The sequence below is a fragment of the Paracidovorax wautersii genome, from assembly GCF_900113035.1.
Taxonomy (GTDB): Bacteria; Pseudomonadota; Gammaproteobacteria; order Burkholderiales; family Burkholderiaceae_C; genus Paracidovorax; species Paracidovorax wautersii.
The window spans coordinates 55,221-112,008 of the sequence record NZ_FONX01000003.1; the positions used below are offsets into that span (position 1 = coordinate 55,221).

General features: G+C 69.6%; 49 protein-coding genes and 1 tRNA gene (2 of these 50 only partly in view). 28 read left to right on the top strand and 22 right to left on the bottom strand.

The genetic code is table 11. The features are described from left to right. From cysS to BM070_RS05265, 6 genes are all read right to left on the bottom strand, one after another. Positions 1-815 carry the 5' portion of a cysteine--tRNA ligase gene (cysS, locus tag BM070_RS05240; RefSeq protein ID WP_092938273.1) on the bottom strand. The gene continues 592 nt to the left of window position 1, outside the view, so only the first 815 of its 1,407 coding nucleotides appear in the window; the start codon lies at positions 813-815; its stop codon lies beyond the left edge, outside the window. Between the two features lie 49 nt (positions 816-864). Next, a complete protein-coding gene (folE2, locus tag BM070_RS05245) occupies positions 865-1,782 on the bottom strand; it encodes a GTP cyclohydrolase FolE2 (RefSeq protein ID WP_092938275.1) in 918 nt (305 codons plus the stop codon). Positions 1,783-1,841: 59 nt separating this feature from the next. Beyond that, a complete protein-coding gene (gene zigA / locus BM070_RS05250; protein WP_092938277.1) occupies positions 1,842-3,053 on the bottom strand; it encodes a zinc metallochaperone GTPase ZigA in 1,212 nt (403 codons plus the stop codon). Positions 3,054-3,090: 37 nt separating this feature from the next. Further along, positions 3,091-3,480, bottom strand: coding sequence for a Fur family transcriptional regulator (locus BM070_RS05255; RefSeq protein ID WP_092938279.1), 390 nt, complete (start codon positions 3,478-3,480; stop codon positions 3,091-3,093). A gap of 198 nt (positions 3,481-3,678) precedes the next feature. After that, on the bottom strand, positions 3,679-4,155 hold the full coding sequence (locus BM070_RS05260) for a hypothetical protein (protein ID WP_139222770.1): 477 nt from the start codon (positions 4,153-4,155) through the stop codon (positions 3,679-3,681). 179 nt (positions 4,156-4,334) lie between these two features. Continuing rightward, complete coding sequence (locus BM070_RS05265) at positions 4,335-6,128, bottom strand: HAMP domain-containing sensor histidine kinase (RefSeq protein WP_092938283.1); 1,794 nt, start codon at positions 6,126-6,128, stop codon at positions 4,335-4,337. 66 nt (positions 6,129-6,194) lie between these two features. Between BM070_RS05265 and BM070_RS05270 the strand changes: the two genes are divergently transcribed. From BM070_RS05270 to BM070_RS05280, 3 genes are all read left to right on the top strand, one after another. After that, entirely contained in the window at positions 6,195-6,398 is a 204-nt protein-coding gene (locus BM070_RS05270) for a hypothetical protein (RefSeq protein WP_092938285.1), read from the top strand. Continuing rightward, positions 6,395-7,120: a response regulator gene (locus BM070_RS05275; RefSeq protein WP_092938287.1), complete on the top strand. Its 726-nt coding sequence runs from the start codon at positions 6,395-6,397 to the stop codon at positions 7,118-7,120. The genes BM070_RS05270 and BM070_RS05275 overlap by 4 nt, the downstream gene beginning before the upstream one ends. A 127-nt stretch (positions 7,121-7,247) precedes the next feature. After that, the gene (locus BM070_RS05280; RefSeq protein WP_092938289.1) at positions 7,248-8,501 is read left to right on the top strand and encodes a putative Na+/H+ antiporter; all 1,254 of its coding nucleotides are present in this window, start codon (positions 7,248-7,250) and stop codon (positions 8,499-8,501) included. A gap of 70 nt (positions 8,502-8,571) precedes the next feature. Here BM070_RS05280 and lolD read toward each other — a convergent pair whose 3' ends face one another. After that, positions 8,572-9,258: a lipoprotein-releasing ABC transporter ATP-binding protein LolD gene (gene lolD, locus BM070_RS05285; protein WP_092938291.1), complete on the bottom strand. Its 687-nt coding sequence runs from the start codon at positions 9,256-9,258 to the stop codon at positions 8,572-8,574. A 174-nt stretch (positions 9,259-9,432) separates the two neighbouring features. After that, positions 9,433-10,686 (bottom strand): lipoprotein-releasing ABC transporter permease subunit, encoded by a 1,254-nt coding sequence (locus BM070_RS05295; protein WP_092938295.1) that lies wholly within the window; start codon positions 10,684-10,686, stop codon positions 9,433-9,435. Between the two features lie 100 nt (positions 10,687-10,786). Here BM070_RS05295 and BM070_RS05300 point away from each other — a divergent pair, with 100 nt between their 5' ends. From BM070_RS05300 to BM070_RS05350, 11 genes are all read left to right on the top strand, one after another. Then, entirely contained in the window at positions 10,787-11,740 is a 954-nt protein-coding gene (locus tag BM070_RS05300) for a phosphoglycerate mutase (protein ID WP_092938297.1), read from the top strand. Further along, complete coding sequence (recJ, locus tag BM070_RS05305; RefSeq protein WP_092938299.1) at positions 11,737-13,452, top strand: single-stranded-DNA-specific exonuclease RecJ; 1,716 nt, start codon at positions 11,737-11,739, stop codon at positions 13,450-13,452. Before BM070_RS05300 ends, recJ begins: the two co-directional genes overlap by 4 nt. A 20-nt stretch (positions 13,453-13,472) precedes the next feature. Next, positions 13,473-14,756: an NAD(P)/FAD-dependent oxidoreductase gene (locus BM070_RS05310; protein ID WP_092938301.1), complete on the top strand. Its 1,284-nt coding sequence runs from the start codon at positions 13,473-13,475 to the stop codon at positions 14,754-14,756. Between the two features lie 98 nt (positions 14,757-14,854). Next, entirely contained in the window at positions 14,855-15,718 is an 864-nt protein-coding gene (locus BM070_RS05315) for a 3',5'-nucleoside bisphosphate phosphatase (protein ID WP_092938303.1), read from the top strand. Between the two features lie 19 nt (positions 15,719-15,737). Next, a complete protein-coding gene (locus BM070_RS05320) occupies positions 15,738-16,373 on the top strand; it encodes an L-threonylcarbamoyladenylate synthase (RefSeq protein ID WP_092938305.1) in 636 nt (211 codons plus the stop codon). Positions 16,374-16,443: 70 nt separating this feature from the next. Next, positions 16,444-17,112 (top strand): site-2 protease family protein, encoded by a 669-nt coding sequence (locus tag BM070_RS05325; protein ID WP_092938307.1) that lies wholly within the window; start codon positions 16,444-16,446, stop codon positions 17,110-17,112. Positions 17,113-17,179: 67 nt separating this feature from the next. Continuing rightward, positions 17,180-18,508, top strand: coding sequence for a tryptophan--tRNA ligase (locus tag BM070_RS05330; protein WP_092938309.1), 1,329 nt, complete (start codon positions 17,180-17,182; stop codon positions 18,506-18,508). A gap of 258 nt (positions 18,509-18,766) precedes the next feature. Further along, positions 18,767-19,513, top strand: coding sequence for a response regulator transcription factor (locus BM070_RS05335; RefSeq protein ID WP_092938311.1), 747 nt, complete (start codon positions 18,767-18,769; stop codon positions 19,511-19,513). After that, on the top strand, positions 19,510-21,291 hold the full coding sequence (locus tag BM070_RS05340; RefSeq protein ID WP_092938313.1) for a FecR domain-containing protein: 1,782 nt from the start codon (positions 19,510-19,512) through the stop codon (positions 21,289-21,291). Before BM070_RS05335 ends, BM070_RS05340 begins: the two co-directional genes overlap by 4 nt. A gap of 90 nt (positions 21,292-21,381) precedes the next feature. After that, complete coding sequence (locus BM070_RS05345) at positions 21,382-23,685, top strand: CHASE2 and HATPase_c domain-containing protein (RefSeq protein WP_245785112.1); 2,304 nt, start codon at positions 21,382-21,384, stop codon at positions 23,683-23,685. A gap of 153 nt (positions 23,686-23,838) precedes the next feature. After that, complete coding sequence (locus BM070_RS05350) at positions 23,839-26,253, top strand: catalase (protein WP_092938317.1); 2,415 nt, start codon at positions 23,839-23,841, stop codon at positions 26,251-26,253. 95 nt (positions 26,254-26,348) lie between these two features. On the opposite strand, the gene BM070_RS05355 is transcribed toward BM070_RS05350, so the two are convergent. Together BM070_RS05355 and BM070_RS05360 are read right to left on the bottom strand one after the other, a co-directional pair. Then, on the bottom strand, positions 26,349-26,945 hold the full coding sequence (locus tag BM070_RS05355; protein WP_245785113.1) for a DUF3606 domain-containing protein: 597 nt from the start codon (positions 26,943-26,945) through the stop codon (positions 26,349-26,351). Between the two features lie 290 nt (positions 26,946-27,235). Continuing rightward, positions 27,236-27,664: a DUF2721 domain-containing protein gene (locus BM070_RS05360; RefSeq protein WP_092938319.1), complete on the bottom strand. Its 429-nt coding sequence runs from the start codon at positions 27,662-27,664 to the stop codon at positions 27,236-27,238. 175 nt (positions 27,665-27,839) lie between these two features. Here BM070_RS05360 and BM070_RS05365 point away from each other — a divergent pair, with 175 nt between their 5' ends. Together BM070_RS05365 and BM070_RS05370 are read left to right on the top strand one after the other, a co-directional pair. Further along, positions 27,840-28,712, top strand: a complete 873-nt coding sequence (locus BM070_RS05365) for a DNA/RNA non-specific endonuclease (RefSeq protein ID WP_092938321.1) — start codon at positions 27,840-27,842, stop codon at positions 28,710-28,712. Positions 28,713-28,937: 225 nt separating this feature from the next. Continuing rightward, positions 28,938-30,263 carry a M16 family metallopeptidase gene (locus BM070_RS05370; protein WP_092938323.1) on the top strand — a complete coding sequence of 442 codons (1,326 nt, stop codon included), beginning with the start codon at positions 28,938-28,940 and terminating at the stop codon, positions 30,261-30,263. Positions 30,264-30,691: 428 nt separating this feature from the next. On the opposite strand, the gene BM070_RS25245 is transcribed toward BM070_RS05370, so the two are convergent. Continuing rightward, positions 30,692-30,814, bottom strand: a complete 123-nt coding sequence (locus BM070_RS25245; RefSeq protein WP_281245380.1) for a hypothetical protein — start codon at positions 30,812-30,814, stop codon at positions 30,692-30,694. Positions 30,815-30,898: 84 nt separating this feature from the next. Between BM070_RS25245 and BM070_RS05375 the strand changes: the two genes are divergently transcribed. The 7 genes from BM070_RS05375 to BM070_RS05405 all read left to right on the top strand — a co-directional run bounded on the left by BM070_RS05375 (position 30,899) and on the right by BM070_RS05405 (position 39,801). Continuing rightward, positions 30,899-31,309, top strand: a complete 411-nt coding sequence (locus BM070_RS05375; protein ID WP_092938325.1) for a FecR family protein — start codon at positions 30,899-30,901, stop codon at positions 31,307-31,309. A 168-nt stretch (positions 31,310-31,477) separates the two neighbouring features. Next, entirely contained in the window at positions 31,478-33,877 is a 2,400-nt protein-coding gene (locus BM070_RS05380; protein ID WP_092938327.1) for a TonB-dependent siderophore receptor, read from the top strand. A 388-nt stretch (positions 33,878-34,265) separates the two neighbouring features. After that, on the top strand, positions 34,266-34,862 hold the full coding sequence (locus BM070_RS05385) for an RNA polymerase sigma factor (RefSeq protein WP_092938329.1): 597 nt from the start codon (positions 34,266-34,268) through the stop codon (positions 34,860-34,862). Continuing rightward, the gene (locus BM070_RS05390; RefSeq protein WP_245785114.1) at positions 34,859-35,941 is read left to right on the top strand and encodes a FecR family protein; all 1,083 of its coding nucleotides are present in this window, start codon (positions 34,859-34,861) and stop codon (positions 35,939-35,941) included. The genes BM070_RS05385 and BM070_RS05390 overlap by 4 nt, the downstream gene beginning before the upstream one ends. A 106-nt stretch (positions 35,942-36,047) precedes the next feature. Beyond that, entirely contained in the window at positions 36,048-38,555 is a 2,508-nt protein-coding gene (locus tag BM070_RS05395) for a TonB-dependent siderophore receptor (protein ID WP_092938331.1), read from the top strand. Positions 38,556-38,668: 113 nt separating this feature from the next. After that, positions 38,669-38,983 carry a DUF1153 domain-containing protein gene (locus BM070_RS05400; protein WP_076503396.1) on the top strand — a complete coding sequence of 105 codons (315 nt, stop codon included), beginning with the start codon at positions 38,669-38,671 and terminating at the stop codon, positions 38,981-38,983. Continuing rightward, complete coding sequence (locus BM070_RS05405; RefSeq protein WP_092938333.1) at positions 38,980-39,801, top strand: IS3 family transposase; 822 nt, start codon at positions 38,980-38,982, stop codon at positions 39,799-39,801. Before BM070_RS05400 ends, BM070_RS05405 begins: the two co-directional genes overlap by 4 nt. 20 nt (positions 39,802-39,821) lie before the next feature. On the opposite strand, the gene BM070_RS24075 is transcribed toward BM070_RS05405, so the two are convergent. From BM070_RS24075 to BM070_RS05420, 4 genes are all read right to left on the bottom strand, one after another. Beyond that, a complete protein-coding gene (locus tag BM070_RS24075; protein WP_139222771.1) occupies positions 39,822-40,385 on the bottom strand; it encodes a hypothetical protein in 564 nt (187 codons plus the stop codon). Positions 40,386-40,387: 2 nt separating this feature from the next. Next, positions 40,388-40,477 (bottom strand) — tRNA-Ser (locus tag BM070_RS05410). A 33-nt stretch (positions 40,478-40,510) separates the two neighbouring features. Further along, positions 40,511-41,827: a serine--tRNA ligase gene (serS, locus tag BM070_RS05415; RefSeq protein WP_092938335.1), complete on the bottom strand. Its 1,317-nt coding sequence runs from the start codon at positions 41,825-41,827 to the stop codon at positions 40,511-40,513. 47 nt (positions 41,828-41,874) lie between these two features. After that, positions 41,875-42,816 (bottom strand): threonine/serine dehydratase, encoded by a 942-nt coding sequence (locus tag BM070_RS05420; RefSeq protein WP_092938337.1) that lies wholly within the window; start codon positions 42,814-42,816, stop codon positions 41,875-41,877. A 220-nt stretch (positions 42,817-43,036) separates the two neighbouring features. On the opposite strand from BM070_RS05420, the gene BM070_RS05425 reads away from it, so the two are divergent. Then, the gene (locus BM070_RS05425) at positions 43,037-43,723 is read left to right on the top strand and encodes a CBS domain-containing protein (RefSeq protein ID WP_092938339.1); all 687 of its coding nucleotides are present in this window, start codon (positions 43,037-43,039) and stop codon (positions 43,721-43,723) included. Between the two features lie 48 nt (positions 43,724-43,771). On the opposite strand, the gene BM070_RS05430 is transcribed toward BM070_RS05425, so the two are convergent. The 3 genes from BM070_RS05430 to BM070_RS05440 all read right to left on the bottom strand — a co-directional run bounded on the left by BM070_RS05430 (position 43,772) and on the right by BM070_RS05440 (position 46,806). Further along, positions 43,772-45,127, bottom strand: a complete 1,356-nt coding sequence (locus BM070_RS05430) for a hemolysin family protein (RefSeq protein WP_092938341.1) — start codon at positions 45,125-45,127, stop codon at positions 43,772-43,774. A gap of 184 nt (positions 45,128-45,311) precedes the next feature. Then, entirely contained in the window at positions 45,312-46,313 is a 1,002-nt protein-coding gene (gene ispH, locus BM070_RS05435) for a 4-hydroxy-3-methylbut-2-enyl diphosphate reductase (protein WP_092938343.1), read from the bottom strand. 4 nt (positions 46,314-46,317) lie between these two features. Further along, entirely contained in the window at positions 46,318-46,806 is a 489-nt protein-coding gene (locus tag BM070_RS05440; protein WP_092938344.1) for an FKBP-type peptidyl-prolyl cis-trans isomerase, read from the bottom strand. A 60-nt stretch (positions 46,807-46,866) separates the two neighbouring features. On the opposite strand from BM070_RS05440, the gene radC reads away from it, so the two are divergent. From radC to BM070_RS05460, 4 genes are all read left to right on the top strand, one after another. Then, on the top strand, positions 46,867-47,580 hold the full coding sequence (gene radC / locus BM070_RS05445; protein WP_092938345.1) for a RadC family protein: 714 nt from the start codon (positions 46,867-46,869) through the stop codon (positions 47,578-47,580). Continuing rightward, positions 47,577-48,770, top strand: a complete 1,194-nt coding sequence (locus BM070_RS05450) for an esterase-like activity of phytase family protein (protein ID WP_092938347.1) — start codon at positions 47,577-47,579, stop codon at positions 48,768-48,770. The genes radC and BM070_RS05450 overlap by 4 nt, the downstream gene beginning before the upstream one ends. A 55-nt stretch (positions 48,771-48,825) precedes the next feature. After that, positions 48,826-49,488 (top strand): Smr/MutS family protein, encoded by a 663-nt coding sequence (locus BM070_RS05455; RefSeq protein WP_092938349.1) that lies wholly within the window; start codon positions 48,826-48,828, stop codon positions 49,486-49,488. Between the two features lie 110 nt (positions 49,489-49,598). Then, positions 49,599-50,975, top strand: a complete 1,377-nt coding sequence (locus BM070_RS05460) for an amidase family protein (RefSeq protein WP_092938351.1) — start codon at positions 49,599-49,601, stop codon at positions 50,973-50,975. A gap of 111 nt (positions 50,976-51,086) precedes the next feature. Here BM070_RS05460 and BM070_RS05465 read toward each other — a convergent pair whose 3' ends face one another. The 4 genes from BM070_RS05465 to BM070_RS05480 all read right to left on the bottom strand — a co-directional run. Continuing rightward, positions 51,087-53,189: a bifunctional 2',3'-cyclic-nucleotide 2'-phosphodiesterase/3'-nucleotidase gene (locus BM070_RS05465; RefSeq protein WP_092938353.1), complete on the bottom strand. Its 2,103-nt coding sequence runs from the start codon at positions 53,187-53,189 to the stop codon at positions 51,087-51,089. 156 nt (positions 53,190-53,345) lie between these two features. After that, positions 53,346-53,753, bottom strand: coding sequence for a group II truncated hemoglobin (locus BM070_RS05470; protein WP_092938355.1), 408 nt, complete (start codon positions 53,751-53,753; stop codon positions 53,346-53,348). A gap of 54 nt (positions 53,754-53,807) precedes the next feature. Next, the gene (locus BM070_RS05475; protein WP_092938357.1) at positions 53,808-54,563 is read right to left on the bottom strand and encodes an alpha/beta hydrolase; all 756 of its coding nucleotides are present in this window, start codon (positions 54,561-54,563) and stop codon (positions 53,808-53,810) included. Between the two features lie 106 nt (positions 54,564-54,669). Further along, positions 54,670-56,788, bottom strand: partial view of an ABC transporter permease gene (locus BM070_RS05480; RefSeq protein WP_092938359.1) — the 3' portion only. The gene runs 491 nt beyond the window's last position; only the last 2,119 of its 2,610 coding nucleotides appear in the window; the start codon falls outside the window, past its right edge — the gene reads right to left on this strand; it ends in the stop codon at positions 54,670-54,672.

The window sequence follows — 56,788 nt, forward strand, 5'->3', positions numbered from 1 at the left end:
GACTTGGACATCTTCTGCCCATCCACCGTGACGAAGCTGTTGTGCACCCAGGTGCGGCAGTAGAGCGCGCCGTGCGCGCAGGTGCCCTGGGCGATCTCGTTCTCGTGGTGCGGAAAGATCAGGTCCTGCCCGCCGCCATGGATGTCGATGGTCGTGCCCAGGTGCTGGCCGATCATGGCCGAGCACTCGACATGCCAGCCGGGCCGGCCCCGGCCCCAGGGGCTGTCCCAGCCCGGCTGCTCGGGCGTGGCAGGCTTCCAGAGCACGAAGTCCAGCGGGTCGCGCTTGTAGGGCGCCACCTCCACGCGGGCGCCGGCCAGCATGTCTTCGGTGCGGCGGCCCGACAGCTCGCCATAGGCCGGATAGGACGGCACATGGAACAGCACGTGCCCCTGCTCCACATAGGCGTGGCCGCGCGCGATCAGCGTCTGCACCAGCCCGACGATGGCGGGGATATGCGCCGTGACGCGCGGCTCCAGGTCGGGCGCCTGCACGCCCAGCGCCTGCATGTCCGCGTGGTAGGCCGCGATGTAGCGCTCGGTGATGGCGCCGATGGGCACGCCGGCCGCTGCGGCCGCCGCGTTGATCTTGTCGTCCACGTCGGTGAAGTTGCGGGCGTAGACCAGCTCGCGGTAGTCGCGGCGCAGCAGCCGCGCGAGCACGTCGAAGACCACGGCGGGCCGGGCGTTGCCGATGTGCGCGTAGTTGTAGACCGTCGGTCCGCAGACGTACATCGTGGCCCGGTCCGGCCATTCGGTGCGCAGCCGCTCCTTCCTGCGGCTCAGCGTGTTGTAGAGGTGGATGCCGGCGCTCATGCGGCGGCCTTTCCGGGCCGCCCCTGCGCTGGCGGCAGCGCGTGCCGGGTCATGCCGCCACCATCCCCTCCCGGTGGGGCGAGGCCCAGGCCACGGCGTCGTGCGGGTGCAGGCTCTCCATGTGGCGGACGAAGACACGGGGCCGGCCGTAGCCGCCCAGCGCCGTTTCGATGCGCCGCGCCGCGTCCTCGACGAACATCAGGTTCTGGCCGTTGAGCGCCGCGAAAGCCTGTTCGTCGGCGCGCTTGACCGCTGTCTGCACGGGCGTGCCCACGGCCTGCTCGATGCCGTCGATCAAGGCCAGCAGCCCCAGCGTGGGCGCATCGGCGGCTACATCCACCGACACGCAGGCTTCGCTGCGCTGGCTGTGCGGCGTGGCGAGCGAGGCATGGCGGCGCAGCCAGCCGGCCACGTCCTGGGAAGGCACGGCCTCCTGCTGGCCGAAGGCTTCGGAAAAGGCGTGCTCGATCAGTTGCCGCGCCAGCGCGGCCGAGCACGGGCAGGTGGAGGAATAGCCCACCCGCACTTCGAGGCGGCAGCGGAACACGCCGGCGACGAGCGAGGCCTCCAGCCGCACGGGGTAGGACTTCCAGCCCGAGAGGCCCTGCGTCACCAGCGCCGGGCGGCGCACCAGCAGGTCCAGCGCCAGGCCCAGCCGCGCACTGCGGCTGTCGCAATCGTGGTGGCTGGCGATCATGGCCTGCAACACGCCGTGCAGGCCGGCGGGAGACAGCGCCTCGCCCTGGCTCAGGCCGTCCAGCAGCCGGTAGAGCCGGGACATGTGGATGCCCTTGACCTGCGGCGCGGGCAGATCGACCGCCACGTCCGCCCGGGCATGCAGCTCGCGGCGGTAGCCCGGCTCGGCCAGGGTCAAGGGCAGGTCGATGCCCTGCATGCCGACCCATTCCAGCGGGCTCAGGCGGGGGGCGGTGTCGGTCAGGGAAACGTCGGGGAGTGCATCGTTCATGCGCAGGATCCAGGTAGGAGGCGCTCCCACGCGGATCAGGGCATGGGGGCCGGTTCAGTTCATTGCCAGTCGGCGAAGGGGGTGTGCCAGGTGGTCCAGACCTTGGGGCCCAGGGCCATTTCCGCATCGGTCAGCAGACAGGCATCGAAGCGCGCGCGCAGCGCCGCCTCGTCCATGTCCATGCCGATCAGCACCAGTTCCTGGCGGGCGTCGCCCACGCCGTCCTGCCAGTGCTCGCGGATCAGGGCGACCGATTCCTCGTCCTGGGGCCAGTACTCCGCAGGCACGGCCGCCCACCAGTGGCCGGCCTTGCCATGCCGGGCCACCGCCCCGGCCTGCGACCAGTTGCCGGCCAGCGCCGGATGGCTCGCCAGCCAGAAGAAGCCCTTGGAACGCACCACGCCCGGCCATTCGCTGCCCACCCAGGCGGCGAAACGCTCGGGGTGGAAGGGGCGGCGGGCGCGATAGACGAAGCTGTGGATGCCGTATTCCTCGGACTCCGGCTTGTGCGTGCCGCGCAGTTCCTGGAGCCAGCCGGGCGCCTTGGACGCCTCGTCGAAGTCGAACAGGCCCGTCTGCAGCACCTTGCCCAGCGGCACCTCGCCGAACCGGGCGATCTCGATGCGGGCTCGCGGGTTGAGGCCGCGCAGGATGGCCATCAGGCGATCGCGCTCGTCCTCGCTGATGAGGTCCACCTTGTTGAGCACGATCACGTCGCAGAACTCGACCTGCTCGATCAGCAGATCGACCACGGTGCGCTGGTCTTCCTCGCCCATCGATTCGCCGCGCGACTGCAGGCTGTCGCGCGAGCTGTAGTCGCGCAGGAAGTTGAAGGCATCGACGACCGTGACCATGGTGTCCAGCCGGGCCACCTCGCCCAGGCTGCGGCCGTCTTCGCCCGCGAAGGTGAAGGTCTCGGCCACGGGCAGCGGCTCGGAAATGCCGGTGGACTCGATCACGAGCTGGTCGAAGCGGCCCTCCTTGGCCAGGCGGTCCACCTCCAGCAGCAGATCCTCGCGCAGCGTGCAGCAGATGCAGCCGTTGCTCATCTCGACCAGCTTTTCCTCGGTGCGCGAGAGCTCGGCGCCGCCGTCGCGCACCAGGGCCGCGTCGATGTTCACCTCCGACATGTCGTTGACGATGACCGCCACGCGGCGGCCCTCGCGGTTGTTCAGGATGTGGTTGAGCAGCGTGGTCTTGCCCGCGCCCAGGAAACCCGACAGCACGGTGACGGGGAGCTTGCGGGAGGCTGTTGGCGTATCGGTATTCATCGTGTTGTCTCTTTCATGGCGGGCACCCCGGCCGCGCTCAGCCTTGCGCGGCGCAACTGGCGCACAGGCCGCGCAGCTCGATGTTGGATTCGCGCAGCGAGAACGCATTGCGCTTGACCAGCGCCGCCAGGCTGCGGCCCAGGGAGGGATCGGCGAACTCATCGACATGCCCACACTTTTCGCAGATCGCGAAGGCCAGCGGGCCCTGCCTGCAGCCGTCGGCGCAGGCGCAGCTGACATAGGCATTGAGGCTCTCCAGGCGATGCACCAGCCCGTCCTGCACCAGGCGTTCGAGCGCCCGGTACACCTGGGTGGGCGCGCTGAAGCCCTGCCCGCGCAGCTGGTCGAGCAGGTTGTAGGCGCTGAGGGGAGCCTGGGCCTGCTGCAGCGTCGAAAGCACGCGTTGTTGGTTGGCGGTCAGGTCCACAGCGATCTCCTTGGAAGCATTTTTGCAATGTTATAACATAACAAAACTGACCGGATGGAGCGCCGGGTGACGGCCCATTGAGTGGACGCATCAGTCTTGAGTGCAGGCCGGTCCGGCGTGAAAAAGCCCCGAGCCGAAGCGCGGGGCTGGACGAAAGGCCGGGGCCGGCGGGATGGGCCGGGCTCCGGCCAGGGGCGGTCAGCCGGCCGACGCGCCGCTCGCCGGAGCGAGCTTGGGCGTGCCGGCCCAGTGGAAGAACACGTCGCGGCCCTGCTTGCCGTCGAGCGTGACCTCGCGCGACTCGGTCATGCCGTTGGCGGTGGCCGTCACGCGGTACTTGCCCGGGGGCAGCTTGGCGTAGGTCATGGGCCCGGCGCTGTTGAGCACCAGCATGGGCGCGCCGCGATCGTCGGTCACCAGCAGCTTGACCCCGGCCTCGAATTCATTGTCCTTGCGCGCCGAGAAGACCATGCGCAGCGGCCATTCCTTGGCCGTCTTGCGCATCGCCTCCTGCTCGCTGTGGCCGATGCCGCCGTTCTCGTAGGTCGTGGCATGCGCCTTTTCGAGCAGGATCAGTTCGTCCTGCGCACGCGCCGGCAGCGTGACGGCAGACATCAGCACGGCCAGGGTGATGGCGCCCAGCGTGGCGCCGCGGGAAGTGGTCTGGAAACGCATCATGAACTCCTTCGGATCGGGTTCGGGGCTGGAGCCGCTGCGACCATCGCACCGGCCACCCACGGAACGGAATCTAGGCCTGGGCGGCAGCCCCGGGCAGTGCCGAAGGTCACGGCGTGGGCACGACTTCGCACGGCCCTGCGCAGGGCCGCGATGCGCGCGGCGCGGCTCGGGGAGGCTCAGGGCGCGAAGCTCAGGCGCAGTTCGGTGCCCGCGCCCGGCCGGCTGTCGATGGCGAGCGCGGCGCCGATCAGCGCCGCCTGCTCCTCGATGCCCACCAGCCCGTAGTGGCCGGCATGCGGCGCCTGCGGATCGAAGCCGGCGCCGTCGTCGCGCACGCTGAGCACGGCGCGCTCGCCCTCCGCCCCCAGCGCCACCACCACGCCGCGGGCCTGCGCATGGCGCTCCACGTTGCGCAGGGCTTCCTCGGCGATGCGGTAGATGGTCTCGGCCCGCTCGTCGGCCAGATCGGCGGCCGCCCCGGCGAAGCTGAATTCGGTGGCAAGGCCGGTGCGCTCGCCGAAGCGCCCGAGCAGGTCGCGCAGCGCGGCGGCCAGGCCCTTTTCGCGCACGGTGCCGTGGCGCATCTGCGTGATGGCGGCGCGCGCATCGGCCAGGCCCGAGGCGGCCACCTCTTCGGCGCGGCCCAGCTCGGCGGCCAGCTCCTCGGGCGCCATGCGGCCCTGCAGCTTGCGCACCAGCCGGATCTGCTGCAGCAGCGCCATCAGCGAATGCGCCAGCGTGTCGTGCAGGTCGCGCGCCAGCCGCAGCCGCTCGCGCGTGACGGCGGCGTGGCGCGCCTCTTCCGACATGCGCTGGATGCGCGCCGTGCGCTCGGCCACGCGCTCGTCCAGCTCCGCGTTCAGCGCCGCCAGCGCCGCCTTCTCGGCCTGCAGCTGCGCGATCAGCCCGGCCATGGCGGCGCCGATGCGGCCCACCTCGTCCTGCCCGCGCGGCGGTTCGATGTCGCTGCGCAGGCCGTCGCGGATCTGCTGCGCCTGCACCGCCAGGGTATTGAGCCGGCGCGTGAGCCAGCGCGTGAGCAGCGGCGCGCTGCAGGCCGCCAGCAGGCCAGCCAGCAGCACCGTGAGCAGCACCGTGCTGCGCAGCTGCTCATCGCCGCGCAGCGCGATGCCGGCCGGCTGGCGCACGACCACCGTCCAGCCCGGGCCGCCCAGCACCGCTTCATCAGGGCCCTGCCGCCCCACCACGAAGCGGCCGCCCTCGGTGAGGTCGGCGCCCTGCGCGCTCCGCCCGGCCCAGGCCGGCGGGCCCAGCAGCACGTAGCCGTCGCGGCCGATCAGCAGCAGCTCGGGCGGGCTCTGGGCGCCCAGGCCCGCGGCCAGATCGCGGCCCTGGCGCTCCAGCCAGTCCCACGCCAACTGGCCCGCCAGCAGCCGGCCCTGGGCGATGGGCACCACGGCATCGAGGATGCGGCCGCGCGGCCCCTCGCCGCCTGCGGCGTGGCCCAGGAACGGGGCGGCATCGCGCACGGCGCGCCACTGGCTGCGGCCCAGGGGCGCTGCGCCCTGCGGCGTGCCGGCCTGGGCCACGACCTCGCCCCCAGCATCGACCACCGCGAGCCAGGCGAACTCCGGGAACTGGGCGCGCAGGGCCGCCAGGTGGGGCTGCAGGCTCGGCTCCAGCTGCAGCGCCTCGGCAGCGCCCGGCCCCTGGCCGGAAACGGCCACCTGCCCGGCCGTGACCTGCAGGACGGCCAGCCGCAGCCGCAGGTCCATGTCCAGCCCGCGCTCCACCTGGCGCGCGAACTGCCCCATCAGGCCCTGGGTGGCGACGCGCGCGGCCTGCTCGGCGTCGGACGAGGCCAGCTGGCCCGCCACCACCGAGGCCAGCGCGACCACGGCCAGCATGGACCAGCCGATGGCCGCCGCCAGATAGCGCCGCGGGTCCAGCCAGCCCAGCCAGGCGGCGAAGGAAGCGGTGGCGCGAGGGGGAAGAGAAGATGACTGCATGGTGCCGTTCGTCACTGTGCGCCGCTGCGCACGTGGCCTATATTGGGAGCCGAGGACGATCTTGCCATGCTCGAAGAACTGATCCGCGCCGTCGGCGCCGCCGCCGGCCTGCCCCCCGAACAAGCCGCCCTGGCGGTGGCCGCGGTGCTGCGCTTCTTCACCGCGCGCATGCCGTCCTCGCTGGTCGGGGAACTGCACGAGCGCCTGGGCATGCGCCTGCGGGCCGCCGCCCCGCCCGCCTCTCCGACGCAACCGAAACGACTCCCATGAGCGAACCCGAGACCTGCCCACCCCGCCCCCTGCGCCTGCTGATCGTGGACGATCAGCCCCTGATCCGCCGCGCCCTGGCGATGACGCTGGGCGTGGAGCCCGACATCGAGGTCGTGGGCCAGGCCGTGGACGGCCAGGACGCCATCGACCAGGCCCTGGCGCTGCAGCCCGACATGGTCGTCATGGACCTGCAGATGCCGCGCGTGAGCGGCGTGGTCGCCACGCGCGAGATCACGGCCCGGCTGCCAGCCGCTCGCGTGGTGGTGCTGACCACCTTCGACCATGACGACCTGGTCTTCGAGGCCATCCGCGCCGGTGCGCGGGCCTACCTGCTCAAGGATGCGGCCGAGGACGAGGTGCTGGAAACCATCCGCGCGGTGCAGCGTGGCGAATCGCGCCTTTCGCCCCAGATCGCCTGCAAGGTGCTGGAGGAATTCCGCCGCCTGGGCACGGGCAGCCCGCCGGCCGCGCCAGTGCCGGAGCCCGGCCCCGGCGCCCTGCCCACGCCGCCGGCGCCCGGCCAGCCGCTGCAGGAGCCGCTGACCGACAAGGAGGCGCGCATCCTGGAACTCATCGCCGACGGCCTGAGCAACAAGAAGATCGCCGCCAGCGTCTTCCTGGCCGAAGGCACGGTGAAGAACTACGTGAGCCGCATCATGGAAAAGCTGCACGCCCGCAACCGCACCGAGCTGGCGGTGATGGCGGCCGCGCGGCGCAGCTGAGCGGACTGGGGCCGGCACTCAGGCGCCGGGAGCACCGCCTTTAGAATGCAGCCTGGGTGGCGCGCCATGCGGGCGCGCCAGGTATAGCGAAGGTCGGGCCGCCTCGCGGTTTCCTCCTGTCCGCCCCATGACCGAATCGTCCCTGCAGTGGCTCGCCGCTGCCCTCTTCGCCCTCGCCCTGGCCCACACCTTCGCGGCCAAGCAGTTCGAGCGGCTCTCGCACCGTTTTCCACGCCATTCCGGCCTCTTCCACCTGCTGGGCGAGGTCGAGGTGGTGTTCGGCCTCTGGGCCATCGTGCTCGTGTGCTGCATGGCCCTGCTGGCCGGCGGGCCCGCGGCCCTGGCCTATGCCGAATCGCGCAACTACACCGAGCCGCTCTTCGTCTTCGTGGTGATGGTGATCGCCGCCTCGCGCCCCGTGCTGTGGGCCGTGTCGGCACTCACGCAAGGGCTGGCGCAGCTAGCGCCGATCTCCACCCCGGTGGCCAGGGTCTGGCTGGGGCTGGCGGCCGTGCCGCTGCTGGGCTCGGCCGTGACCGAGCCGGCGGCCATGACGATCGCCGCGCTCATGCTCGCGCCGCTGGCCTTCCGGCCCGAGGTGCCGGCCATGCCCAAATACCTGGCGCTGGGCGTGCTGTTCGTCAACGTCTCCATCGGCGGCACGCTCACCGCCTATGCCGCGCCGCCGGTGCTGATGGTGGCCACGACCTGGCAGTGGGACAGCGCCTTCATGTTCCAGCACTTCGGCTGGAAGGCGGCGCTGGCGGTGTGCTGCAACGCCACCATCGCCACGCTGGCGCTGCGCGCCCATCTGGGTGGCGCGCAGGACGATGGCGAATCCCTGCCCCCGGTGCCGCTGCCGGTGGTGGCCGTGCATATCGCGCTGCTGGCCGGCGTGGTGCTGTTCGCCCACCATCCGGTGATCTTCCTCGGCATCTTCCTGATGTTCATGGGCTACACGCAGGCCTATGCCCGCCACCAGAGCCCGCTGATCCTGAAGGAGGCGCTGCTGGTGGCCTTCTTCCTGGCCGGGCTGGTGGTGCTGGGCGGCATGCAGCGGTGGTGGCTGCAGCCCATCGTGTCGGGGCTGGAGCCGCTGGCGCTCTTCGCGGGCGCGCTGGGCCTCACGGCCGTGACGGACAACGCGGCGCTGACCTATCTGGGCTCGCTGATCCAGGGCCTGCCTGCAGAGTCGCGCTACATGCTGGTGGCCGGCGCGGTGGCGGGCGGCGGCCTCACGGTGATCGCCAATGCGCCCAACCCGGCCGGGCTGGCGCTGCTCAAGCGCGGGTTCAGCGACGAGACGGTGAGCGCGGGCGGGCTGCTGCTGGGCGCCGCGCTGCCCACGGCCATTGCCGCGGCGGCCTTTCTGCTGCTGTAGCGGCTGCGCACGCCACCCGCTATCAATTCAATAGCTGCCAGCCCTTACTGGGAAAGGGCTGGCGGCCGATTCAACCCAGAACGCCGGAATTCATGCGCAGCATGCGGTCGCAGCGCACGGCCAGTTGCTCGTCGTGCGTGACCATCACGAAGGCCGTGCCCTGCTCGCGCGCCAGGCGCAGCATGAGCTGGAACACGCCGTCGGCCGTGGAGCGGTCGAGGTTGCCGGTGGGCTCGTCGGCCAGCACGCAGGCCGGGCGGGTGACCAGGGCGCGGGCGATGGCCACGCGCTGGCGCTCGCCGCCCGACAGCTCCGCCGGCCGGTGCAGGGCGCGTTCGCCCAGGCCCACGGCGGCCAGCATCTGCCGGGCCTGCTCCAGGCAGTCGGCATAGGGCAGGCGGCGGATGCGCAGCGGCATGGCGACGTTGTCCTGCGCGCTGAATTCGGGCAGCAGGTGGTGGAACTGGTAGATGAAGCCCAGGTGCTGGTTGCGCAGCTCGCCCTGGCGCGCGGGCGAGAGCGTGTGCAGCGCCTGGCCCTGCAGCTGCACGGTGCCGGCGGTGGGCGCGTCGAGCCCGCCCAGCAGGTGCAGCAGCGTGCTCTTGCCCGAGCCCGAGGCGCCGACGATGGCCAGCGTCTCGCCCGCATGCACGTCCAGGTCCACGCCCTTGAGCACGGTCACGTCCAGGCGCCCTTCGGTGAAGCGCTTGGTCAGGCCCCGCGCATGTAGCACCACTTCGTTGTTCCCCGCGTTCATCTCGATTCTCCAGCGCGCAAAGCGCTACCCACAGCCCATGAAACCGGCATGGCCCAGTCCAGTGGCAGCCCAGCAAGGGCCGCCCCGCAGCGAGGGCTGCGTCCACCCGCCCGACGTGCGCAGCACGCCGAGAGCGGGGGGAAGCCGCGAAGCGGCTCAGGGGGGTGTTCCCGGCTACTCATAGCGCAGGGCCTCCGCCGGGTTGACGCGGCTGGCGCGCCAGCTGGGGTACAGGGTGGCGACGAACGCCAGGATCAGGGAGATGACGGCGATGGGCACGATGTCGCTGCGCTGCGGGTCGCTGGGCATCTTGCTGATGAGGTAGATGTCCTTGGGCAGGAAGTTGGCGTGCAGCGCGTGCTCGATGGCGGGCACGATCACGTCGATGTTGAAGGCGATCAGGAGGCCCAGGGCCAGCCCGCCCAGCGTGCCGATCACGCCCACCATGGCGCCCTGCACCACGAAGATGCCCATGATGCTGCGCGGGCTGGCGCCCAGCGTGCGCAGGATGGCGATATCGGCGCGCTTGTCGGTCACCGTCATCACCAGGGTGGAGACGAGGTTGAACGCCGCCACTGCCACGATCAGCGTGAGGATGATGAACATCATGCGTTTTTCCAGCTGCACGGCGGCGAACCAGGTGCGGTTCTGCTGCGTCCAGTCGCGGATCAGCAGATCGCCCGAGAGCGAGTGCGCCAGCTGCTGGGCCACCTCGGGCGCCTGCTGCAGGTCGCGCAGCTTCAGGCGGATGCCGGTAGGGCCTTCGAGGCGGAAGATGCGCTCGGCGTCGGCGTAGTGCATCAGCACCAGGGTGGAGTCGTATTCGTAGTGGCCGGAATTGAAGGTGCCCGCCACCGTCATCTGCTTGAGGCGCGGCAGCACGCCGGCCGGCGTCACCTGCCCGCCGGGGGCGATCAGCGTGATCACGTCGCCCGCGCGCACGCCCAGCGCCCGGGCCAGCTCGCTGCCCAGCACCACGCGGAATTCGCCGGGCACCAGCGCGGCCAGCTCCTGCTGGTTGGCGGCGGCCAGGTCGGTCACCTCGCCCTCGCGGGCCGGGTCGATGCCGCGCACCAGCGCGCCGCGCATGTCCTCGCCCCGCGCCAGCAGCGCCTGGGCCGAGACGAAGGGCGCGGCGCCCACCACCTCGGGGTTGGCGCGCGCCTCGGCCATGGTGCGCTGGATGTCGGGCAGCGCCCCGCCGTTCGGGGCGAAGATCTCGATGTGCGAGACCACGCTCAGCATGCGGTCGCGCACTTCCTTCTGGAAGCCGTTCATCACGCTCAGCACGATGATGAGCGCCGCCACGCCGAGCGCGATGCCCAGCATGGACACGCCGGAGATGAAGGAGATGAAGCCATTGCGCCGCGTGGCGCGGCCTGCCCGGGTGTAGCGCCAGCCCAGGGCCAGTTCGTAGGGGATTTGCATGAAATGTGAAGTGGCCCAGGCGCCGCTCGGGAAGAGCTCGGGAGAGGGTTGTTGGCGGCTGCCGGGCGGCGCCGATTGTGGCATCCCTGAGAATAAGAGGATGTCGGACGCCAACCATTTGCTGATTCCCTTCGCTGCCAGCACCGCCGACGGGTGCCGCGACGCCTTGCAGGGCCTGGCCCTGCCCCACCTGGACCGGCTGCTGCAGCGGCTGTCCCCCCACCCCGCCAGCGACCCTGGCGAAGAGACCGACTTCACCCCGCCGCACGAACGCGCCCTGGCCCGCCACCTGGGCCTGCCCGCCAGCGCCGAGGGCACCACGCCCTGGGCCGCCTGGCACATGCGGCAGTCCGGCGCCGACGGGGGCGACACGCCCGCCGCCTTCGTCACCCCCTGCCAGTGGCAGGTGACGACCGACCGCGTGAACCTGACCGACCCGGCCGCGCTGCGCCTGTCCGAGGCCGAATCGCGCCGGCTGCTGGACATCCTCGCGCCCTGGTTCGCCGAAGACGGCATCACCCTGGCCTACGACCAGCCCACCCGGTGGCTGGCGCGCGGCGCGGTGTTCGACGGCCTGGCCACCGCATCGCTCGACCGCGTGGTGCAGCGCGACGTGCGCGCCTGGCTGCCCGACCCGGCCCGGGCCCGCACCCTGCACCGCCTGCACAGCGAGATGCAGATGCTGCTCTACACCCACCCCTTCAACGACGAACGCGCCGCGCAGGGCCTGCCGCCCGTCAACGCCTTCTGGGTGCATGGCGCAGGCCGCCTGCACGCGCCGCCCTCGAACGTGCCGCACCCCGAGATGCCCCTGGCCCTGCGCGATGCCGCCCTGCGGGAAGACTGGCGCGCCTGGGCCGCCGCCTGGGCCGAGATCGACGCCGGCCCCGTCGCCCGCCTGGCCGAGCATGTGGCCGCAGGCGGCATCGCCCGCCTGACGCTCTGCGGCGAACGCAGCGCCCTGGCCTGGCACACGGCGCCGCGCGGCCTGTGGAAGAAGATTCAAAGCGTTTTCCGCCCGCAGCGCTTTGCCGACGTGCGCAACCAGCTATGAAAATAGTAGCAAGAGACATTCCCCCCCGCGCCGCTTGGGCGCTGGAGCAGGCCGGCGTCCACCCGCTGCTGGCCCGGCTCTACGCCGCGCGCGGCATCCGCCTGCACGACGAGCTGGACGACGCCTTGAAGCGCCTGCTGCCGCCCGAGACCCTGCTGGGCGCCCGCGAGGCCGCCGTGCTGCTGGCCGACGCCATCGCCGCCGACCGCCGCATCGTCGTGGTGGCCGACTACGACTGCGACGGCGCCACCGCCTGCGCCGTGGCCGTGCGCGGCCTCAGGCTGCTCGGCGGGCGGCAGGTCGATTACCTGGTGCCCGACCGCGTGGCCGACGGCTACGGCCTCACCCCCACCATCGCCCGGCGCGTGCACGAGCGCGGCGCCGACCTGCTGGTCACCGTGGACAACGGCATCGCCAGCGTGGACGGCGTGGCCGAGGCCCGCGCCCTGGGCCTGTCGGTGCTCGTCACCGACCACCACCTGCCCGGCCCCGCCCTGCCCGTGGCCGACGCCATGGTCAACCCCAACCAGCCCGGCTGCGCGTTCGAGAGCAAATCCATCGCTGGCGTGGGCGTGATGTTCTACGTGCTGATGGCGCTGCGCACCGAGCTGCGCCGGCGCGGCGTGTTCGACGCCGCCAGCCAGCCCCGGCTGGAACCGCTGCTGCCGCTGGTGGCCCTCGGCACCGTGGCCGACGTGGTGCGGCTGGACAGCAACAACCGCCGCCTGGTGGCGCAGGGCCTGAAGCGCATCCGCGCCGGCCAGATGCAGCCCGGCATCGCCGCGCTCTTCACCGCCGCCGGGCGCAAGGCCGACGCGGCCACCACCTTCGACTTCGGCTTCGCCCTCGGCCCGCGCATCAACGCCGCCGGCCGGCTGGCCGATATGACGCTGGGCATCGAATGCCTGCTGACCGACGACCCCGGCCGCGCCGCCGAGCTGGCGCGCACGCTCGACGCCATCAACCGCGAGCGCCGCGAGATCGAGGGCGGCATGCGCGAGCAGGCCCTGCTGCTGGCCGAAAACCTGTTCGGCGACACCGACACGCCGCCGCCCGCCATCAGCGTCTTCGACCCCGACTTCCACGAAGGCGTGGTCGGCATCGTCGCCAGCCGCCTCAAGGACAAGCTGCACCGCCCGACCTTCGTCTTCGCGGCCAGCGCCGCGCCGGGCAAGGAACACGAGATAAAGGGCTCGGGCCGCTCCATTCCGGGCTTTCACCTGCGCGATGCGCTGGACCTGGTCGCCAAGCGCCACCCGGGGGTACTGCTGAAGTTCGGCGGCCACGCCATGGCGGCCGGCTGCACGGTGGCGCGCGAGGCGTTCGAGACCTTCGAGCAAGCCTTCGCCCAGGTCGCCCAGGAATGGCTGGACGCCGCCACCCTCACCCGCCGCATCGACACCGACGGCCCGCTCGCCCCCGAATACTGCCGCGCCGACATCGTGGACACGCTGCACCGCGAGGTCTGGGGCCAGGGCTTCGCACCGCCCACCTTCAGCGAAGAGGTCGAAGTCGTCAGCCAGCGGCTGGTGGGCGAAGGCAAGAACCACCTCTCGCTCAAGCTCATCCACCAGGGCAACCCCATCGACGCCATCTGGTTCGGCCACACCGACCCGCTGCCCGCGCGCGTGCTGCTGGCCTTCCGGCTCGACGTGAACGAGTGGAAGAACGAGCGGCGCGTGCAGTTCCTCGTCGAAGGCGCCCAGCTCTGACCGGCCATCCCCCCCTCTCCATGCCTGCCGATTCCTCTTTCGTTTACGACGTCGCCATCATCGGCGGCGGCATCGTCGCCCACCAGATCGCGCTGCAGCTGCTGGCGCGCGGCCAGCGCATCGCCCTCATCGACGACGGGCCGCCCGGCGGCCGGCAGGCCGCGAGCTTCGGCAATGCGGGCTGGCTCTCCAGCCATTCGGTCATGCCGCCGGCCTACCCCGGCGTCTGGAAGCAGATCCCGCGCTGGCTGCTCGACCCGCTAGGCCCCCTCACGGTGCGCATGCCCCAGGCGCTGCGCGCCACGCCCTGGCTGCTGAACTACCTGCGCGCCGCCAGCACGCCCGAGAAGGTGCGGCGCACCGCCGCCGCGCTGCGCACCCTGCTGAAGGACGCGCCCGCGCTGCACGCCGCCGTGGCGGACCAGGTCGGCGCGCAGGACCTGATCGACGCGCACAGCGGCCTGCTGCACGCCTTCCCGGACCGGGCGTTCTACGAGCGCTCCCGCTTCGGCTGGGACGTGCGCCGCTCGCTGGGCATCGAGGTGCAGGAGCTCGATGCCCCCGCCCTGCACGCGCTGGAGCCCTACCTGAGCCGCGACTACCGCTTCGGCCTCTTCGTGCCCGAAGCCGGGCGCTGCCGGCAGCCGGCCGCCTACGTCCAGCGCATCGCGGCGCACCTGGACGCGCACGGCCTGCAGCGCGTCACCGCGCAGGCACGCGGCTTCGACCTGCGGAACGGGCGCCTGGCCGCCGTTCGCACCACGCAGGGCGCCATCGCCTGCCGCCAGGCCGTGGTGGCGGCCGGCATCGGCTCCAGGGGCCTGGCCGACGCGCTGGGCGACCGCCTGCCGCTGGAAAGCGAGCGCGGCTACCACGCCATGGTGCTGGGCGAAGGCCTGCGCGGCCCGCAGGTGCCGGTGATGCTGGAAGACCGCAAGGTCATCGTCCACCAGATGCAGCACGGCGTGCGCTGCGCGGGCCAGGTCGAGATCGCCGGCACCCGCGCCGCGCCCCGCTGGCAGCGCGCGGACGTGGTGCGCTTGCACCTGCTCGCGGCCTTCCCCACGCTCTGCGCCGACCGGCCCGACGCCGCCACCGACCAGTGGCTGGGCCACCGCCCCAGCACCTACGACGGCCTGCCCGCCATCGGCCCCTCGCCGCGCTGCCCCCAGGTGGTCTATGCCTGCGGGCACGGCCACGTCGGCCTGGTGGGCTCGGCCCGCACCGGCCGCGTGGTCGCGCAGCTGCTGACGGGCGAGGCGACCGACATCGATCTCGCACCGTTTTCGCTGCAGCGGTTCTGACCGCCCCCCTGCCCGGCGGGCGGGCATCGCCATGGCGCCATGAGGCTTTCCGGCTGGCGCCTACCCGCCAGCCGGAACGATCGGCCTAGAATGGTCCGGTGACCATCCTCCTCAACGCCGACCTGCATTGCCACTCCGTGGTGTCCGACGGCACGCTCACCCCCGAAGCGCTGGCCGCCCGCGCGCGCGCCAACGGCGTGCAGCTCTGGGCCCTGACCGACCATGACGAGATCGGCGGCCAGCACCGCGCCGCTGCGGCCGCCCGTGCCGAGGGCATGGCCTATCTCACGGGCACCGAGATCTCCGTCACCTTCGCGGGCACCACGGTCCACATCGTGGGCCTGGGCTTCGACCCGGGCGATGCGCGGCTGGCTCAGGGCCTGGCCGCCACCCGTGGCGGGCGCGGCGAGCGGGCGCAGGAGATGTCGCGCCAGTTGGCGCAGGTGGGCATCCAGGGCGCCTACGAAGGCGCGCTGAAATATGTGGGCAACCCCGAGCTGATCTCGCGCACGCACTTCGCCCGCTTCCTCGTGGAAACCGGCGTCTGCCACGACACGCCCGAGGTCTTCCGCAAATACCTCACCGAGGGCAAGCCCGGCTACGTGCCGCACCGCTGGGCCGCGCTGGGCGATGCCGTGCGCTGGGTGACCGAGGCCGGCGGCATGGCCGTCATCGCCCACCCCGCGCGCTACAAGTTCACGCCCAACGAGGAATACGCGCTCTTTTCCGAGTTCAAGGAACACGGCGGGCGCGGCGTGGAGGTGGTGACGGGCAGCCATTCGCCGGCCGAATACGTGACCTATGCCGCGATGGCGAAAGAATTCGGCCTGGCCGCCTCGCGCGGCAGCGATTTCCACAGCCCCGACGAATCCCATACCGACCTGGGCATGCTGCCCGACCTGCCGGGCCAGCTCACGCCCGTGTGGGAACTGCTGGCGGACCGCATCCGCCCGGCGCACTGACCGCCACGAGGGCACCGCCATGGCGCAGTATTTCGAAGTCCACCCCGACAACCCCCAGCCGCGCCTGCTCAAGCAGGCCGCCGCGCTGCTGCAAAAGGGCGGCATCCTGGCCGTGCCCACCGACTCCAGCTATGCCCTCGTCTGCCACCTAGACGACAAGGATGCCGTCGAGCGCCTGCGCCGCATCCGTGGCGTGGACGAGAAGCACCACCTCACCCTGCTGTGCCGCGACCTTTCGGAGCTGGCCAGCTACGCGCGGGTGGACAACCGCCAGTACCGGCTGCTCAAGCTGGGCACGCCGGGCCCCTACACCTTCATCCTCGAAGCGACCAAGGAAGTGCCGCGCCGCGTGAGCCACCCCTCGCGCAAGACCATCGGCCTGCGCGTGCCCGACCGCAAGGGCCTGCAGCTGCTGCTGGAACTGCACGGCGCGCCGCTGCTGGCGACCACGCTGATCCCCTCCGGCGAGAGCGAGCCGCTCAACGACCCGCAGGACATCCGCGCCCGCTACGAGAAGCTGCTGGACGCCATCGTCGATGCAGGCGCCTGCCCGCTGCAGCCCACCACCGTGCTGGACCTGACCCCCATGGGCACCGGGGGCGATGCCGAGGTGATCCGCGAAGGCCGGGGCAGCCTGTCGGCGCTGGGGCTGTGAAAGCAAGTTAACGATCGATTGCCACGGGCCTCTACGCAGGCCAAGCGCGCTCTCTGAGACAATTCCGCCCGTGGACTTCTCGAACCTACTCCAAACCGTTCTCATCTACGCCCTGCCGGTGCTGTTCGCCATCACCGTGCATGAAGCGGCCCACGGCTATGCCGCGCGGCACTTCGGGGACAACACGGCGTCGATGCTGGGCCGCATCACGCTCAACCCGTTCAAGCACATCGATCCGGTCGGCACCATCCTGATGCCGCTACTGCTGTACTTCGCCACCTCGGGCGCCTTCCTCTTCGGCTACGCCAAGCCGGTGCCGGTCAACTTCCACCACCTGCGCAACCCCAAGCGCGACATGATCTGGGTGGCGCTGGCCGGGCCGGCCAGCAACTTCCTGCAGGCCATCCTCTGGGCCGTCGTGCTGGTCGCGCTCGTGGGCCTGCAGATCGACGAGCGCTTCTTCATCGAGATGGCGCGCGCCGGCATCCTGGTCAACCTGGTGATGTGGGCTTTCAACCTGTTCCCGCTGCCGCCGCTCGACGGCGGCCGCATCCTCGTCGGCCTGCTGCCCTGGCGCCAGGCGCAGATGGTCTCGCGCATCGAGCCCTACGGCTTCTTCATCGTGCTGGCGCTGGTCGTGGCCGGCGTCGTGGGCACGGTGTGGCTGCGCCCACTGATGTCGCTGGGCTACAGCGCCATCAGCCTGCTGATCTCGCCCCTAAGCGCGCTGCTGCGCTGACCGGCATGCCGGGCGCGCGCCGCCGCGCGCCCGCCTGGCCGTCCCTCCCATAGCCCCCGAGCCTTTCATGACCACCTCCCAGACCCCGGCCACCACGCGCTTTCTCACCGGCATCACCACCACGGGCACGCCCCACCTGGGCAACTTCGTGGGCTCGATCCGCCCCTCCGTCGAGGCCAGCCGCCGGCCCGGCGTGCAGAGCTTCTACTTCCTGGCCAACTACCACGCGCTCATCAAGTGCGAGGACCCGGCGCGCATCCAGCGCTCCACGCTGGAGATCGCGGCCAGCTGGCTCGCCGCCGGGCTGGACCCCGCGCACGTCGTCTTCTACCGCCAGTCCGACATCCCAGAGATTCCCGAGCTGAACTGGCTGCTCTCCTGCGTGACCGGCAAGGGTCTGCTCAACCGCGCCCATGCCTACAAGGCATCGCAGGACAAGAACCAGGCCGCCGGCCGCGAGGCCGATGACGGCGTGACCGCCGGGCTCTTCATGTACCCGGTGCTGATGGCGGCCGACATCCTGATGTTCAAGGCGCACAAGGTGCCGGTGGGGCGCGACCAGGTCCAGCATATCGAGATGGCGCGCGACATCGCCGCCAGCTTCAACCACCTCTACGGCGAGCATTTCGTCGCGCCCGAAGCCGTCATCGACGAGCATGTGGCCACCCTGCCAGGGCTGGACGGCCGCAAGATGAGCAAGAGCTACGACAACACCATTCCGCTCTTCGCGCCGCGCGAGCAGCTGCGCCGCCTCATCCAGGGCATGCTGACCGACTCGCGCGCGCCCGGCGAACCCAAGGAAACGGAAGGCTCGGCACTGTTCCAGATCTACCAGGCCTTCGCCACCGAAGCCGAAACCGCCGCCCTGCGCCAGCGCTTCGCCGAGGGCATCGCCTGGGGCGATGCCAAGCAGGTGCTGTTCGAGCGCGTCGATGCCGTCGTCGCGCCCATGCGCGAACGCTACGAGCACCTGATGGCCCACCCCGCCGAGATCGAGGAGACGCTGCTTGCCGGCGCCGAACGGGCCCGCGCCGTCGCCACGCCCTTCCTGCGCGAACTGCGCTCGGCCGTAGGCCTGCGCAGCCTGAGCGCGCAGCCTGCAGCGGCCCAGCCCGCCGCCAAGGCCAGCCGCGCCGCGCTGCCCGCATTCAAGCAGTACCGCGAAGCCGACGGCCACTTCTACTTCAAGCTGGTGGCGGCCGATGGCCGCCTGCTGCTGCAGAGCACGGGCTTCACGGCGCCCAAGGAAGCCGGCCAGGCCATCGCCCGGCTGCAGCAGAGTGCAGCGGACGCCACCGAGGCCCTGCAAGCGCTGCAGCCCCAGCTGGCGCCCGTCGATGGCGTGACCCCGTCGGACGTCGTGGCAGCCCTGCAGGCGCTGCACGCCGCAGCCTGAATGCCCGCCAGGATGGCGCCCGCCCGGCGCGATCCTGCGGCGCACGCGGCCTGATCCACCGGCAGGCTGGCTGCGGCCCGAGCCGTGCAAAACGCAGCGGCCCATACCAGCCCCACCGCATAGCACAGCAGCCACAGGGCCCATGCGCTCGCCACGACACCCAAAAGTCAACGACTGTGAATCCATGAGGTACACCTGCGGTACAGCAGTTTCTATTTCATATACTGGATTTCAGTTAACGTTTTGTAGGGATCGCCTATGCGCATAGTGGCAGTGGACGACGATGCGCTGCAGTTGGAATTGTTCAAGCGCGCCATCGAGTCAATGGGCCATACCTGTCGTACCCATCTGACCGGATCGGCCTTGCTGAAGGATCTTCGCCGCGAGACCTTCGACCTGCTCATCGTCGATTGGCAGTTGCCCGATACGACGGGTCCGGAAGTCGTACGCTGGGTTCGTGAGAACTTCGATGCGAAGCTCCCCATCCTCTTCGTGACCAGCCGCAAGGCGGAACAGGACATCATCGAAGGGCTGGACAGCGGCGCAGACGACTTCATGACCAAGCCGGTGCGTGTGGGCGAGATGATGGCGCGCATCAGTGCGCTGCTGCGCCGCGCCTACCCAGCGGCCAAGAGCGGCCCGCTCGAATTCGGCCCCTATCGGTTCCTGCCGGACGCACGGACCCTGGAGGTCAAGGGGCAGCTGGTGGAGCTGAAGAACCGCGAGTACGACCTGGCCTTGTTCCTCTTCCAGAATATGGGCCGGCTGCTCTCGCGAGACCATCTGCGCGAAGCGATCTGGGGCCAGAGCGCGGACGTCATCTCCCGCTCGCTGGATACCCACATCTCCCGCCTGCGCACCCAGCTCGATCTGCGGCCCGGCAACGGCTACGTCATCAGCGCCGTCTATGGCCTGGGCTACCGTTTCGAGATGGTGACCCCACCCGCATCGACAGAAGGCGGCGCGGCGGCCGATGCCGCGCCCGCACAACCTGCTTCGCCATGACCCTGATCCGACGATTGCCCCATCCCGCAGCAGCGCCCCGCTCAGCCGGCCTTCCCGCCGAACGCCTATCCACCCTGGGCTTGCTGTGCAGCGCTGCGGCGCTGGCCGGGGCCTCGCCGGCCTTCGCCGCGCAGGACGGCGCCACGCCAGCCACCTTCTCCGACGTGCAGACCGTGCCCCATGTGATCCGGCCCGGCGACACGCTGGAGGCGCTGGCGCTGCGCTACGCGGGCAACCGCCGCGTCTGGCCGCAGCTGGGCACGCTCAACCATGTGAAAGATCCGCGCCGCCTGCAACCGGGTGCCGTGCTGCGCATCCCGTCGCGCCTGCTGCCCCAGGAAAGCGCCGCCGTGGCCTTCACGCAGGGCGACGTGTCCGTGGTGCAGCCCGACGGCAGCTCGCGCCCCCTCAACACCGCAGCCGGCAGCCAGCTGGCCGAGGGCACGCGCCTGCAGGTCGGCAAGGAGGCCGCCGTGAGCCTGCGCCTGGCGGACGGCACCGTCATCCGCGTGCGTCCCGCCTCCGACGTGCAGCTGCTGCAGCTGCGGCGGCGCGGCAGCGCCGGCAGCGTGCAGTCGGTACTCGGCGTGCGCAGCGGCGGGGTCGAATCCTCCGTGACTCCGCAGACGGCGCCGGACCGGCGCTTCGAAGTCCGCACCCCCACCGCCACCACCAGCGTGCGCGGCACCAAATTCCGCGTGGACCTGGCCGCCTCCGGCAACACGATCGCCTCGGTGGACGAAGGCTCGGTCGCCGTGAAGACGGAGCAAAGCCCGGGCACCGCTGCAGCGGCCACGCTGCTGGCACCCGGCCAGGGCGTGGCCGTGGCCGCCGATGGCCGGCTCGGCGACAAGCGGGCCCAGCTGCCGCCGCCCGACCTGTCCGCGCTGCCCGACATCGACCAGGAAGCCGACGCCATCAGCCTGAGCATTCCGGCCCTGCCCGGCGCCCGCGCCTACCAGGTCGAGGCGGCGCTGAATGCCGACCTCGCCCGCACGGTGCGCGACCAGCGCTTCGAGCAGCCGCACATCAATCTGGCGGGCCTGCCGGACGGGCGCTACCGGCTGTCGGTGCGCGGTGTGGACGATGCCGGCATCGCCGGCAAGCCGGCCTTCCGAGACATCGTCATCAAGACGCAGCCCATTCCCCCGTTCTACCAGAGCCCGGCCCCGGGAGGCTCGGTCTCGCGCCAGCGCGGCGAACTGCGCTGCACCAGCGTGGACGGCGTGCAGGCCTATCGCATCCAGCTGGCCGCCGACGCGGCCTTCACGCATCCCGTGCTGGACGCAGGCGGGCTGGCCGAATGCCGCGCATCGGTCGCAGGCGTGGCGAGCGGGGCCTATTTCTGGCGCGCCGCCAGCGTGCGGCAGGCCGCCGGGGGCACACCCGACCAGGGGCCCTTCTCCCGCCCGCAGGCGGTGGTCGTGGCCGATGAACCCCAGGTGCCGGACCTCGGCGCCCTGCAGTCCCCCGACAGCGAGGGCGAGCCCGGCGCGCGCCTGCACTGGCCGGCGACGCCGGGCCAGCACTTCCGCCTGCAGGTGTCGGCCACCACGGATTTCTCCAAGCCGCTGGTGGACACCCCGCTGGCCGAGCCGGCCTGGTCGTCCACCGACCTGCCCCCTGGCACCTACCACGTGCGCATCCAGACCTTCGCACCCAACGGACTGCAAAGCGACTTCTCCGCGCCGCGCAGCTTCAAGGTCGGCGCGGCCGTGCAGAGCGGCACGGGCCTGCCCGTCACGTCGTCGGACGGGCTGCCGCTCACGCGGCCCTGAGCGCGCACCGGCACACCGTCCACGTCTCCGAATCGCATGACGCCTCGGGCCGCGAACCGCGCCAAGCTGTACCTCCGTGAGTGGCGCCTCATGGCGGTTCTGCTGCTGGCGCTGGTGGCCTGGCTGAGCCTGCCCAATGCCCTGCCCCGGGTGAACTACCTGGTGCAGGATGCGTCGCTGCGCCTCGCGGCCCGGCCGGCCAGCCCCGACATCGCGATCGTCGCCATCGACGACCGCAGCATCGAAGCCATCGGCCGCTGGCCCTGGCCGCGCGCGCTGCATGCCGCGATGCTCTCCCGCGTGTCGGCCCAGTCGCCCCGCGCGGTCGGCCTGGACATCCTGTTCCTGGAGCCCGAAGCAGACCATCCCGACTACGACGATCTGCTGGCAGAGGCGCTGCGCGCCAGCGGCCGCACGGTGCTGCCCGTGGAGCGCAGCAGCCAGGGCGGGGGCGACATGGTCGGCATGCCCATCGCGCCGCTGGCAAAGAGCACGGCCCAGCTGGGGCATGTGCATGTCCAGGTCGATGCGGACGGGCTGGCCCGCAGCGTTTTCCTGCAGGAAGGCCCGCACGCCTACTGGCCGCACTTCAGCCGCGCCATGCTGTGCGCCGGCGGCGCCCTCGTGGGGCCGTGCCGGGACGGCCGCTCGCGGCAGCCGCAAGGCCCCTGGGAACAGACCGAGCAACGCATCATCGCCTTCGCATCGGGCGCCATGCCGTTCACCACCTACTCCTACGTGGACGTGCTCAAGGGCGACATCCCCAAGGACGCCCTGCGCGGCAAATACGTCCTGGTCGGCGTCACCGGCACCGGCCTGGGCGACCAGTTCTCGGCGCCGGTCGTGCTCCAGGGCGGCCGGCGGGTGCCAGGCGTGGAAATCCTGGCGCACGTGCTCAACGGCGAATTGCAGGGCCTGCGGATCCAGCCCGCTCCCGTTCTCTGGAACATTCTCTTTGCCCTGATTCCGGTGGCCGCCGCGCTCCTGGCAGTCCGGCTGCTGAACCCCTTCTGGGCGCTGGCGAGCACGGCCGGGCTCTTCGTCGCCACCCTGGTGGCTTCGCTGGGGAGCCCCGGCCTGGTGGGCTGGCAGCTGGCGCCGGCCGGGGGCCTGCTCGGGCTGCTGCTGCTCTATCCGCTCTGGAGCTGGCGCAGGCTCAGCGCGGCCGCCGAATTCCTGCAGCGCGAAATGCGTACCCTGAGCCACAGCGGACTGCCCCAGCTGGACGGCACCGACACGGAGGCGCCCCATGGCTCCAGCGACTTCCTGGGCCGCCGCATCAACGCGGTGGACCATGCCTCCGAGCAATTGCGGCAGCTGCACAGCTTCGTGAGCGCCAGCCTGCAGCAACTGCCCTCGCCCACCTTCGTGTGCAACGGCCAGGGCCAGATCACGCTGGCCAATGCCGCCGCCATGCGCTATGCGGAGTCCGTGGGTACGCCGCAGCCCGAGGGGCGGGCACTGGCCACCGTGCTGCAGGGCCTGACGAACTCCGAGCAGGCGGCGCCGCTGCTCAAGCCCGGCGCCGGGCAGCTCGCACAGATGCCGGCGCAGCAGCACGCGCAGGACGCCCAGGGCCGCAGGCTGCTCGTGCTGTGCAAGCGCTTTTCCACCGGCCAGCCAGAGACGGGTGGCGGCTGGCTGCTGACCCTGGTGGACCTGACGGACCTGCACGAGGCCCAGCGCCAGCGCAACCAGGCCATGCAGTTCATCTCGCACGACATCCGGGCGCCGAACGCCTCCATCCTGACCCTGCTCGAAATGAGGCGGGAATATCCCGATCTCATCCCCGATACGGAGTTCATGGCCCGCATCGAGCGCTGCGCACGCAACTCGCTGGACATGGCGGACAGCTTCCTCAACCTGGCCACCGCCCAGGCGCAGACGTATGAACTCGTTGCGCTGGATCTGGTGAACGTGGTCTGCGAAGCCGTGGACGACGCCTGGGCCTTCGCCCAGGAGCGCAAGGTGCAGCTGAACAGTTCCATCGGCGTGGAAAACGCCTGCTGCACGGGCCATCGCGCACTCATCCACCGGGCCATCGGCAACGTGGTGCAGAACGCCATCAAGTTCAGCCCGGAAGGCGCCAGCGTCCACTGCGCGCTGATCGACGATGGCCCGCGCTGGCTGGTCACCGTGCGCGATGCCGGGCCCGGCATTCCCGAATCGCAGCGCGCCAGGCTCTTCAAGCCCTTCGAGCGGCTGCACCAGGAAAGCCACCCGTCCATCTCCGGCCTGGGCCTGGGCCTGGCGCTGACGGACGCGGTGGTCCGGCGCCATGGCGGCGAGATCAAGGTGCTCAGCGAAGTGGGCCGGGGTTCTGAATTCCAGCTGGCGTTCCCCAAGACGCTGGAGGGGCTCGCTGAGAACGCAGCCCCATCGCAGCCTCATTGACAGGCCCCCGCCCCCGGGCCTTTCAGGCCGGCGCATGTGAGAACGTGTTCACGATCTCAGAGCCCGCAGGGGGCATGGCCTGGTGTCCGCGTCCTACAGCGGGGTTTGGCGGGGCGCCATTAAGTTGGGCGCTTCAGCCACAGAAAGCCCACCATGCCCCGCAAAGCCCAGAAGCCCACGCACGACGCGCAGCACGTCGCAGCGCTCTCCGCCGCACGCAACACGGACGGCGGCCCGGCCCAGATCCTGCCCCAGGCGGCAGCCGGCGACGCCCATGCCCGCAAGGCAGCCGGCACCCAGGCGCTGGCGGCCTCCATGCCCCACAACGCGCTCAAGGCCCTGGAGCACGGCACGGACAACGGCCTCGCACCCCAGGCAGGGCTCACCTCGGCGCCCGACCATCCGGACGTCACCGGCAGCACCCTGTCGGAGCCGCATGCCACGGCCAAGACCGGCGCCGGTGCCACGCCCGGGGTCAACGCCAACGACGGCGTGCTGGACCGCGCGCGGGCGGATTCGTCGGGGCAGCAGCTCACCACCAACCAGGGCGTGCCGGTATCGGACAACCAGAACTCGCTCAAGCTCGGCGTGCGCGGCCCGGTGCTGCTGGAAGACTTCGTGCTCCGCGAGAAGCTCACCCACTTCGACCACGAACGCATCCCGGAGCGCATCGTGCATGCCCGCGGCTCCGGCGCGCACGGCACCTTCGAGTGCTATGAATCCCTGGCCGACCTGACCATGGCGGCGCCCTTCCAGAAGGCCGGCAAGAAGACGCCCGTGTTCGTGCGCTTTTCCACCGTGCAGGGCGAACGCGGCTCCAAGGACACGGCGCGCGACGCACGCGGCTTCGCCGTGAAGTTCTATACCGACGCCGGCAACTGGGACCTGGTGGGCAACAACATCCCCGTCTTCTTCATCCAGGACGCGATGAAGTTCCCCGACCTCATCCACGCCGTCAAGCCCGAGCCGCACCACCAGATGCCCCAGGCCGCCAGCGCGCACGACACGTTCTGGGACTTCGTCTCACTCATGCCCGAATCCGCCCACATGCTGATGTGGGTCATGTCGGACCGCGGCATTCCGCGCAGCTACGCCACCATGCAGGGCTTCGGCGTGCACACCTTCCGCTTCGTGAATGCCGAAGGCACCTCCGTCTTCGTGAAGTTCCACTGGACGCCGGTGGCCGGCACGCATTCGCTGGTATGGGACGAGGCCGTGAAGATCTCCGGCGCCGACCCGGACTTCCATCGCCGCGACCTGTGGGAGCGCATCGAATCGGGCGCCTTTCCCGAATACGAGCTGGCCGTGCAGGTCTTCACCGAAGAGCAGGCCGAGGCCTTCAGCTTCGACATCCTGGACGCCACCAAGCTCATCCCCGAAGAGCTGGTGCCGCTGCGCCCCATCGGCCGCATGACCCTGCACCGCAACCCCGACAACTTCTTCGCCGAGACCGAGCAGATCGCCTTCTGCACCGCGCATGTCGTGCCCGGCATCGACTTCTCCAACGATCCGCTGCTGGCCGGCCGCATCCACTCCTATGTGGATACGCAGATCTCGCGCCTGGGCGGCCCCAACTTCCATGAACTGCCGATCAACGCCCCGCTCGCGCCGGTGCACAACAACCAGCGCGACGGCATGCACCGCCAGACCATCCCGCGCGGCCGGGTGGCCTACGAGCCCAATTCGCTGGGCGGCGGCTGCCCCTTCCAGGCAGGCGCGGCGCAGGGCTTCGTCTCGGTAGCGGCCCGTACCGAGGCCAAGCAGGAGCAGGTCAAGATCCGCGCCAAGCCCGAGAAATTCGCCGACCACTACACGCAGGCCCAGCTCTTCTACGCGAGCCAGGCCGCGCATGAAAAAGCCCACATCGCCGCGGCCTTCCGCTTCGAGCTGAGCAAGGTGACGGTGCCCGCCGTGCGCGAACGCACCGTGGCCATGCTGCGCAACGTGTCGGAAGAGCTGGCCGCGAACGTGGCGCAAGGCATCGGCATCCGCACGCTGCCTGCGGCCCTGCCCAAGGCGATCGAGCGCCCGGCCAAGCCCGAGGTGAAGGAATCCCCCGCGCTCTCGCTGCTGGCACGCCCGGGCGATGGCGGCATCAAGGGCCGCAAGGTCGCCATCCTGGTGGCGGAAGGCGTGGAGCCGGCCGCACTGCACGCGGTTCAGGCCGCGCTGCTGGACCTGGGCGCCGTGGGGCGCTTCGTGGCCCAGCACATCGGCCCGGTGACGCTCGCAGACGGCACCGAGATCGACGCGGATGCCTCGCTGGAGAATTCGCCCGGCTTCCTCTTCGACGGGCTGGTGCTGCCCGACGGCGAAGCCGGCGTGACCCTGCTGGCGGGCGACGGGCATTCCGCAGAATTCGTGCGCGACCAGTTCCGCCACTGCAAGCCCATCCTGGCCCTGGGCGCCTCCAAGGCCCTGCTGGCCGAGGCGGGCATTCCGCTGCCGGAGGACGACCCCGCCTTCATCATGGCGGCCGGCGGCGATGCCGGCGCCGTGCAGCGCTTCATCACCGCCCTGGGCCAGCCGCGCAACTTCGCGCGCGAATCCGATCCGCCTGTGGTGTGATCGGAGCAGGTGCACGCTCACTGCGTGCGCCCAGAACTGCAAGGCCGCGGGCCTTTGGGACGATAGAGGAGAGGATGACGCCTGGATGGCAGCTGTCAGCGGTCGATATCGGTATCCAGGCGACGCTTTTCGCCGATCAGTCCCGCACCCTGCCGGGACGACAGCTGCTGGCCCTCCAGGCGCTCGCCGCCGTAGTCGTGGCCGAGTTCGCGCGCCGATCCGCTGGCGGACACCTGGGTGATCAGCCCCTGGGAGCCCTCGGCGCCCGGGGAGCCCTGCGTCGTTCGTGCCGGTGCTTCGCTGCGATTCTCATAAGTGGCTTCATCGCCGCCCGCACCGAAGCGCCGCGCCCCCTCCCCCGTGGCCGGATTCTCCGGGTGCGAGGTCAGGACACCGCGCGGATCGTCGCGCATGCCGTATTGGTTGTAGTGGCCGGTATCGGCCTGCCGGTCCTTGTCCGCAGCGCTCTGCGCTGGCTGCGATGCAGCGGCGCTGCCGCCTTCGCCGTCGCTCCGGTGCGCCAGATAAGAGCGCACGGCCTGCGGCGAATGGCCCACGGCCTGCACGGCGGCATGCAGGGCCTCTTCGCTGCAATCCAGCGACTGGCTCCATGCGCGCACTTCCTCCGCCCGGTCGAGGTTGATGAGAGAACGGTCTGGCGCGATGGCGATGTTGTCGGTGGGGTTGGGCACGTCAGGCTCCTGCGATGAAAGGGTGTTTTCATCGTGGGCGGACTTGCACTTCACCGGCGTAGGACAAGCCCAGCGTCCCGTGCGGGCCTCGCCAGCTCAGAACACGCCGTACCGATAGGCGATGTACAGCGCGGCGATCACGCCGACGATGGAAAGAATGGTCATCAGCCTGGACATAAGAACTCCCCTAGCAACAGATGCCCCGATCATGCGCCCCGCAAGCCCGGCTGCGGCCGATCCGGGCCCGATGCCGCAATGGCACCGTGCGGCGGACGCGCATTGCACTTCGCTCAGGGCGGATTGATGCTGTGCTGCGCCAGATAGATCTCCACCAGCATGAGCGTGTAGGTGGCGATCAGCCCCAGCATGGCCACCACGAACAGGCTCGCCACCATCCGGTCGAACGGAATGCCCAGTTCGTTGCCCAGAAAGAGCGAGCCGATCAGCACGCACACCAGGATCGCGCACAGGGCAGCGACGGTGATGGCCGCATTGGTCACCTTGGCGCGGCGGTTGAGTGCCTTCAGCTCCTGATGCAGCAAGGGGCCGGCCTCGGAGCCCGAGCGCTCCAGATCATCCCGGCGCTTGATGGTGCGGTCGTTGATGCGCGCGAGGCGGTTGGTCAGCACGGTCAGCGTGCCGCCGATGGAGGCCAGCATGAAAGCGGGCCCCAAGGCGAGCTGGATCACGTGCGAGGTGTCGGCATGGATGGTGAGCATGGGCAAGCGGCAGGAAAGGTATCGGCTGCCTGATTTTGCTTGCATCGGCAGCCCTGCCGCACCAGGCACGCACCAGCCGGCATGTCCCATCGCAGCGGGGCCGTTGCAAGGTTTGCCGATTGACACGCGATATCAGCCATGACCGGGGCCTGGCCGACCTACACTCGCCGGCCCCATGAAATCCAAGACACGCAAGAAAACCCCCCGCCCCTCCGCCCGCCCCCGGGCATCGCAACCCTCCAGCAGCAGCGCAAGGCGCCTGTTCGTCACGCTGGTCACCACCTGCATCGTCGGCCTGCAGGCCACAAGCTGCGGCCTGGCCCCCTCGGCGCTGAACCGCGCGCCGGCAACGGCCCCCTCTTCCACGGTAGCGGCCGGCGCTTCGGCAGGCCGCTTCCAGGACTGCCCCCAGTTCTTCGCCAACGGGCGACCGCCGATCACCCCGGCAGCGCCCAACCTGCGCGCGCTGTGCTTCGACGGCTTCGCCGTGCTCCACAGCGGCAACACCCGCACGCCGGTCTATGTCGCGGAGCGGCTGAACCGCCAGACCCTGCTCGCGGGCCATCATCTGCAACGCACCGACAAATTCTTCGCCGATGCACGCCTGCCCCGCGCGGAGCGTGCGGAACTGGGCGACTACAAGGGCTCCGGCTGGGCGCGCGGCCACATGGCGCCTGCGGGCGACATGGGCACGCCCGAATCCATGGCGCAGTCCTTCAGCCTGTCGAACATGGTGCCGCAGAACTCGCGGCAGAACAGCGGCCCCTGGGCCCGGATCGAAGACGACACGCGCAAGTACGTGATGCGCGCGCAGGGCGATGTCTATGTCATCACCGGCCCCGTGTTCGAGCCCGGCGCGCAAACCATCGGCGCCAGCCACGTGGCGGTTCCATCTCACCTCTTCAAGCTGGTGTACGACCCGACCACGGGACGGCGCTGGGCCCATTGGCAGGACAACGCCCCCGATGCCAAGGTGGGGCCGCCGATCAGCTACGAGGAAGTGGTGCGCAGGACGGGCATCGATCTGCTGCCCGGGCTCAGGATCTGACCGGCGGCCGGTGACGGGGCGCGGCCTCCACCCGGCATGCGTTGCCGGGAGCCGCAACAACCCGCCTGCCACCGGGCCATGGGGCACACGGCGACAATGCCGCATGCGACGACAAGAGACCCGAACCCGGCCATGCCCCTGCGAACGCCAGCCCGCAAGCCAGGCGCATGGCGCCATCACGCCCATCGGCAAGTGGTGCCCGGCAGCTGCAAACGGCAACGACTGATGGCAACGCCCCCTACCACCCCGATCCTGCGCACGCTCCCCAACGGCGTCCGTCTGATGGCCCTGCCCATGCCACACGTGCAGAGCGCCAGCGTGGGCGTTTTCCTGCGCGTCGGCTCCCGCGACGAGACGCCGGCCACCAACGGCATCAGCCATGTGCTGGAGCACATGGCCTTCAAGGGCACGGCCACGCGCTCCGTGCAGGCCATCAACCTTGATGCGGAACGGCTGGGCGCGGACGTCAACGCCTACACCGGCAAGGACAGCACCGGCTACTTCATGACCGGACTGGGTCAGCACGCGCCGCAGCTGCTGCGCATGACGGCCGACATCGTGCTCCACAGCATATTTCCCGAGGCAGAACTGCAGCGCGAGCTGGAAGTGATCCGCCAGGAGGCCATCGAGTACGACGAGGACCCGGAGGACAGCTCCAGCGACCTGCTCGACCGCGCCCTCTGGGGCGACGCCCCCATGGGCATGCCCGTGATAGGCACGGTCGAGAACATCGAAGCCTTCACCCGCGACGATCTGGTGCGCCACGTGCAGCAGCATTACGTGGCGGGCAAGACCGTCGTCGCCGCCGCAGGCCACTTCGACGTGGAAGCCTGGATGCGCCTTGCCGAAGAGCTCTTCGCGGCGATGCCGGCATCGCCCGGCGGTGCCGTATCACACCCGCCCGATCCCGCGCCCCATGCCGGCCAGGCCGTGGCCCGGCGTTTCACGCAGGTCTCGCAGGTGTTCCTGCATCTCGCCTACCCGCTCGCGCCCACGGGCCCCGAAGGCAATGCACCACAACGCTGGCGCCTGGCCGCCGCGCTCGCCGCCAACCTGTTCGGCGGCGGCATGTCCTCGCCGTGGGTGGACGCGGTGCGCGAACGGCTGGGCCTGGCCTACACGGCCGACGCAACCCTCGACAGCGGCGACGCATGGCTCAACTTCGTCGTGCATGCCGTGACCACGCCGGACAAGGTCGAAGCACTGGTCCAGGCCACCGGCGAACTGCTGCAAGCCCAGGCGACGGCCATCGACCCGGTCCATCTGGAACGGGCGAAGAACCAACTGACCGTCTCCCGCGTGCGCGCCGCCGAACGGCCCTTCGCCACGATGGAGCGAGCGGTGGAAGAGCTTTTCGCGCATGGCACCGTGACGCCATTGGCAGAGACGATCGCGCTGATCGGCGACATCCGCTCGGAAGAAGTCCGAGAGGTCTTTGCGCGGATGCTGGCCTATCCGCCAGCGCTGTCGATCACGGGCAAGGGGGTCAGTGCGAAGTCGGCCAAACAGCTGGCGACTTCGCTGGCTTCCAGCGCCAGTCGATCGGGATAAACCGCGCACCCAAGAAAAAAGCCCTTGATGCATCACCAAAGGCTTTGTTCATTTCGGCGGAGAGGGTGGGAGTTCCACGCCCCTGTCGATCAATGTATCTCAGCCCTCTAAGCAACGATGGCTTGAGAGAAGTGCGGCAGTTCTGATTTCGAGTCGATGCCTACCGCATTGCATTTGCGAAGGCTCCACCGAAGGCGTCTGCAAGCTTGGCGCCCTTCGGGTGCACTTCAGCAGATGGTGCGGAGGTGAGTCATTGGCACCGCTTTTGCGCCTGAACGGAAGCCGGTGCGGCGCAGGCCGCCGGACGCACGCCGTTGCCTGCCGCCGTGATTCAACGCCTCGGACATCGTGCGGTGATACAATTAATGAGAATCGTTCTTATTACAAACCCCAGGATCACCCCAGCGCCTTGCCGCATCGCCGGCTCGTCATTCCTTGTCGAATGTGACGAGCCCGGAGGCACGACCGGCGACCGTGCTCCCGGGGCCCATCGTCGATGTTTGCGAGAAGGCGGCCGGATGCGCGACCTCGTTCAGGAACTTGTAGCTCACTATGCGGACTTGCGCCGACAGCTCACTCGCGACCTGAGAGATCCTCATTAAGCGGCGGACATCGCGCAGTCGAGTTTTGAGAGGGTGTTCGTCCAGGCCACGAAATCATCGGGCAGCGACGGCACGAAGGACTGCTCCGGCATCGAATCGCCGCGTGCGCTGCTGTTCCACGCGCGCGAGGGCGCCGAGGCGCCCGCCGTGGAGATCGCCGACCTGCGCGGCGGCGAGTTGGTGGAGGTACGGGGCGGGCATGCCGAAGCCGTACGCCAGGCCGACACCCAGGCGCTATCGGCCTGGCGCGATGGCTGGCTGGTGTTCGACAACACGCCGCTGCGCGATGCGCTGGCCGAGATCAACAGCTACCGCTCACGCCCGATCATCAGCAGCGATGCGCGCACCGACGACTCGGTCGGCTTAGTCGCGCTGCTGCCGAGGATCCTTCCGCTGACGGCCGTGCCGCAGGCCGACGGCAGCGTGGCGCTCCAGGCTCGCTGAAAAACATGCCCGCGGCGCCCACATGCGCCACGCTGCTTCGGTGAGTGTCTCTGTTTGGCGAGTTCAAACGTCTTGTATATCGAGAATCGCCAAGGCCGCGGAGTTTTCGCGGGACCCGGCGTCGATCACGGAATACGTCGCATTTACCTTGACCTGGAGCCTCGACCCATGCGTTCTACGCCTCGCCACCGCATCTTAAGCGCCGCGCTTGCAGCCGCCTTCGGCACCGTCTTCGTCAGCTGGAACGGTCCGGCACTCGCTCAGACATCGAGCCAAACGACAGCACCCGCTTTCGACATCAACGTGGCGGCGCAACCGCTCGCCGCAGCGCTCAACGAGCTGTCGCGCCAGACCGGCACGCAGATCCTGGCGTCGAGCGAGGTGGTATCGCGCATCCACGCGCCGACCGTCTCGGGCCGCTTGAGCGTCCAGCAGGCGCTCGACCGGCTGCTCGCCGGCAGCGGCCTAGCAGCGTCGCGCGAGGGCGCCGCGGTGGTCATCCGCGCCACTGGCGCGGCCGAGACTGCCCGCACGCTGCCGCCGGTGTACGTGACTTCGACGCTCGATACCGACCCGACGGCTTCGGTCCAGAGCGAAGGCTTGGCAGCGGATGGCTACCGCGCCCGCTCTGCTACCTCGGTCGGCGCGCTCGGCAACATGGACCTGCGCGATGCGCCGTTCGCGATCAACGTGGTGCCGCGCGAACTGCTGCAGAACATCCAGGCGCAGTCGCCCGACGACGTCTACAAGGTCAGCCCCTCAACCCTGTCGCAGACGCCGCAGGCCAGTGGCTGGGCACCAATGGTCAAGATCCGCGGCTTCAGCAGCTACGACCGCGCCGAGGACGGCCTGCGCCGTGCGTTCGGCTTCGCCGCCTCGCTGGAAGACAAGGAGCGCGTTGAGGTGCTCAACGGGCTCTCGGGCTTCCTGTTCGGTGCTGCCTCGCCCGGCGGCATGGTGAACTACGTCAACAAGCGTCCGACGCTGGAGCGCCTTAACAGCGTGACGGTGGGCAACTACGGCGGCAGCCAGTACTACGTGCACGGCGACTTCGGCGGCCAGTTCGACAGCGAAGGCCGCGTGGGCTACCGCCTCAACCTCGTGCGTCAGGAGGGCGGGACCGCCGTCGACGACCAGAAGATCGACCGCTCGCTCGCGAGCCTGGCGCTCGACGTCAAGATCACCGACAAGCTCAAGCTTGAGCTCGGCGCGAGCTACAGCGACTACAAGATGCAGGCGCCCACGGCCTATTGGTCGTTCCGCGAGGGCGTGCGCCGCATCCAGGCGCCAGATTCGAGCAAGAACTGGGGCCAGCCCTGGATCCAGGATGAGACCGAGAGCCGCAAGCTGATGGCCAAGGCCATCTACGAGGCCAACGCCCATCTCACGCTGCGCGCGGCCTATCTGCGCGACAGCCAGGAACGGCCCAAGCAGGACCACACCCAGAACTCGGTGCGCTCGCCCACCGAGTACTACCAGATCCGTATTCACTCGGGCCCGACCAAGACCAAGTCCGAGGCCTGGCAGGCCCTCGCCGACCTGTCGTTCGATACCGGCCCGGTCGGACACAAGCTCACTATGGGCTACTACGGCCTCGAAGACACGCAATGGCAGACCTCCTACGCCCCGAACACAGGCTACCTCGGGCCGAACGGCTTTAGCACGCCCAACCACGTGTTGCAGCCGATCTGGCCGGCCATCCCGCCGAACTCCATGTACTACTCGAGCCGCATCAGCAACGAGAACTGGGTGATCGGCGACATGATTCGCTTCAACGACCAGTGGTCGGTGCTGGTGGGTGCCAACCGCAGCACCATCAAGAAGCTCGACCGCAACCGTTACGGCGCGCCGAACCAGCCGGACTACGACCGTTCGCGCACCTCACCCAACGTCTCTCTGATCTTCAAGCCGCAGCCGTGGCTGACCACCTACGCGACCTATATCGAGGGCCTGGAGCCCGGCGGCATCGCGCCGCTGACCGCATCCAACAGCCTGAGCGTGATGCCGCCGATGCAGAGCAAGCAGAACGAAGTCGGCGCGAAGGCGGAGCTCGGCAGCGTGCTGCTGAGCGGCGCGCTGTTCGACATCGAGAAGTCCTACGAGTACACCGACCTCAATAACACCTATCGCCAGGACGGCAAGCAGCGCCATCGCGGCGCCGAGGTTTCGGCTTCGGGCAAGCTGACAAAATCGTGGAGCATCGTAAGCGGCCTGACTTGGTTCACAGCCAAGGTCGAGGGCGGCGCGTACAACAACAACGCGCCGATGAACGTGCCGAAGCTGCTGGCCAAGCTCTATACCGAGTACGAGCTGTCCTTCGTGCCCGGCCTCAGCCTGACCGGCGGCATCTATCACGTCGGCAAGCAGTGGGCGACCGCGACCAACACCAGCCGCCTGCCCTCGTTCACCACCGTCGACCTCGGCCTGCGCTACGCGACCAAGGTCTCGGGCAAGCCGGTGTCGCTGCGCCTGACGGTAAACAACGTCGCCAACCGCGACTACTGGCTCAACAGCTACTACTTGGGCAATCCGCGCAGCGTGGCGTTCTCGGCGCAGATGTCGTTTTGATCCGGCTCGTTGCACCCGGCCTACCGCATTGCATTTGCGAAGGCTCCACCGAAGGCGTCTGCAATCTTGGCGCCCTTCGGGTGGACTTCAGCGGATGGTGCGGAGGTGAGTCATTGGCACCGCTTTTGCGCTTGAACGGAAGCCGGTCCAGCGCAGGCCTCGCGTGCCGGCGGGCGCACGCCGTTGCCGGACGCCGTGATTTAACGCCTCGGATATCGTGCGGCGATATAATTAATGAGAATCGTTATTATTAAAAACTCTAGGGATCACCCCAGCGTCCTGCCGCCTCGCCGGCTCCTCATTCCTTGCCAAAGGTGACGAGCCCGAAGGCAAGACCGGCGACCGTGCTCCCAGGGCCCATCGTCGATGTTTGCGAGAAGGCGGCCGGATGCGCGACCTCGTTCAGGAACTTGTTACTCACTATGCGGACTTGCGCCGACAGCTCACTCGCGACCTGAGGGATCCTCATTACGCGGCGGACATCGCGCAGTCGAGCTTCGAGCGGGTGTACGCACAGGCAACGAAGTCGCGCGGTGCCCCTTGCGACGACGCGAACGGCGGCATCGAAGCGCCGCGCGGCCTGCTCTTTAGGGTGGCCCGCAACCTGTGCATCGACGAGGCCCGCCGGCGCAAGGTGGCACAGGAATGGGTAGGAACGCAGGCCGCGGTTGGCGCACATCTCGTGGCCCCTTCCAGCGAGTACCTGCTCGCGCAGCAACGCGTGCTCGCGCGCGTGGTCGAGACACTGGAGAATCTCCCGCCGCGGCGACGCGAGGTTTTTCTGCTGTTCCGAGCCTACGGCCACACCCGCGCCGAGATCGCCGAGCGTCTGAAGATCACCGAGATGGCGGTGGCCAAGCACCTGCTGCGCACCACAATCGATTGCTCGCGGGTGTTCACCGAACTGCGCGCAGAACTGATCGAGCCGCAGCATGTGCACAACCACGCAGGCTTCGACACTGCGCTCGCCGAAGACTTCTCGTGAGCGACGGCATGGCAGTGGGCGCTCCGCGTGAACGACTGATCGAGCGTGCGCTCGCGCTGATCGTCGAAGGCGAGGTAGCGCCCGGCGAGGCCGCACAGCGCGCCCGCGCGGCCATGAACCAATGGCGCAGCAAGTCGCCGGAGCACGCGGCGGCCTTGCTGGAGGCGCGCCATCGCTGGGATGCGCTTAGCGGCATGGCCGATGGCCTGCGCGCGCACTTCGACGAACCCGAAGCCGCCATGTCGGCGCATGCCGACCCTTCGTCCCGGCGCGGGCCGCAACGCCGCAAGCTGTTGCTGTCCATCGCCGGGCTGTTGGGGGGCGGCCTCGTTGCCGGCCGCGGCGCACAGTGGTACTGGCAGCAGCCTGTCTTTCAGGCGGCATACGCAACGCGCACGTCGCAGATGCTGAAGGTGACGCTGCCGGATGGCACCAGCGAGACCGGGGAGGCAGGCTCCGTGGGCAGTCTGCTCGATCTCGCGCCGCAAAGCGAGATCGAGGTCACGCTGTATCGGCAGCGCCGCATCGCGCGGCTTGCGCGCGGTGAGGTGCGCTTCGAGGTGGCACACGACAGCCGCAGGCCGTTCCTGGTCCACACCCGCGAGGCCGTCATCGAGGTGGTCGGCACCATCTTCACGGTGCGCGACAGGGGCGGCCCCGTGACCGTAGGCGTCGAGCGCGGGCACGTGCGCGTGCGCGTGCGCGTGCAGTTGCGCCAGCCTCATGCGAAACGCCAAGCCGATGCCCTCTCGGAGCCCATCGATCTGATGCGCGGCGATTTGCTGGAAATCCGCGATGGTCAAGCCGATGCGGTGCGGCAGGCCGACACCGCTGCGCTCTCCGCTTGGCGCGACGGCTGGCTGGTATTCGAGAACACGCCACTCGCGGATGCACTGGCAGCCGTCAACAGCTACCGGGCGCAGCCCATCGTCGCAACGGGACAGCGCACCAGCGCCATGCGGCTGTCGGGACGCTTTCGCACCAACGACTCCACGGGACTGATTGCTGCGCTGCCGTCGATCCTGCCCCTGTCCGCGATCCACCGTGCGGACGGCAGCGTGGAGCTTCAGCCACGCTGAAGGCCGGCGAGCGCCGCGATCGCTCGGCAGGACGCCAAAGTTCCTGTCTCTATTTTTCGCCTTCAAACGTCTTGCATATGAACGCCACGGCTACGCAAGCCCGCCGATGACCGCGTTCGACAGTCAATACGTCGCCTTTTCAGACTTGGAGTTTCGACCCATGCGTTTTTCGCCTCGCAACCGTCTCCTGAGCGCCGCGCTCTCCACCGCCTTCGGAACGGTCTTTGTCAGCTGGAGCGGGGTTGCCCAAGCGCAGCCCGCCACGCAGGCCTCGGCGGTGTTCAATATCGACGTGCCGGCGCAATCGCTGGCCTCCGCGCTCAATGAGCTTTCCCGTCAGACCGGCATGCAGGTCTTCGCAGCGGGCGATGTGGTGGCCGGCGTGCGCGCTCCGGCACTGTCCGGGCACTTCACGCTGCAGCAGGCGCTCGACCGGCTGCTGGCTGGCAGCGGCTTGGTCGCCGCGCGCAGCGGCGCCTCGCAGGTGACGGTGCAGCGCCAACCGGCTGTCTCGTCGGACCGCGCCACGCTGCCGCAGGTGAACGTGACGGCCCAGGGCTCGGCCGATGGGACGACCGAGGGCAGCGGCTCGTACACCACGCGGGTCACCGGCGCGGGCACCCGCATGGACCTGTCCCTGCGTGAGACGCCGCAGTCGGTCAGCGTGATCACGCGTCAACAGATCGAGGACCAGAACCTGGTCTCCCTCAACGACGTGCTGCGCCAGACGCCAGGCATCGTCGCGGACAGGCAGGATGAGCGCGTGAACTACTCGTCACGCGGCTTCGACCTGAGCCCCATGATCGACGGCATTCCAACGCTGGCCTTCAGCAGCGTAGCTGGCGAGTCGAGCATGATCAGCACCGCCATCTACGACCGTGTGGAGGTCGTCCGCGGCGCGGCGGGCCTGCTCAATGGCGTGGGCACGCCCGGCGGCTCGATCAACCTGGTGCGTAAGCGTCCCACCACGGAATTCTCGGGCTACGTGTCCGCCGGCGTCGGTTCATGGAACCGCTACGACGCCGAAACCGACCTGGGCGGCAAGTTGAACGAATCGGGTACGGTGCGCGGCCGCGTCGTGGCGTCCCATTCCGATGGCGACACTTTCACCGACCACAAGAAGCAGCGCAACGACGTCTTCTTCGGCATCGTCGAAATCGACGTCACGCCCAGCACCACGGTGGCGCTCGGCTACGAATACCAGAAGAACGCGATCAAAGGCGCAAACTTCGGCCAGACTCCCCTCTTCTACAGCGATGGCAGCCGTACCCACCTGCCCGTGTCCTTCAATTCCAGCGCCCCCTGGAGCCATTGGGACATGGCCACCAACCGCTTCTTCCTGAACTTCGAGCATCGGCTGAACAACGGATGGCGGGTCAAGGCAGAGGGCGCGATCGTGAAGAACAAGCGCGACCGTGCGGGCGGCGACCTCTGGCTCTACCCTTCCTCGTTCGACTCTGCCACCCAGCAAGGCGTTCTCGATCGCGGCGACAACCCAGCCGACGGCCGCAACAAGTCCTTCGACCTCTACGCCACCGGCCCCTTCGAGCTGTTTGGCCGCAAGCACCAGGCGAGCTTTGGCGCCAACGTGAACCGCTACACGTACTCGGTCTACAAAAACAACTCCCTTCCCAACAACGAAGATCGGGAGGAGATCAGCCTCTACAACATTGCTGCATCGCAGCAGCCCCAGTTCAACTACCCGATCCTAAGCTTCGGCGAACAGACCGAGCAGCGGGCCATCTACGGATCGACCCGCCTGCGGCCGACGGACAGCCTCTCGGTCATCGTCGGTGGCCGGGTCACCTGGTATCGCAACAAGGGTTACTCGACCGATCTGACCAGCGGCGAAGCCATCACCAGCTACTCGCAGCCCGCCAGGGAGAAGGGTGTGTTCACCCCCTACTTCGGCGTCGTGTACGACGTGAACAAGGAGTTCTCGGTCTACGCCAGCTATACCGATATCTTCCAGCCCAATACCGCCAAGGGCGTGGACAACAACGTGCTGGCCCCCAAGCGGGGCCACAACGTCGAGGTCGGCGTCAAGGGCGAGCACATGGACGGCAGGCTCAACACCAGCTTCGCCGTGTTCCGCACGCAGGAAGAAAATCTGGCCGTGAACATCGACGGCGCGGAGCCGTTACCCGACGGCACCATCCCGTCGCGCGCGGTGAAGGGTGCGCGCAGCAAGGGCTTCGAGGCCACAGTGTCGGGTGAACTCACGCGCGGCTGGCAGATCATGGGCGGCTATACCTATCATGCCAAGCGCGACGCGAACGACGTGCTGCTGAACACGCCGCTGCCACGCCGCCTGCTACGCATCTCGACAAGCTATCGCCTTCCCGGCGAATGGAGCAAGCTCACGATTGGCGGCAGCGTGAGCTACCAGAGCGGCATCTACTACAACGAAGCCTATGGCCTGGGCACCGCCATGCAGGGTGGCATCACTTTGCTGGGGCTGATGGCACGCTACGACTTCACCAAGCAGCTGAGCGCGTCGCTCAACATCGAAAACCTCAGCGACAAGCGCTACTACAGCGGCCTGGGCGGCTACAACGGCTACACCCAGGGCACGCCGCGCAATGCATGGGCAAAAGTCACCTACAAGTTCTAGCCGCCACGCGGGCCGGCTCCGCGCCGGCCTTTTGTCTCGCCTAGCGCGGAGCCGATCACCTGTATTGACCCAGTGAAACCCTGCTCAGGTGTTATCTTTGGAAGGAAGACATCGTGAGTACGTTGATGGAAGAAGAGATCAAGCGCTGGACGGCAAAGCGCAAGACGGCGTTGGTGCTGGAGATCATCCAGGGCAAAACCAGCGTGTCCGAGGCAAGCCGGGCCTATGACCTGCCACCCTCGGAGATCGAGGGCTGGGTGGAGGATGGCCGCAAGGGCATGGAGAACGCTCTGAAGGCGAACCCGCAGGACGTGCGCGAGCAGTACGAGCGCCAGCTCAAGGATCTGCAGGAGGCCTACGGCGAGGCCATGCTGGAGTTGCGTGCCCGAAAAAAATTGCAGTCCCTGCTGGGCGAGGACGAGAAGTGATCGAGACGATCCCTCAGGGACTCCAAGCCGAAGGCATCACCGTCTCGATCAGCAAGCTGTGCCGGTGGTTCGGCGTGCCGCGCCGCAGCGTGTACTACAAGCCGGTGAAGGCCGCGCCGAAACTGCAGGACAGGTTGGTCGCTCCGGTCAAGGCCATGATCGAGGAGAACCCCTCGTTCGGCTACCGCACGGTGGCGCACCTGCTGGGGTTCAACAAGAACACCGTGCAGCGCATCTTCCAGCTCAAGGGCTGGCAGGTGCAAAAGCGCCCGGTGGGTTTCAGACCCCGCATCCAGTCATTGCCCTCGGTGGCGAAGGCGCCGAATGAACGCTGGGCGACGGACATGTGCCGGGTCTGGGCGGGGCGCGATGGCTGGACGACGATGGCGCTGGTCATCGACTGCCACAGCCGCGAACTGCTGGGCTGGCATCTGTCGCGCAGCGGCAAGTCAAAGACAGCCGAATCGGCGCTGGAGCAGGCGCTGATCGCGCGCTTTGGAACGCTGGGTCGGGTGCCGGCGCCGTTCCTGCTGCGCTCAGACAATGGCCTGGTCTTCACCAGCCGCAGCTTCACGGCCTTGGTCAGGAGCTACGGCCTGCGACAGGAGTTCATCACGCCGCACAGCCCCGAGCAGAACGGGATGGTCGAGCGGGTGATCCGCACGCTCAAGGAGCAATGCGTGCATCGCCACCGCTTCGAATCGCTGCAACACGCCAGCCGAGTGATCGCGGACTGGATCCATTTCTACAACCACCAGCGCCCGCATCAGGCGCTGAACATGAGGACTCCCGCTGAGGCATTTGCATTAGCGGCATGACCTGAGCAGGTTTTGCTGGGTCAATACATTTCCCCACTCGCGGATGGCGAATGGTCGATGCGAATCTTGCCGTTCTCGTAGAAGAGCGCGAAGGATTCGTCAGGTTTCTCGTCAAGTGTGAGCATGGGAGCTCCAGAGCCGTACTTGACAAAGAAGTCAAAGCACATTTCTCGCGATTTGACGAGCGCGAGTCTCTTTAGGGCCACCTTAGTTGAGCGTCTCAGTTCGCGGGGCAGTTTGGGATGGCGAGCCCGAATGTGCTCGGGCACGACCAGGCGCATGTACCAGATGCCATTGGCCCCGCTGGAAAGATCGGTTGAACCCAGACGAGGTGTCCAGCCCGAAAGGCCGGTGGCTGACGCGTCAGAGTCGCTGAACGTCGCTTTCGGGTGGCCAGTGGAAGCGCCGACCGTTGAGGAAGCAGGCTCGGGCGCCAACGCATCGAAGCCCGGCTGAGTTGTGGCTGGCGGAGACGCAGAACACGTGGAGTCGGACATGGAAGTTGGACGTTTTGGACAAACAACTTCGAAGCCATGCCGCACAAAGAAAAAAGCCCTTGATGGACCATCAAGGGCTTTGTTCATTTTGGCGGAGAGGGTGGGATTCGAACCCACGGTAGTGTTGCCACTACGCCTGATTTCGAGTCAGGTACATTCGACCACTCTGCCACCTCTCCTGTGTGTCGAAGCCTGCGAGTATAGCAAGGTTTTCAGGCAGTGAGCAGCGCCACGCCGCCCATGTAGGGGCGCAGCACTTCGGGCACGACCACGCTGCCGTCGGCCTGCTGGTAGTTCTCGAGCACGGCGACCAGGGTGCGGCCCACGGCCAGGCCCGAGCCGTTCAGGGTGTGCAGCAGCTCGTTCTTGCCTTGGGCGTTCTTGAAGCGGGCCTGCAGGCGGCGCGACTGGAAGGCTTCGCAGTTGCTGACGGAGCTGATCTCGCGGTAGGTGTTCTGCGCGGGCAGCCAGACTTCCAGGTCGTAGGTCTTGGCGGCGCCGAAGCCCATGTCGCCCGCGCACAGCAGCACGACGCGGTACGGCAGGCCGAGCTTTTGCAGGATGGTTTCGGCGTGCCGGGTCATCTCTTCCAGCGCGTCGTAGCTCTTGTCGGGGTGGACGATCTGCACCATCTCGACCTTGTCGAACTGGTGCTGGCGGATCATGCCGCGCGTGTCGCGGCCGTAGCTGCCGGCTTCGGAGCGGAAGCACGGCGTGTGCGCGGTGAGCTTGATGGGCAGTTCCGCCTCGGGCACGACCACGTCGCGCACGAAGTTGGTCAGCGGCACTTCGCTGGTGGGGATGAGGTAGAGCGCGGCGTTGTCGGGCACGGGTTCGCCGTCCTGGCCGCCCTTCTTGGCGGCGAACAGGTCGCCTTCGAACTTGGGCAGCTGGCCCGTGCCCTTGAGCGAATCCGCGTTCACGGCATAGGGCACGTAGCACTCGGTGTAGCCGTGTTCCTGGGTCTGCACGTCCAGCATGAATTGCGCGAGGGCGCGGTGCAGGCGGGCGATGCCGCCCTTCATGACGGTAAAGCGCGAGCCCGAGAGCTTCACGCCCATGTCGAAGTCCAGGCCCAGGGGCGTGCCGACGTCCACATGGTCCTTGGCCTCGAAGGCGAAGCTGGGCGGCGTGCCCCAGCGGCGCACTTCGACGTTGCCGGTCTCGTCGCTGCCTTCGGGCACCGAGGCGTGCGGCAGGTTGGGCACGACCACCAGCATGGCCTGCAGTTCGGCCTGGATCTGCTCCAGCCGCGCGGCGGATTGTTCCAGCTCGATCTTGGACGCGGCCACCTGGGCCTTGGCGGCTTCGGCGCCGTCCTTGTCGCCCCGGCTCATGAGCATGCCGATCTGCTTGGAGAGCTGGTTGCGCTGCGCCTGCAGCTCTTCGGTGCGGGTCTGCAGCGTCTTGCGCTCGGACTCCAGCGCCTGGAAGGCCTCCACGTTCAGGAATGCCTGCGGCTTTTTGCGGGTTTCCAGCCGGGCGATGGCGGAGTCGAGGTCTTTGCGGAGAAGGAGGATGTCGAGCATAGGCGGCGATTTTAGAACGCGCCCACGATCTCCCAGGGGGCGCGGACTCAGGCGACGCCGGCCGGATCGCAGTTGGCGCCGCACAGGATGAGCGCCACGGTTTCGCCCTCGCGCGGCCGGTAGGCGCCGCTTTGCAGCGCCGCGAGGCCCAGCGCGGCGGCCGGCTCCACGGCCAGCTTGAGTTCGCGCCAGAGCCACTGCTGGGCGGCGCGGATGGCATCGTCGGTCAGCAGCAGGCTGGCATGCACGTGCTGCTGCGCCACCTGCCAGGCGATGTCGCCGATGCGGCGTGCGCCCAGCGAATCGGCCGCGATGCCGCCCACGTCCACATCGACGGGCCGGCCCGCGGCGCGGGCGCTGTGCAGCGTGGGCGCGCGCTCGGGCTCCAGTGCGACGACGTGGGCGCGGCTGTCCACCCAGGCGGCCACGCCGGCGATCAAGCCGCCGCCGCCCACGCTGACGAGCAGCGTGTCGGGCAGCCGGCCGGCCTGGGCCTCGATCTCCTGCGCGAGCGTGCCGGCGCCGGCCACCACCTCGGGCTGGTCGTAGGCGTGCGTGAGCAGCGCGCCCGTGGCCTGCTGGCGCTCCAGGCAGGCCTGCAGCGCTTCGGAATACGCGGCGCCGCGCACCATCACCTCGGCGCCCAGCTGGCGCAGGCGGGCGCGCTTGGCCTCGGGCGAGACCTCGGGCACGAAGACCTCGCAGCGCACGCCCAGCGCACGGGCGGCGGCCGCCGTGGCGATGCCGGCATTGCCGCCGGAGGCGATGATGACGCCGCTCTCCGGCACGGGGTTGGCGAGCAGCCGGTTCATCATGCCGCGCGCCTTGAAGCTGCCGCCCGTCTGCAGCTGCTCCAGCTTCAGCCAGACCTGCGCGCAGGGCACGCCCAGGGCGGCGCCGCTCAACTGCGCGAGGGGCGTGGCGCGCAGGAAGCCGGGGCGGGAGGCGAGCCGCTGGCTGGCGGCGGCGATGGCGGAACGATCGATCATGGGTTCAGGCATCCACGAGGGGAGTGAGAGAAGGAGGAGAGGAACAGGAAAAGGGCGAGACCTGCAGTCTAGGGCGCCGGCACCGCCTGCCACCGCCAGACCGCCCCGTTCACACAAGCGGATACACAGCCGCCCTGCGTCGGCGAGCACGGGCGCCGATAACAATGGCGACGGAGCGCCTGCGTTGCGGGCCCCGATTCGCTGAAGGGGAGATCGGTCCATGTTCTACGTGTTCGGCCCGTTGGGCCAGGTGTACCGGGGCGGCCCGGAAAAGCTCGCGCAGGTGGCGCCCGTGCGGCGCGTGCTGCGCCCGCAGGCCCTGCGCACGCGCGAGCAGGACGGGGCCGAGCCGGTGTTTACCGCACCGCCCTCCACCGCCTCACCAGCCCCCGCCCCGGCCACGCCGCCCGTGGGCATGCTGGCGCAGGCGGTGGCCGCCTACGCGCAGACGGAACAAGGCCCGCAGGAGCCGCGGCAGCCCCTGTCGCGGGTCAAGGACGTGATGAGCGAGGGCGCGGTGACGGTGCGGCCCGACGTGCGCGTGAACGATGCCTGGCAGACGCTGGCCGAGCACCACGTGGCGCAGGCGCCGGTGGTGGATGAACGCGGCCAGGTGGTGGGCCTGCTGCTGCGCGCCGACATGGCGCCGCTGGACCTGCTGCCCGAACCCGGCGCCGTGAAGGACGCCATCGCGCTGGCGCGCCGGCCGGTGCAGGAGGTGATGATCAGCCCCATACCGACCGTTTCGGACGAGACCGAGCTGCGCCGCGTGGCGGGCGTGCTGCTGGAGACGGGCCTGCCGGGCCTGCCGGTGACCGACGAGCGCGGGCAGCTCATCGGTTTTCTCTCACGCACCGACATCCTGAAGGCCGTGGCGGCGGACCCGCCGCTGGATCTCTGGAGCTGAGGGCGCCGCGCAGGCCCTGTGCGGCCCTGACGCCCTCCCCCCCCCCGCTCAGTGCGCCAGGGGCAGGGAGTTCTCGGCGATGTCCACCTCGGGCAGCGGGCTGGCGAGGACCTTGTCGATGGTCTTGCCGTCCATGTCCACCACCTCGAACTGCCAGCCTTCCCACTGCACGGTGTCGGTCACCTTGGGCAACTTGCCGGTCAGCAGCATGACCATGCCGCTCAGCGTGTGGTAGCGGCCCCGGTCTTCCTCGGGCACGGAGGCGAGGTCCAGGCGGTCCTTCAGCTCGGGCACGGGGATGTGGCCGTCCAGCAGCCAGCTGCCGTCTTCGCGCTGCACGGCCCAGGAGGTCTCGGGGTCGCGGGCGTGGAATTCGCCGGTGATGGCCTCGATCAGGTCCTGCAGCGTGACGATGCCCTGCACTTCGCCGTATTCGTCGATGACGAAGGCCATGTGCAGGTCGGACTGGCGGAAGTTGTCCAGCAGTTCCATGCCGGTGATGGTCTCTGGCACGTAGAGCGCCGTCTGCAGCGGCTGGCGCGCCAGGTCGCGGCCGTTCGTCTCGGCATCGCCCACCAGCACGCCGTGGCCTTCGCGCAGCGTGCGCGAGAGCCACTGGCGCGCGTTCAGCACGCCCAGGATGTTCTCCATGCCGCCGCGCACGACGGGGAAGCGGGCGTGGTCGGATTCCTCGATGCGGCGCAGGTTTTCCTCGAACGGCTCTTCGACGTCGAGGTAGGCCACGTCGGCGCGCGGCACCATCAGCGAGCCGATCTGGCGGTCGTCCAGACGGAACACGTTGCGCACCATCTGGTGCTCGTGCGATTCGATCACGCCGGCGCTGGTGCCTTCGGCCAGCACGGCGTGGATCTCGGCCTCGGTCACGGCGCTGGCGCCGTTGTCCTTGACGCCCAGCAGGCTCAGCAGGCCCTGGGTGGAGGCCGAAAGCAGCCGCACGAAGGGCTTGGTGGCCAGGGCCAGCCAGTTGATGGGGCGGGCGACCAGACGGGCCAGCGTTTCGGGGTAGCTCTGGCCCAGGCGCTTGGGCACCAGTTCGCCCACGACGATGGAGAAGTAGGTGATGACCATCACGACCACGCCGGTGGCCGTGTAGCCGGCGGCCTTGTCGTGCATGCCCATGGCCCGCAGCCATTCGCCGAGCGGCTCGGCCAGGGCGGCCTCGCCGACGATACCGTTGAGCACCCCGATGGAGGTGATGCCGATCTGGATGGTGGAGAGGAAGCGGGTGGGGTCTTCACCCAGCTTCATGGCGGCGACTGCGCCGCTGTCGCCCTCATCTGCCAGCTTCTGCAGCCGCGCCTTGCGCGCCGAGACCAGTGCCAGCTCCGACATGGCAAACAAGCCATTGAGGAGGATGAGGGCGAAAAGTATTGCTATTTCCATAAAGGGGAAGCGAGATGCTTCCTCGGAGTCGAACAGACCTGGATTGTAGGAAATCCGATGGCGGCCAGGGCTATGGCGGCCCCTGCAGTGCCGGCGCGCAGCCCTGCCGCGCGCCCGTTTTCAACACCAAAATCGGCTGCAGCGCGCTCCACACAAAGGCCTGCAGCTATCAGAAGAGTAGCAATCAATAGGCCGCGGGGCCGGTCTCGGGGTTGCGCACGCTGATCTCCAGGCCGGTCGCCGCGTCGATCTTCAGGCCCTTGGGCAGCGGGAACTTGATGGTTTCCTCGATGCCGTCCATCTTGCGGACCGACACCGCGCCCAACGCCTTGATACGGTCGATCACATCGCGCACCAGAATTTCCGGGGCCGATGCGCCCGCCGTGAGGCCCACGCGTGCCACGCCGTCGAACCATTCGGCCTGCAGCTCGGCGGCGCTGTCCACCATGTAGGCGGTGGTGCCCAGCCGTGCGGCGAGCTCGCGCAGGCGGTTGCTGTTGGAGCTGGTGGGGCTGCCCACCACGATCACCAGATCGACCTGCCCGCTCAGCAGCTTGACCGCGTCCTGCCGGTTCTGCGTGGCATAGCAGATGTCCTGCTGCTTGGGCTCGCGCACCTTCGGGAAGCGGGCGCGCACGGCGGCGGTGATCTCGGCCGCGTCGTCCACGCTCAGCGTGGTCTGCGTGACCACGGCCAGCTTCTCGGTCTGCGCGGGCTGCACGCGCTGCACGTCGGCCACGTCTTCCACCAGGTGGATGCCGTGGTCGAGCTGGCCCATGGTGCCTTCCACCTCGGGATGGCCCTTGTGGCCGATCATGATGAATTCGTAGCCCTCGCGCGCCAGCTTGGCGACCTCGACGTGGACCTTGGTCACCAGCGGGCAGGTGGCGTCGAAGATCGAGAAGCCGCGCGCTTTCGCCTCTTCCTGCACCGCGCGGCTCACGCCGTGGGCGCTGAAGACCAGCGTGGCGCCGGGTGGCACGTCGGAGAGCTCTTCGATGAAGATCGCGCCCTTGGCCTTGAGATCGTTCACCACGTAGGTGTTGTGCACGATCTCGTGGCGCACGTAGATGGGCGCGCCGAACTTCTGCAGCGCACGTTCCACGATCTCGATGGCGCGGTCCACGCCGGCGCAGAAACCGCGCGGCTCGGCGAGGATGATTTCCTGGAGAAGGGCGTCGGCCATGGCGTCAGAGGACTCCGATGAGTTCGACCTCGAAGGTCACGGGCTGGCCGGCCAGCGGGTGGTTGAAGTCGAAGCGCACGGCGCCGTCGGCGCGCGCTTCCAGCACCACGCCGGCATAGCTGCCGAGGCCGTCGGGCGTGGGGAACTGCACCACGTCGCCCACGGTGTAGCGCTCGTCGGGGTCGCCCAGCTGGGCCAGCAGCTTGGCGGCCACCCACTGCTGCATCTCGGGGTTGCGCTCGCCGAAGGCTTCGCCGGCAGGCAGCTCGAAAGTGGCGCGCGTGCCCTCGGCTAGGCCGATCAGGCGCTGCTCCACGGCGGGCGAAAGCTCGCCGGCGCCCAGCGACAGCGTGGCGGGCTGGCCGCCGAAGGTGTTGATCACATCGCCCGCCGGGCCGGCCAGGCGGTAGTGCAGCGTGAGGAACGAACCCTCCTGCACGGTGGGGGCGGCGGCAGCGTCGGCGCGGGCGGAATCGGGGGCGGCAAGGGTCATGAAATGGGGTCTCGATAAACTGCCGCCATTGTAGGAAACGCCGGAAACCGGCCCCGCTCCATGGCGATCAAAGATTTGCCCACCGATTCGCAGCCGCGCGAAAAGCTGCTGGCACGCGGCCCCGCAGCGCTCACCGATGCCGAGCTGCTGGCCATCCTGCTGCGCACCGGCATCCAGGGCAAGGGCGTGCTGCAGATGGCCCAGGAGCTGCTCGATCCGCCCCAGGCCGAGCCGGCCACCGGCCGGCTGGGCGGCGGCTTCGGCGGCATCGCCGGGCTGCTGCACGCCAGCGCAGACGACCTGAGCCGCATCAAGGGCCTGGGCCCAGCCAAGCGCGCCGAACTCGTGGCCGTACTGGAGCTGGCGCGCCGGGCCCTTGCGCAGCAGCTGCGCGAGCGCGAGGTCTTCGGCTCGCCCCAGGCCGTCAAGCACTACCTGCAGCTGCACCTGGCGGCCAAGGCGCACGAGGTGTTCGCGGTGCTGTTCCTCGACAGCCAGAACCGGCTCATCGCGCTCGAAGAACTCTTCAGGGGCACGCTCACGCAAACATCGGTCTATCCGCGCGAAGTGGTGCTGCGCGCCCTGCACCATCACGCCGCCGCCGTGGTGCTGGCCCACAACCACCCCAGCGGCAGCGTGCAGCCCAGCCGCGCCGACGAGGCGCTGACCCGCACCCTGAAGACCACGCTCGCGCTGATCGACGTGCGCGTGCTGGACCACGTCATCGTCGCGCCCGGCGCCGCCCTGTCGATGGCCGAGGAGGGCCTGGTATGAGCACCCTTTTCCGCACGTCCCCCTGGGCACCGCTGCTGGCAGCGGGCCTGGCCCTCGCCCTCTCCGCCTGCGCGCCGCTGCCGCAGGCCGTGCCTGCTGCGCCTGCAGCCACGGCTGCCGCCGGCCCCCGACCCGCGCTGCGCCTCATCGGCAGCGCCGCCATCGCCCCCGGCACCGAGGTGCTGGGCACCACCTTCGGCGGCATCTCGGGCATCGACTACGACGCGGCCAGCGGGCGCTGGCTGCTCATCAGCGACGACCGCTCGGCCCTGCAGCCGGCGCGCATCTACACCGCCACGCTGCGCTACGGCCCGCAAGGGCTGGAGACGCCCGCCATCACCGGCATGGTCGCGCTGCGGCATGCGAACGGGCGCACCTACCCCTCGCCGCGCCGCCCCGAGCCCGGCGTGGACGTGCCCGACGCCGAAGCCGTCCGCTGGCTGCCCGGCAGCGGCGGGCACTTCCTGTGGACCAGCGAGGGCGACTTCGGCCGCGGCTTCGGTCCGCAGCTGCGCGAAAGCCGCATCGACGGCAGCGCCGTGCGCGACCTGCCCCTGCCCGCCAGCTTCCAGCCCGACGGGGCGCACGGCCGCGGCCCCCGCTCCAACGGCACGCTCGAAGGCCTGGCCCTGTCGCCCGACGGCCGCACGCTCTGGCTCTCGATGGAAATGCCCTGGCGGCAGGACGGCCCCCTGCCCACGCCCGCCGCGCCCGGCGGCCCGGTGCGCTTCACCGCGCTCGACCTCGCCACCGGCCAGCCCCTGCGCCAGATCGCCTACCAGCCCGACGCCGTGGCCCACGCCCGCCGCATCCCCTGGGGCCCGCAGATGAACGGCATCAGCGAGATCCTGGAAGACGGCCGCCACCACCTGCTGGTGCTGGAGCGCAGCTACAGCGCGGGCGCGGGCTTCGCCGTGCGCCTGTACCGCATCGACACGCGCACGGGCAGCGACACCCTCGCCCTGCCCGCCCTCGCGCCCGGCAGCTACACCCCCGCCCCCAAGACCCTGGTGGCCGACTTGGCCACGCTGGGCGCCGGCACGCTCGACAATCTGGAGGGCATGGCCTGGGGCCCGCCCCTGCCCGGCGGCGGGCGCGTGATCGTCTTCGTGAGCGACGACAACTTCAACCCGGCGGAGGTCACGCAGTTCATCGCAGCCGAATACACGGTGCCATCAGCGGCGCCATGACGGGCGCCCCGCCTGCGGCGCAGGTCAAACGGATTGGGTTACAACCCTCCTTGCCATGACCGTCAAAGCCCGCTCCCTCCAAGACCTCCAGCCGCTGCGCAAGGCGCTGGCCGAGGCCGCCGCGCGCGAGGCCGAGCGCCTGCGCGAACGGCAGGAGGCCGCCCGCCGCGCCCGGGCCGAGCGCATGCTGTTCCAGGACGCCGTGGGCCCCGTGCAGCCGCTGCGCGGCACGCAGGAGCGCCGCTGGCACACGCCCGAGCCGCCCGAGCCGCTGCCGGTGCAGCGCACCCTGGACGAGGAGCGCGTGCTGCTCGAATCCATCAGCGACGAGTTCGACGTGACGACGCTGCTGGACGTGGACGACCAGCTGAGCTTTCGCCGCCCCGGCATCGGCCAGGACGTGACGCACCGGCTGCGCGCCGGCTACTGGAGCATCCAGCGCCAGCTGGACCTGCACGGCCTGCGCACCGACGAGGCGCGCGAGGCGCTGGGCGAATTCGTGCGCGTGGCCCACCGCACCGGCCTGCGCTGCGTGCGCGTGGTGCACGGCAAGGGCCTGGGCTCGCCGGGCAAGACGCCGGTGCTCAAGAGCCGCGTGCAGCGCTGGCTGGTGCAGAAGAAGGAAGTGCTGGCCTTCGTGCAGGCCCGCCCGGCCGAAGGCGGCGCTGGCGCGCTGGTGGTGCTGCTGCAGCCCGGACGGCGGCGCGTGGCCGGCTGAGTCTTTTCAGCATGGAATCAGGCTGCAGCCCTTGATGGGCAAGCGCATCCAGCTATCAATTTGATACCGAACACCTTCACCTTCCGGGCCGACCGCCCCCGCCACGCACCATGACGCAAGCCCTCCACGACACCCTGCTCGCCGGCACCGCCAGCGCCCAGGCCGCAGCCCTCGCCCGTGGCGACACCACGGCCCTCGCCCTGTGCGATGCCGCCATCGCCCGCATCGAGGCGCAGGACGGCGCCATCAACGCCGTGGTCGTGCGCGACTTCGCCAACGCGCGCCTGCAGGCCGGGGCGGCCGATGCGGCGCTGGCGCGGGGCGAGCGCCGCCCGCTGCTGGGCGTGCCGATCACCGTCAAGGAATCGTTCAACGTGGCCGGCCTGCCCACCACCTGGGGCTTCGAGCACGCCCGCGGCTTCATCGCCAAGGCCGACGCGGTGGCCGTGGAGCGGCTCAAGGCCGCCGGCGCCGTGCTGCTGGGCAAGACCAACGTGCCCGTGGCGCTGGGCGACTGGCAGAGCGCGAACCCGATCTACGGCCGCACCAACAACCCGCACGACCTCTCGCGCACGCCCGGCGGCTCCTCGGGCGGCGCAGCCGCTGCGCTGGCGGCGGGCTTCGTGGCGCTGGAGCTGGGTTCGGACATCGGCGGCTCCATCCGCGTGCCGGCCCACTTCTGCGGCGTCTATGGGCACAAGCCCACGCACGGGCTGCTGCCCGCGGCGGGCCACGACTTTCCAGGCTTTCCGCCCGGCGCGCCGAACGAGCTGGCCGTGATCGGCCCGCTGGCGCGCAGCGCGCAAGACCTGGAACTGGCGCTGGACCTGCTGGCCGGCCCCATCGGCGCCCAGGCCCGCGCCATGCAGGTGCGGCTGCCGCCCGCGCGGCCAGTGCAGCAGGCGCGCTGCCTGCTGATCGACAGCGCCCCCGGCGCGGCGGTGGCGAGCGACATCCAGGCCCGCCTGCGCGCGGTGGCCGACGACCTGCAGGCCAGCGGCTGCACGGTGGAGCGCGGCGCCAGCGAGCTGCTGCCCGACCTGGCCGCGAGCCACGCCGCCTACCACCGACTGCTGATGACCTACATCACGCGCGGCACGCCCGGCGCCGCCAGCATGCCCGCGCACGAATGGCTGCAGCTGCTGGACCAGCGCGCGCGGGTGCAGGCGCAGTGGCGGCGCTTCTTCGAGAGCTTCGACGCCCTGCTGCTGCCCGCCTTCGGCTGCACCGCCTACCCGCATATTCCGGCCATGGACTGGAGCACGGCGACGGTGCCGATCGACGGCCGGCCCGAGCTGCTCGGAGCCCAGTCGTTCTGGCAGAGCGTGGCCACCCTGCCCGGCCTGCCCGCCACCGTGGCGCCCATCGGGCGCGGCAGCGATGGCCTGCCCATCGGCATGCAGCTGATCGGCCCGATGTACGAAGACCGCACGCCGCTGGCGCTGGTGCGGCATCTGGAGGCTTTCCGGGCCGCAGCCGCAGCCTGACGGACGACAAGGCCGCAGGCGGCCCCAAAGCCAACGGCGCGCAAGGCCCCAGGGCCCTGCGCGCCGTTTCGCTGCCCCGGTGCCGCCTGCAGGCGCCACCGGGGCAGGCGATCACTTGGACAGGTCGATCGCGTACTTGGACGTGCCCTTGCCCGAGCCGTCGTCGGCCGCCACCAGCGACACGCCGGACAGGCCCGCGGCCTGCGCCACGCTCAGGGCGCCGGCGCCGGAGCTGAACACCACAGGGCCGGCCGTGCTCGCCTTGGTGAAGCGCCAGCTCTTGGCCGCACCGTTGGCCGAGCGGGTGACGGACGGGTTCTTGCGGATGTAGTCGATCACCACGTCGCGGTTCGCATCGGGCGAGGCCCAGATGGTGCCGGAGCCGTCGAGCTTGTCGCTGAAACTCTTGCCGCTGGTGGCGCGGTAGTTGTTCGTGGCGATCACGAATTCCTGCGCCGGGTCCATGGTGGCGCCCTTGTAGGTCAGGTTCTTGATGCGGCTGCCCGTGGGCTGGGTCACGTCGATCTCGTACTGCACGTCGGCCGTGGTGAACATGTCGAAGTTGTAGCCCGGGAAGCTGCTGATGAGCTGCTGCTCGGTGGTCTTCGTCGTGCTGATCTGGTTGAAGCGCTTGGCGGCGGATTCGAGCCAGTTCTTGATGTCGGCGCCGTTGACCTTCACCGCATAGACGGTGTTGGGGTAGAGGTAGAGATCGGCCGCGTTGTTGATCGCCAGCGGGCCCACGGCCACGTCGGTGTAGTCGGCACCGCCCTGGAAGCCGGACTTGAACGGCGCGCTCACCGACAGCACCGGCAGGCTCTTGTACTGCGGCAGGTTGGCCTGGATGTAGGCCGCCACGTAGGCCTGCTGCGCCTGGTTCACGATCTGGATCGCGCCGGGGTCGCCCACGTCGGCGAACAGCGTGCTCATGCGGAAGTCGGTGCTGCCGATGGGCGTCTTCACGTAGGCGATGGCGGCCTGGTGCTGGGTATCGACCAGCGGGGCGATGCTGGAGTCGGCGTCCACGAACACGTTGGCACCGGAGGCGTCCTTGGCCTGGATGTTGCGCAGCTCGGCCTTGGAGCCGCTCTTGTCCACGCTCCAGGCCTTGCCGTCCCACTTGAGCGACAGGCTGATCACGCCCAGCGCCTTGCCCCAGGAGCTGGCCATGACGGCGGGCACGCCGTTGATGGTGCCGGCCTGGTTGTCCACGCCGGACTGGGTGAATGCGGGCTTGGAGCTGCGGTCGGGGAACACGCTGTGCTGGTGGCCCATGACCATGGCGTCGATGCCGGACACCTTGGACAGGTGCAGGCCCGGGTTCTCCATGGTGGCCGAATAGGCGCTGCCATCCAGGCCGCCGTGCAGCAGCGCAACGACCACGTCGGCGCCCTTAGCGCGCAGCTCGGGCACGTATTTCTGGGCCGATTCGACCGCGCCTTCGGTATAGACCTTGCCGTCCAGATAGCGCTTGTCCCAGTTCAGGATGCCGGGCGTGGTGAAGCCGATCACGCCGATCTTCACCGGCAGCTGCACCGTCTTGCCGTCGGCCGTCTGGGCGGTGATGGTGCGCTCCAGCAGCACATAGGGCTGCACCAGCGGCTGCTTGGTCTTGCTGCTGTACACGTTGGCCAGGGCCATGGGGTAGCCCGCGCCCACGCACTTGACGGAGGGGTCCACGCCATCGACGTTGAGGCCGCCGCCCAGCACCTGGTTCAGGTAGGGCAGACCGTAGTTGAATTCATGGTTGCCCAGCGTGCCGGCATCGAAGCCCAGCGCGCCCATGGCCTTGTACATGGACAGCTGCTGCTTGCAGTCGATGGGCTTGACCACGGCTTCGTAGTCGGCCAGCGCCGTGCCCTGGATGGTGTCGCCGTTGTCCACCAGCACGGTGTTGGCGAATTCCTTGCGCGCCTGGCGCACCAGCGTGGCGGTGCGCTCGAAGCCGTAGGTCTTGTCTTCGGCCAGCTTGAAGTAGTCGTAGCTGCGCACGTTGAAGTGCAGGTCGGTCGTCTCCAGCACGGCCAGCGTGGCCGTGGCGGGCGCGGACTGCGGCGTGGCCGGGCTGGCGGGCGTGCTCGGCGAAGCCGAAGCGCTGTCGCCATCGCTGCCGCCGCAGGCCGCCAGCAGGGCGGCACAGCCGACGGCGGCCAGCGCCCAGCGGCGCGACGGATGGACGGGCGAGGCGCCCAGGATGCGGTGGAGATGTGGCATGCGGTGCGATCTAGGAGGAATTGAGGAGAAGCAACGAAAGCGCGAGTGTCGGCATGCCGATTGACATGCGCGTGACACTGCGCAATTGGTTGCAACTCCGTTCGCTCCCCCGCCCTGCCCGCATGGCCAGCGCAAGGCCGATCGCCTCAGCGCAACCTAGCCGCCCCGGTTGCGCATCCAGTCGGCCGTGCCCATGAAGCTCTCCTTCAGGCGCACGCGCAGGGGCTCGGGCACGCCCGTCTCGCCCATGGCCTGGTCCATGCAGGCCACCCACTCGTCGCGCTCCTTGATGCCGATGGAAAACGGCATGTGGCGCATGCGCAGGCGTGGGTGGCCGAAGCGTTCCTGGTAGTAGTCGGGGCCGCCCAGCCAGCCGCAGAGGAACCAGAAGAGCTTGTCGCGCGCCTCCTCCAGCGTGCTGCCGTGCGCTGCGCGCAGCGCGGCGTAGGCGGGCTCCAGGTCCATCAGGTCGTAGAAGCGATCGACCAGGGCGCGCACCTGGGGCTCGCCGCCGATCCATTCGAAGGGGGTCTGCTGGCTGGGGCTCTGGGAATCCTCGGACATGGCGGCGTGCGGCTCAGGAGTGGATGAAGCCCGCGATTGTCGGGCAGCGCACGCTCAGCCCGCCGCCAGCTCGGCGAAGAAGCGGCCCACGCGCTCGGCGATCAGGTCCTTGTCGTTGTCCAGCGTGGCGACGTGGTAGGAATTTTCCAGCCACAGCAGGCGGATGTCGCTGGAGGCCAGCGTGTTGACGATGTGCAGCGCATTGGACGCCGGCACCACGTGGTCCTCGCGGCCGTGGATGACGAGCGCGGGGCAGGTGATGCCGCCCATCAGGGCGCCGGTCTGCGCGATGAGCGCCGCGATCTCGCGCATGCAGGCCACGGGCACCTCGGCATAGGCCAGCTCCTGCACGCCGGGGGCCTTGATGTCGGAGCCGATGCCCGGGATGCGGCGCGGAGCCGGGTCCAGCGCCAGCACGCCCGCGAATTCGCGCTTGAGCGGCCCCGCCGCCGCGGCGATGGGGGCGATGCCGTGCACCAGTTCCGGAAAGCGCGCCGCCATGTTCAGCGTCAGCGTGCCGCCCATCGACAGGCCCGTGATGAACACCTTGCGCTTGCGCGCCGCCAGGGCCTTGAGCTGCTGCTCGATCTCGCGCGCCCAGTCCAGATAGCCGGTGGTTTCCATGTCGTCCGGCGAGGTGCCGTGGCCCGGCAGGCGCGGGCCGACCACCGTGAAGCCGAAGCGCCGGTGCAGCTGCTCGCCGTAATGGCGCATGCTCTGCGGCGTGCCCGTGAAGCCGTGCGACACCAGCACGCCGATATCGTTGCCCTCGAATGCGAAAGGCTCGGCGCCTGCGAGTACCTGGGTCATTGCTGTCTCCTTCGTTGTATGGATTGAACGGAATCGAATGGGCGCTGCACGGAACAGGGGGCCGGGGTGCCGCAACGGCACGCCCTGCCCTGCTGCGCCGCTGCCGCTACTCCGCCGCCTGCCGCAGCGTGGCCATCACCGGCCGGCGCAGCACGCCGCGCAGCCCCCACCAGCCCGCAGCCAGCGCCAGCAGCGCGCCGGCCAGGGCGCCGGCCAGCGGCACCCAGAGCGGCGCGGTCCAGGTGAAGTCGAACACGAAGCGCGCCAGCGCCCAGCCCACGGCCACCGCCACGCAGCTGGCCAGGAAGCCCGCCAGCAGGCCCACGCCGGCCAGCTCGGCCCGCTGCACCTGGCGCAGCAGCCGCGCCTGCGCGCCCACGGCCCGCATGATGGCGTACTCGCGGGCCCGCTCCTCGCGCGTGGCGGTGACGGCCGCGAACAGCACCACCACGCCTGCGGCCAGGGTAAAGCCGAAGAGGAATTCCACCGCGCGGATCACCTGCCCCAGCACGCTCTGCACCTGCGCCAGCGTGGCGCTCATGTCCACGCTGGTGATGTTGGGGAATTCGCGCACCAGGGCGTTGTCGAAGCTGGCGCTTGCCACGCCGGGCCGCTCCAAGGGGGAAGCAGCGCCCTCGGCGGGCAGCGGACCTCGCGCAGCGGGGGAACGTGGGGGCCAGACTTCAGGGGCCCGGTAGGCCGCCAGATAGGTCACGGGCATCTCGGGCGGCATCTGCGCGGTGGTGTACATCACGAAGAAGTTGGCGCGCAGCGAGCCCCAGTCCACCTTGCGCAGGCTGGTGATGCGCGCCTCGCTCGGCAGGCCGCCGATGTCGAAGCGCAGCGTGTCGCCCAGGTGCAGGCCCAGCGTCTCGGCGATGCCCTCCTCCACGCTGATCTCGCCGGCGGCGCCGGGCGTCCAGCGGCCGGCCACGATGGGGTTGTGCGGCGGCGCCTCGGCCGCGTTGGAGAGGTTGAATTCGCGGTCCACCAGGCGCTTGGCGCGGTCTTCGGCGTAGTCGTCGGTGCTCACCGGCTTGCCGTTCACGGCCACCAGCCGGCCGCGGATCATGGGGTACCAGTCGTACTGCCGCACGCCCGCGCCGCGCAGCGCCTGCTGGAAGGCGTCGGCCTGCTCGGGCAGGACGTTGATCACGAAGCGGTTGGGCGCATCGGCCGGCGTGGCGCGCTGCCAGCTGCTGATGAGGTCGGTGCGCAGCAGCACCAGCAGCACCAGCGCCAGCAGGCCCACGGCCAGGCTGCTGACCTGCACCACCGCATAGGCCGGCCGCGCCGCGATCTGCCGCGTGGCCAGCACCAGCCAGCGCGGGGCGGTGGCTTCGTTCACGCTCTTGCGCAACAAGCGCACGGCGCACCAGGCCAGGCCCGCGAAGAGCAGCACCGCGCCTGCGAAGCCGCCCACCGCGATCAGGCCCAGCTTCACGTCGCGGCTGGCGGCCAGCAGCAGCGCGGCGAAGCCCGCCACGCCCACGCCCAGCACCGCGAGCGAGGCGGGCTTGAGCCCACCCAGGTCGCGCCGGATCACGCGCAGCGGCGGCACCCGCGCCAGCTGCAGCACGGGCGGCAGTCCGAAGGCGAACATGAGCGTGAGGCCCATGCCCAGGCCGAAGGCCACCGGCCACGCGCTGGGCGCCGGCAGGGCCGAATCCACCAGCCCGGCCAGCAGCGCCACGAAGACGTGGTGGATGCCGTAGCCGATCGCCACGCCCAGCAGGCTGGCGAAGAGGCCGATGAGCGCGAATTCGACGACGTAGCCGCCCGCGATCAGCCGCTGGCTCTGGCCCAGCACGCGCAGCAGCGCGGCAGCGTCCAGGTGGTCGTTGGCGAAGCCGCGCGCGGCCAGCGCCACGGCCACGGCCGAGAGCAGCGCGGCCAGCAGTGCGACCAAGCTCAGGAAGTTCTGCGCCCGGTCCAGCGTCTGGCGCATCTCGGGGCGGCCGCTGTCCAGGGTTTCGAGGCGCACGCCGTGCAGGTCCGGCTGGTGCACGGCGCGGTCGGCCCATTCGGTGAACTGGCGCACGGCCGGCGCGGCGCCTGCCACCGCGAAGCGGTAGGTCAGGCGGCTGGCCGGCTGCACCAGTTGGGTGGCGGGCAGGTCGGCCGCATTCATCATCACGCGCGGCGCGAAGTTCATGAAGCCGCTGCCCCGGTCGGGCTCCAGCGTGATGATGCGGCCGATGCGCAGCGCGGCATCGCCCAGCCAG

Bases quoted from the DNA above. Each gene is read 5' to 3' on its own strand.
- folE2 (WP_092938275.1), bottom strand. From the start codon at position 1,782: ATGAACGATGCACTCCCCGACGTTTCCCTGACCGACACCGCCCCCCGC.
- zigA (WP_092938277.1), bottom strand. From the start codon at position 3,053: ATGAATACCGATACGCCAACAGCCTCCCGCAAGCTCCCCGTCACCGTG.
- BM070_RS05260 (WP_139222770.1), bottom strand. From the start codon at position 4,155: ATGCGTTTCCAGACCACTTCCCGCGGCGCCACGCTGGGCGCCATCACC.
- BM070_RS05265 (WP_092938283.1), bottom strand. From the start codon at position 6,128: ATGCAGTCATCTTCTCTTCCCCCTCGCGCCACCGCTTCCTTCGCCGCC.
- BM070_RS05270 (WP_092938285.1), top strand. From the start codon at position 6,195: ATGCTCGAAGAACTGATCCGCGCCGTCGGCGCCGCCGCCGGCCTGCCC.
- BM070_RS05275 (WP_092938287.1), top strand. From the start codon at position 6,395: ATGAGCGAACCCGAGACCTGCCCACCCCGCCCCCTGCGCCTGCTGATC.
- BM070_RS05280 (WP_092938289.1), top strand. From the start codon at position 7,248: ATGACCGAATCGTCCCTGCAGTGGCTCGCCGCTGCCCTCTTCGCCCTC.
- lolD (WP_092938291.1), bottom strand. From the start codon at position 9,258: ATGAACGCGGGGAACAACGAAGTGGTGCTACATGCGCGGGGCCTGACC.
- BM070_RS05295 (WP_092938295.1), bottom strand. From the start codon at position 10,686: ATGCAAATCCCCTACGAACTGGCCCTGGGCTGGCGCTACACCCGGGCA.
- BM070_RS05300 (WP_092938297.1), top strand. From the start codon at position 10,787: ATGTCGGACGCCAACCATTTGCTGATTCCCTTCGCTGCCAGCACCGCC.
- recJ (WP_092938299.1), top strand. From the start codon at position 11,737: ATGAAAATAGTAGCAAGAGACATTCCCCCCCGCGCCGCTTGGGCGCTG.
- BM070_RS05310 (WP_092938301.1), top strand. From the start codon at position 13,473: ATGCCTGCCGATTCCTCTTTCGTTTACGACGTCGCCATCATCGGCGGC.
- BM070_RS05320 (WP_092938305.1), top strand. From the start codon at position 15,738: ATGGCGCAGTATTTCGAAGTCCACCCCGACAACCCCCAGCCGCGCCTG.
- BM070_RS05330 (WP_092938309.1), top strand. From the start codon at position 17,180: ATGACCACCTCCCAGACCCCGGCCACCACGCGCTTTCTCACCGGCATC.
- BM070_RS05335 (WP_092938311.1), top strand. From the start codon at position 18,767: ATGCGCATAGTGGCAGTGGACGACGATGCGCTGCAGTTGGAATTGTTC.
- BM070_RS05340 (WP_092938313.1), top strand. From the start codon at position 19,510: ATGACCCTGATCCGACGATTGCCCCATCCCGCAGCAGCGCCCCGCTCA.
- BM070_RS05345 (WP_245785112.1), top strand. From the start codon at position 21,382: ATGGCGGTTCTGCTGCTGGCGCTGGTGGCCTGGCTGAGCCTGCCCAAT.
- BM070_RS05350 (WP_092938317.1), top strand. From the start codon at position 23,839: ATGCCCCGCAAAGCCCAGAAGCCCACGCACGACGCGCAGCACGTCGCA.
- BM070_RS05360 (WP_092938319.1), bottom strand. From the start codon at position 27,664: ATGCTCACCATCCATGCCGACACCTCGCACGTGATCCAGCTCGCCTTG.
- BM070_RS05365 (WP_092938321.1), top strand. From the start codon at position 27,840: ATGAAATCCAAGACACGCAAGAAAACCCCCCGCCCCTCCGCCCGCCCC.
- BM070_RS05370 (WP_092938323.1), top strand. From the start codon at position 28,938: ATGGCAACGCCCCCTACCACCCCGATCCTGCGCACGCTCCCCAACGGC.
- BM070_RS05380 (WP_092938327.1), top strand. From the start codon at position 31,478: ATGCGTTCTACGCCTCGCCACCGCATCTTAAGCGCCGCGCTTGCAGCC.
- BM070_RS05385 (WP_092938329.1), top strand. From the start codon at position 34,266: ATGCGCGACCTCGTTCAGGAACTTGTTACTCACTATGCGGACTTGCGC.
- BM070_RS05395 (WP_092938331.1), top strand. From the start codon at position 36,048: ATGACCGCGTTCGACAGTCAATACGTCGCCTTTTCAGACTTGGAGTTT.
- BM070_RS24075 (WP_139222771.1), bottom strand. From the start codon at position 40,385: ATGAACAAAGCCCTTGATGGTCCATCAAGGGCTTTTTTCTTTGTGCGG.
- serS (WP_092938335.1), bottom strand. From the start codon at position 41,827: ATGCTCGACATCCTCCTTCTCCGCAAAGACCTCGACTCCGCCATCGCC.
- BM070_RS05420 (WP_092938337.1), bottom strand. From the start codon at position 42,816: ATGATCGATCGTTCCGCCATCGCCGCCGCCAGCCAGCGGCTCGCCTCC.
- BM070_RS05425 (WP_092938339.1), top strand. From the start codon at position 43,037: ATGTTCTACGTGTTCGGCCCGTTGGGCCAGGTGTACCGGGGCGGCCCG.
- BM070_RS05430 (WP_092938341.1), bottom strand. From the start codon at position 45,127: ATGGAAATAGCAATACTTTTCGCCCTCATCCTCCTCAATGGCTTGTTT.
- ispH (WP_092938343.1), bottom strand. From the start codon at position 46,313: ATGGCCGACGCCCTTCTCCAGGAAATCATCCTCGCCGAGCCGCGCGGT.
- BM070_RS05440 (WP_092938344.1), bottom strand. From the start codon at position 46,806: ATGACCCTTGCCGCCCCCGATTCCGCCCGCGCCGACGCTGCCGCCGCC.
- radC (WP_092938345.1), top strand. From the start codon at position 46,867: ATGGCGATCAAAGATTTGCCCACCGATTCGCAGCCGCGCGAAAAGCTG.
- BM070_RS05450 (WP_092938347.1), top strand. From the start codon at position 47,577: ATGAGCACCCTTTTCCGCACGTCCCCCTGGGCACCGCTGCTGGCAGCG.
- BM070_RS05455 (WP_092938349.1), top strand. From the start codon at position 48,826: ATGACCGTCAAAGCCCGCTCCCTCCAAGACCTCCAGCCGCTGCGCAAG.
- BM070_RS05460 (WP_092938351.1), top strand. From the start codon at position 49,599: ATGACGCAAGCCCTCCACGACACCCTGCTCGCCGGCACCGCCAGCGCC.
- BM070_RS05465 (WP_092938353.1), bottom strand. From the start codon at position 53,189: ATGCCACATCTCCACCGCATCCTGGGCGCCTCGCCCGTCCATCCGTCG.
- BM070_RS05470 (WP_092938355.1), bottom strand. From the start codon at position 53,753: ATGTCCGAGGATTCCCAGAGCCCCAGCCAGCAGACCCCCTTCGAATGG.
- BM070_RS05475 (WP_092938357.1), bottom strand. From the start codon at position 54,563: ATGACCCAGGTACTCGCAGGCGCCGAGCCTTTCGCATTCGAGGGCAAC.